Source organism: Kribbella sp. DT2 (genome assembly GCF_049844575.1).
GTDB lineage: Bacteria > Actinomycetota > Actinomycetes > Propionibacteriales > Kribbellaceae > Kribbella.
Genome location: NZ_JBNCLH010000001.1, coordinates 57157 through 112020, shown reverse-complemented (window position 1 = coordinate 112020; position 54864 = coordinate 57157). Strand labels below are relative to the sequence as shown.

Below are 54864 nucleotides of genomic sequence, written 5' to 3'. Positions count from 1 at the left end.
GAAAGGCGGGTTCACCGCGTTCCTGGTCGATCGGGAGCGTGGCTGGACGTCCGACCCGATCGTGACGATGGGGCAGGCGGTGCCCGCGACGCTCAACTTCGACGACGTACGGGTGCCGGCCGACCATGTGCTGGGCGAGATCGGCCAGGGGTACGAGCTGGCGATGCGCTGGATCATGAAGGGGCGGTTCCTGATCCCGTCACGGGGAATCGGTGCCTGCGAGCGGTTGATCGAGCTGGCTGTCGAGCACGCGAACAGCCGGGAGACGTTCGGTCGCGCGATCGGCGACAACCAGGCGATCCAGTGGATGATCGCCGACTCCGAGGTCGAGCTGGAGGCGGCTCGCTGGCTCGTCCTGTACGCCGCGTGGGTGGTCGATCAGGGGCGGCACCCGCAGCACGACAGCGCGATCGCGAAGCTGTACGGGACTAACACAGTCAACCGGGTCGCGGATCGCGTGCTGCAGATCCACGGCGGGATGGGCTACACGAAGGAGCTGCCGATCGAGCGGTGGTTCCGCGAGGTCCGCCTGTGGCGCATCTTCGAGGGCACCGACGAGATGCAGCGGCTGATCATCTCCCGGGATCTGCTCCGCGGTTATCGCAAGCCGGGAGCGCACTTCCACTAAGACTCACGCGGCGCGGGCGAGCTGGGTGAGGCGGTTGGTCAGGCGGCCGAGGCGGACCGCGGCGATTCCTCGGTACGCCGGACGCAGGACCGTGGCGAGGGGGCCGGACTGGCTGAAGGCGTGGGTGACCTCTCCGTCCGGGCCGATCATCCAGCTAGCGGTCTCGTGGAACCCGGGGACCTCCCAGACGAACTCGACGCGGTCCGCCTCGATCACCGTGTACTTCAGTACGCCGGTGAAACGTGGGCGGACCTTCAGCTTGTACGGCGTACCAACTGTTGGTGTGGCCGGACCGTCGACGGAGACGAAGGCCTCGTTCCACTCCGGCAGGGCGTGCGCGTCGAGCAGGGCGCGGCGGATCGCCTCGCGGGAGGCGGGGATGGTCGAGCTCGCGTACTCCATGGCTATTTCTCCTTCACGGTGTCGCGCCGGCGGGCCAGTGCCGCTCCGGCCGGGAAGGCCTCGGCGACGGCTCGCAGCGTGCTGATGGTTTCGTCGACGGGATGCCCGGCGACCAGGTCGGCGATCCGCCGGTGCAGCCGGTCCTCGGCCGTCACGATGCGCCGGCAGAGCTGACGCCCGCGTGACGTGAGGCTGAGCGCCAGGTAGCGGCGGTCGACTTTGTCGGTTTCACGTCGTACGAGGCCTTGGGCGACCAGGCGGTCGACCAGGCGGCTCGGGCTCGTGCCGGTCTCGCAGACAAGCAGCTCGCCGAGTGCGTTGAGCGTCAGCGGGCCGTGGTCGCGCAGGACGCGCAGCACCTCGGCCTGTGACGGGGTGACGCCGAGCGGGCGGAGATCGGCGGCGAGCAGGCGATTTCCCTCGCGCTGGATCGCGAGCACCAGGTACCGCAGCTCCTCGGACGGCTTCACGAGGAACATATTACACGACACGTATGTCGTAGCATCTATTGCTGTCGGCACCATGGATCCCTGGACGAGTGCGTGGAAAGTGCGCAGAGAGTGCGCGGTGAGGTCATGGTCAAGGCGCCACCGGAACTGGCACAGTGGGGCCATGAAGGGTCTGATGCAGGACTACCAGCTGTCCCTGGACACCATCTTCCGCCGGGCGGAGCAGTTCTTCCCGGACAAGACCGTGCACACGGGCGGCCCAGCGCCCGTGACCATGACGTACGGCGAATGGGCCGCGCGGACCAGACGCCTGGGCGGCGTGCTCGACAACTTGGGCATCAGCGCCGACGGCCGGGTCGGCACGTTCGCCTGGAACTCGGGGCGTCACCTCGAGCTGTACTTCGGCGCGCCCTGCACCGGGCGGGTCCTGCACACGCTCAACATCAGGCTCTTCCCGGACCAGGTGGTGTACATCGCCAACCACGCCGAGGACGAGATCGTCTTCGTGGACCGCTCGCTGCTGGGGCTGTTCCTCCCGCTGCTCGACCGGCTGCCGCTGCTCCGCCACGTGGTCGTGATGGACGACCTTCCGGCCGGGGCGCCGGGGGCCGAGCTGCCGGACGACGACCGGTTCCACGACTACGAGGAGCTGCTGGCGGCCGCTGAGCCGGTCGAGTTCCACGTCGAGGACGAGAACCAGGCGGCCGCGATGTGCTACACGAGCGGTACGACGGGCAACCCCAAGGGCGTCGTCTACTCGCACCGCTCGACCTGGCTGCACTCGATCGGTGTCTTGACCAACGCCGGGATCGGGCTGCACGAGTCCGACACGGTGATGCCGGTGGTCCCGATGTTCCACGCGAACGCCTGGGGACTGGCACACGCGGCGCCGATGGCAGGGGCGAGCCTGGTGTTCCCGGGGCCGGACATGTCGCCGCAGGGCATCCTGAAACTCCTGCAAGAACAAGAGGTCACGCTGTCGGCCGGCGTACCGACGATCTGGCAGGGGCTGCTGCCGTTGCTCGACGGTGTCGAACTGCCGAAGCTCCGGCGGATCCCGTGCGGCGGCTCGGCGGTGCCGCTCGCGCTGTCGGAGGCGTTCCGGGAGAAGCTCGGCAAGCCGATCCTGCAGGCGTGGGGCATGACGGAGACGAGCCCGGTCGCGACGGCCTCGCACGTTCCCGTTCGCGGCCAGGGATTGCCGGAGGACGAGCAGGCCAAGCTGCGGGCGCGGCAAGGGCTGCCGTTGCCGGGTGTCGAGGTTCGGATCGTGGAGCCGGGGTCGACCGATCCGCTGCCGTGGAACGACGAGGCGACCGGCGAGCTGCAGGTGCGCGGGCCGTGGATCGCGGCGGAGTACTACCGGCCGGACGCGGGGGTGGAGCTGAACACCGAGGACGGCTGGATGAAGACCGGGGACGTCGCGGCGATCGACCAGTTCGGGTCGGTGCGGCTCGTGGACCGGACGAAGGACCTGGTGAAGTCCGGTGGCGAGTGGATCAGCTCGGTAGAGCTGGAGAACCTGCTGATGGCTCACCCGGCGGTCAAGGAAGCGGCGGTGATCGGGGTACCGCACCCGAAGTGGGACGAGCGGCCGCTGGCGTGCGTGGTTCTGCAGGAAGGCGAGTCGGCGACGGGCGAGGAGATCCTGGCGTACCTCGAGCCGCTGGTGGCGAAGTGGTGGCTGCCGGACGCGGTCGAGTTCATCGACGAGGTGCCGAAGACGTCGGTCGGCAAGTTCTCCAAGAAGGACCTGCGGACCCGGTTCTCGGAGTACCACCTGGAGTGAGTTCCGGGGGTGTGGCAGGAGTTCGGCGTGGGCCGGGTGTGGTCCGTGGTGGGAGTGGACCAGTGGTCGATGTGGCATGGACCGCGAACGTCGGTAAGGTGCGGTCGCATGCGAGGGATCATCCTGGCCGGCGGTTCCGGCACCCGACTGCACCCGCTCACGATGGCCGCGAGCAAGCAACTGCTCCCGGTCTACGACAAGCCGATGATCTACTACCCGCTGTCGACGCTGATGCTGGCCAACATCCGTGAGGTGCTGGTCATCACCACGCCGGACGACGCGGCGCAGTTCAAGCGGCTGCTCGGCGACGGTTCGCAGTTCGGGATGGAGATCACGTACGCCGTCCAGCCGAGCCCGGACGGGCTCGCGCAGGCGTTCCTGATCGGCGAGCAGTTCATCCAGAACGAGCCGGTCGCGCTCGCGCTGGGCGACAACATCTTCTACGGGCCCGGGCTCGGCGTGCACCTGCAGACGTTCAACGAGGTCGACGGCGGGGTGGTGTTCGCCTACCGGGTCGCGGATCCGACGGCGTACGGGGTGGTCGAGTTCGACGCCGAGGGCAAGGCGCTCAGCATCGAGGAGAAGCCGAAGGAGCCGAAGAGCAACTACGCCGTTCCGGGGCTGTACTTCTACTCCGCCGACGTGGTCGACATCGCCAAGGACATCAAGCCGTCCGCGCGCGGTGAGCTGGAGATCTCGTCGGTGAACGAGGTCTACCTGGAGGCCAAGCGGCTGCAGGTCGAGGTGCTGCCGCGGGGCACCGCTTGGCTGGACACGGGAACGTTCGACTCGTTGATGGCGGCCGGGGAGTTCGTGCGCGCGGTCGAGATGCGGCAGGGGCAGAAGATCGGGTGCCCGGAGGAGATCGCGTGGCGGCGTGGTTTCATCGACGACGACGGTCTGAAGGCACGAGCTGACACGCTGGCGAAGTCGGGGTACGGGACGTACCTGCACGGGCTGCTCGAGGAAGACGGACCGCTGGGCTGAGTTGTGCGGGCCGGTTGGGCTGAGTTGATCGGAGCGGTTGGGCCGCCGGCCTGAGTTGCTCGGCCGGCTGGCCCGCCGGCCTGGTGTGTGTGGGGCCGCTGGGAGCGTTTGTGGGTCGCCAACCTGGTGGCGTGATCCCGCCAGACGTGTTGGCGACCTGAAATTACGGTCGGCGGTATGACATCTGCTGGAGCGTTTCTACCGGGCTGAGGCTGAGTACGTTGCGGCCGGTGGGCGTGGGCGGGCCGACTTCGGGCCGGTTGCGGCGTTGCTGGATGACGAGGTGTGCCTCTGGTCGCAGCCGGGTCTGCCGTACAGCGGGGTTTGGCGTGGGCGCGAGGGGATCGAGAACTTCCTGGGGGAGTTCAGCGCTACCTGGGCCAGGCTCGACTTCTTGTCGACGCGGCAGGTTGCTGACGGGGACCAGGTTGCTGTTCAGCTGGAGGTTCGGTTCACGGCTCGGTCGACCGGGCGGTCGTTGGAGACCTCGCTCGTGCAGGTGAACCGGGTCCGCGACGGCCTGGTGACGGAGTTCCGGCCGTACTACTGGGACCCGGCCGCTGTCACCGCGCTGGCGGGGTGAGTGCGCGGCGCGGGTTGCTGTGCTGCCGGGGCGGTCGGCTGGGGTCGGCAGCAGGGCGGGTGTGGATTTGACTGGGGCAGAACGCGACCGACGGTCAGCGCCGAAGCGGACTGACGGTCAGCCGAAGCCGCGGAGCAACGGTCAGCCGAAAGCCGCGGTGCGACGGCCAGTCGAAAGCCGCGGAGCGACGGCCAGCCGAGGCCGTGGAGCGATGACCAGCCGAGGCCGTGGACCGACCGTCAGCACCGAGGCCGCGATCTCCGGAACTGCCGATCGTGCACGGTGCGCGGTGCGCGGTGGCGGGTTGGGCGGCCTGGGTGATCAGCGGGAGCGCGTCGAGAGCATCACGACGGTGCATGCCGCGCTGGACGCCCGGGAGGGCGTCGGTGGAGCTGCCTGATGGGTGGGAGGGATTGGTGCGGGTTGCGCGGCGGGTGGGAGGGGCTGTGCGTCGTACGGGATGGCTTGGGGAGTGGAATCGCTGGGGTGATGGGCTGGGGAGGAAATGTCGGCGCTCGGCGCTAGGGTTGCGGTCGTGGAAGCACCTCTTGCGTTGTACCGCCGGTATCGCCCGGAGACGTTTTCCGAGGTGATCGGGCAGGACCATGTCACGGCACCGTTGCGGAACGCGCTGAGCAACAACAGGGTGAACCACGCCTACCTGTTCTCCGGTCCGCGTGGGTGTGGCAAGACCACGAGCGCGCGGATCCTGGCGCGGGCGATCAACTGTGAGAAGGGCCCGATCGCGGAGCCGTGCGGGGTGTGCAAGTCGTGCACCGACCTGGCGCGGGGTGGGCCGGGCAGCATCGACGTGATCGAGATCGACGCCGCGTCGCACGGTGGTGTCGACGACGCGCGCGACCTGCGGGAGCGGGCGTTCTTCGCGCCGGTCGAGAGCCGCTACAAGATCTACATCATCGACGAGGCGCACATGGTGACCACGCAGGGCTTCAACGCCCTGCTGAAGCTGGTCGAGGAGCCGCCGCCGCATCTCAAGTTCATCTTCGCCACGACCGAGCCGGACAAGGTGATCGGGACGATCCGGTCCCGCACCCACCACTACCCGTTCCGCCTGGTGCCGCCGAAGGCGCTGGGGGACTACATGGCGACGCTGTGCGAGGCCGAGGACGTGGCGATCGCGCCGGCGGCGCTGCCGTTGGTGGTGCGCGCTGGTGCTGGTTCGGTGCGTGATTCGCTGAGCGTGCTCGACCAGCTGATCGGTGGGGCCGGGCCGGAGGGCGTGACGTACGAGCTGGCGGTCGCGCTGCTCGGGTTCACACCGGACTCGCTGCTGGACGCGTGTGTTGACGGGTTTGCGGCGCACGACAGCCGGGCTGTGTTCGAGACGGTCGAGAAGGTGATCGAGACCGGGCAGGATCCGAAGCGGTTCGCGGAGGACCTGCTGCGGCGGTTGCGCGACCTGGTGATCCTGTCGGCGGTGCCGAACGCGGTCGCTTCCGGGCTGATCGAGGCGGCGGAGGATCAGGGCGAGCGGCTGCAGACGCAGGCGGCGGGGATCGGGGCCGCTGAGCTGACTCGGGCCGCGGACATCGTCGCGGCCGGGTTGCTGGAGATGCGCGGGGCGACGGCGCCTCGGCTGCAGCTGGAGCTGATCTGCGCGAAGGTGCTGCTGCCGGGGGCTGACGACTCGACCAACGGGATTCAGGCCCGGCTGGATCGGATGGAGCGTCGGCTCACGATCGGAGTGCCTGCTGGTACGGCGGAGGTTGCGCCTGCTGGGCGAGCGCCAGCCGTTGGTGGTGCGGCGGATGGTCGGGGTTCGGGGCCGGCTGACAGTGGAGTCGCTGGTGGGGCTGGTCGGGGTTCTGGTCCGGTCGGCGGTGCTGCCGGTGGGAGTGGGGTGCCGGCGGGAGCTGGCGGGGATGGTGGTTCGGGTGGAGCTGGTACGCCGGGTACCGGGGGCGTGGCTGGGGGCTCGGCTGGCGGCGCGGTTGCGGGTTCGGCTGCGGGCAGCTCGGGGCGGGGTGATGGTTCGGCGGCTGGCGACGCTGGTGATGGCTCTGCGGGCGTAGCTGGTGGGTCGGCGGTTGGCGAAGCAACCGGTGGTGGAGTTGGTGGTGCGGGGTCCGGTACGGCGGGTGGGGCGTCCCCGGCGGGTGGATCTGGTGCGGGTGGTGGATCGGGCACGGTTGGTGGATCTGGCTCGGCCGGTAGTGGTGCTGCTGGTGGAGCTGGAGCGTCGGGCCAGGGTGGCGGAGCTGGAGGGGGCCAGAGCGGCGGAGCTGGAGGAGGCCAGGCCCGTGGAGCTGGAGCGCAGGCGCAGGCGCAGGCGCAGGCGCCTGGTGCGGGGGCGTCGGGCCAGGCTGGTGGTGCGGGAGCCCGTGCTTCGGGTGGTGGGAATCGGACTGGGGCTTGGGCTGATGAGTCCGGGTCGGCTGCTGGGGTGACTGGTGGGCAGTCGCCGGCGGCTGCGCAGGTTGCGCCGGCCGCGGCTGCGCCGGTTTCTACCGGTGCCGTGGGGCTGGCGGATGTTCGGCGGTTGTGGCCTGAGGTGCTGGAGGCGGTGAAGAGCAAGCGGCGGTTCGCTTGGATCATGCTCAGCCAGAACGCTCAGGTGATCGCCGTCGACGATCAGACGTTGACGTTGGGGTTGGTGAACGCGGGGGCTCGGGAGAGCTTCGCGCGGTCCGGCAGCGACGAGATCTTGCGGCAGGCGATGATCGACACGATCGGGCTGAACCGGCGGGTCGAAGCTGTGGTGGATCCGTCGACCGACCCGGGCGCTGGGTCGGGCGCGGCACCTCCGCCTGCGCCGCCGTCCGCGCCGCCGAGTTCCTCGTGGGACCAGGCTCCGCCGGCGGGGAGCCAGCCGGGGGCGGCTGGTCCGGGTGGTGGCGGTGGGTCGTACGGCGATGGTGGAAGTGGTGGTGCTGCGAATGGCGCGCCGGGAGGTGGCGCGGGGGCTGACGGTGGGTCGCAGTCCGGCCAGCCGGGCGGGTCTGCGTCGGGTGGGGCCGGAGACGGTGGGAACGCTGGCGCTGGCGGTGCCCCGGCGGCGAGTGGGGGCGGCGGGAACGCTGGCGTTGGCGGTGCCCCGGCGGCGAGTGGGGGCGGCAGGAACGCTGGCGTTGGCGGTGCCCCGGCGGCGAGTGGGGCCGGCGGGAACGCTGGCGTTGGCGGTGCCTTGGTGGCGAGCGGGGCTGTAGGCGGCGGGAGCGCTGGCGCTGGTGGTGCATCCGGGGCGAGTGCGGCTGGGGTCGGCGGGAACGTGGGCCCTGGTGGCGCCTTGGGTGCGGGCGGCGGTACGGGGCCGGGTGGCTCGGGAGCGTGGACGGACGCGGGTGCCGGTGGGGCGGGGGCTACCGGTGCTGGCGCGGACGATGCGGGTGGTGGTGTCGCGGGCAACTCGGGCGATGGAGCTGCTGGGCCGGGAGCAGGAGCGGCTGGGCAGGGCGCGGGTAGCGGTGGCGGGGCGGGCTGGGGGGATGGAGCGGTTGGCGGTCCTGGGGGTGCGGGCGGTTCGGGGGGTGCCGCGGCCTCTGGGGGCGCTGTTGCGGTGCAGGCGGGCGGAGCGGTCGCCGTACAGGATTCGCCTGGTGAGGTGAGGGGGCCGCTGCAGGCAGATCAGCAGGCGGGCGGGCCTCCGGCTCCGTCGGCGGCGCCTGAGGTGGATCGGCAGGAGCAGGCCGCGAGCAAGCGGCGGGCGGCTGAGGCTGCGGTGGCGGCTGAGCAGGCGCGGAAGGCTGCGGCGGCGCCGGAGGTTCAGGAAGCGCCGTTGACGCCTGAGGAAGAGGCGATGGCGATCGGGGACGACGACATGGTGCTCGAAGAGGACTCTCGGTCGCACACCGATCTGCTGCGGGAGACGCTGGGGGCGTCGATCATCAACGAAGAGCCCAACTGAGGTTCGGCACGCGCGGTCGCTGAAGTACTGGCCGCTGGGAGAAGCAGCCTGTCCGAGGACAGGCTGCTTTGTCGTGCTCGCTGACTGCTGGGCCGGGCAGGAGAACGGGACGTTGAGGTGAAGCGCGGGTTCGGGGCCGCGCGGGAGCGGGGCGGCGGCGGTGAAGCGCGGGCCTGGGGCCGGACAGGACAGCGGGCAGCGGCGGCGAGGCGCTGGGACGGGGTCGGGCGAGGACCGGGAGCTGGCCGCGGGGGTGGGGGACAGGGCGCGGGGCCTGGGCGGCGGGCCGGGGAAGGGCGTGGGATCGGGACGGAGCCGGACGGCGGGCCGCGCAGGCTGGGGGCGGGTGTTCACAGGTTTTCCACAGGGTTGGGGATGGGGTGTGGGTAACACCAGGCGCCTAGCAGCGCGCTGTGGTGTGCACATGTTTTGCACATGTTGTGGATAAGTGGGGTCCACAGGGTGTGGACACATATCGGTTTCCGCTCGGTCGCTGGGCTGGGCTGGGGTTGTCGGGGCGACCGGCTAGGCTCAGGGGCAAGCGAAAGAGTCCGACGGGAGATCGCGTGTTCGACGGTGGCGGTGGGCAGGGTGGGGGCTTCGACATGTCCGAGCTGCTCGCACAGGCACAGGCGATGCAGAACCAGCTGATGGAGGCTCAGGCCAACCTGGAGAACCAGGAGGTCGAGGGCACCGCGGGTGGTGGGCTGGTGACCGCGATGGTGTCGGGGACCGGCGAGCTGTTGAGCCTGACGATCAACCCGCAGGCGGTGGACCCGGACGACACCGAGACGCTGGCCGATCTGATCGTGGCCGCCGTACGGGACGCTTCGGAGAACGCCAAGGAGGTCGCGGCCCGCGCGATGGGGCCGTTAGCCGGTGGCCTGGGTGGAGGTCTGCCCGGGTTCGGTGGCGGACCGGAGACGGTGCCGGCCGACGACCAGCTTCCGGGCAGTGGCGACCAGCTCCCGGGCAGTGGCAACCAGGTGCCAGGCGGCAAGCAGCTGCCGGGCAACGACCAGGGCCCGACCATCGGGTTCACACGGCCGGGCCAGCCCGGTCAGAACCCGGGCTGACGTGTACGAAGGGGCCGTCCAGGACCTCATCGACGAGCTCGGCCGGCTCCCCGGCGTCGGTCCGAAGTCCGCGCAGCGGATCGCGTTCCACCTGCTCGCCGCCGACGAGACCGACGTCCGCCGGCTGGCCCACGTGCTGATCCAGGTCAAGGAGAAGGTCAAGTTCTGCGAGATCTGCGGCAACGTCTCCGAGGAGACGCAGTGCCGGATCTGCCGTGACCCGCGCCGCGACCTCGCGCTGATCTGCGTGGTCGAGGAGGCCAAGGACGTGGTCGCGGTCGAGCGGACCCGTGAGTTCCGCGGCCGCTACCACGTGCTCGGCGGCGCGATCTCGCCGATCGAGGGGATCGGGCCGGACGAGCTGCGGATCCGCGAACTGATGCAACGGCTGGCCAGCGGCGAGGTGACCGAGATCATTCTCGCCACCGACCCGAACCTGGAAGGTGAGGCGACCGCGACGTACCTGAGCCGGTTGCTCAGGCCCATGGGGTTGCGTGTGACTCGTTTGGCCAGTGGACTACCTGTAGGCGGTGATCTCGAGTACGCCGACGAGGTCACACTCGGACGGGCGTTTGAAGGGCGACGATCGATCGATGACTGAATCAACCGATATTGCGGAACGCGCGTTGGACACCGACAACGAGGACCTGACCGAGTTCGCGGAACAGATCGCCGACCAGGTGCAAAGCTTCCTGATCTCGGTGCGCGACATCGCGGCGCAGCCCGACGAGGAGGGGATCGACGAAGGGCTCGCCTCGCTGCCGTACCTGCTGCTCGAGGTCAGTCAGCTGCTGCTGGCCGGCGGGCGGCTCGGCGCGTTCGAGGACTTCGTGCCGGCCGAGCGCTTCGAGAGCGACGCGGGCCCGGACCCGGACCTCGACGCCATGCGTGACCGGCTGGCGGTGCTGTTCGAAGGGCTCGACGAGTACGCCGAGGTCTTCGACCCGTACGCCGCGCCGCCGGAGATCACCGTGAACCGGCTCTCCGACGACCTGACCGCGATCGCGACCGACCTGGTGCACGGCCTCGCGCACTACCAGTCCGGCCGGATCATCGAGGCGCTGTGGTGGTGGCAGTTCTCCTACGTCTCCACCTGGGGCGCCGCGGCGAGCGCCGTGCTGCGGGCCATCCAGTCGCTCATCGCGCACGACCGGCTGGAGCCGGCGCACGATCCGGAGACCGAGGCGTCCGACCGTGAACTGGTCGAGGTCGCCGAGGAGGTCGTCCAGCGCCGCTGAGCACGAGGCGCACGGACAGTACGGCGACCAGGCCGATGATCGCGGTCACGAGGACCAGGACCGCGATCGTCAGGACGTCTGGCGCGCCAGTCGCGGCGAGCCAGTGGATCCCGTACGTGCCGCTGGCCGCCGTGGTGAAGGTCAGCGCCCAGAAGCCCAGGCCGAACGGCAGCCGCGCGTACGTCGGGACCAGCGCGAGCTGCGCCAGGATCAGGAGCACGAAGGCGCCGAGCAGTGCGTGCTGGAACAGGTCAGGCTTCGCGCCGTCCAGTGCGAACCAGGCGTTCCCGCCAACCGCAGGCGGCGCCGCGAAGATGGCCAGCGTGGGGACGAGTGCCGCAGGGAGCGCCGGCCGGAAGGCGAGGCGACCCAGTAGCAGGGCGCCGAGCAGCAGCCACATCAGGATGCCGACGCCGAACGACCCGTAGCCGAGCTCAGGCAGTCCGACCGTCGCCAGGCTCTGCGCACCGATCAGGCCAGCCGCCACGGTCGGCAGCAGGTAGCCCGCGTGAAGCTGGTCGATGTCATGCTGCCGGACCAGCAGCCTGGTGAAGAACAGCGTCGCCACCGCCAGGCCGAGCACGAACATCACCAGTACGACGACCCGCCCGGCCGTCGGCGCGTAGTGGCTCAGCGCCGCGCCGTACAGCATGCCGGTGGTCGTCACAAGTGGGGCGAACGGGCCGAGGACCGGGTGCTCGAGGTCGGTGAGCACCTGCCGCGGCGTACGGGCTCCGCGGGAGTAGCGGACCAGACTGATCAGCCAGACCACGAAGGCGATCAGCCAGAGCGCGTTGGCGGCGGCTCGGTCGACCCCGAGTGCGTCGCTCGCGGCGGTCCAGGTGCCGGCGAGGCCGGTCAGCCCGAAAGCGATGCCGAAGTAGTTCAGCGGGAACGCCTTCACTGCCGGTGCGGTCATCACGATCATCCCTCTCCCACAAGCCAAAATGACCAGTCGTCTCAACGGAGCGCGCGGCGTCCGCCGGATATTCCCGATGGAGCGCGGCGGCCAGCCTCCGCGTCGGATGGTTGCGGCCTCGGTGCTGGGATAGCGTGAGGCGCCGGTGAGGCCGAGGAGGCGCGAGTGCAGCACGAGGATCCGGCGGTGGTCGGTCCGTTCGTGGTCCAGTCGCGGCTGGGCAGTGGCGCGATGGGGACGGTGCACCTGGCGCGGTCACCGGGTGGGCGGCTGGTCGCGCTGAAGGTGGTCCGGCCGGAGCTTGCCGACGATCCGGCGTTCCGGGCGCGGTTCGAGCGGGAGGTCGAGGCGGTCCGGAAGGTGGGTGGGGCCTTCACTGCGGCGGTGATCGACGCTGATCCGGGTGCCGAGCGGCCGTGGCTGGCGACGGAGTTCCTGCCGGGGCCGACGTTGCAGCAGGCGGTGGACGGGCAGGGGCCGCTGCGGCCGGACGGTCTGCGGTACGTCGCCGCGGGGCTGGCCGAGGCGTTGGTCGCGATCCATCGCGCGGGTGTCGTGCACCGCGATCTCAAGCCGTCGAACATCCTGCTCACCGACAACGGCCCGCGGGTGATCGACTTCGGCATCGCGCGGGCGCTCGAGGACGTGAACCTGACCGCCACCGGGATCGTGGTCGGTACGCCGGGCTACCTGTCGCCCGAGCAGATCACCGGCGGGGCGATCGGGCCGGCGTCGGACCTGTTCTCGCTGGGCGGGGTGCTGGTGTTCGCGGCGAGTGGGCAAGGGCCGTTCGGGCGTGGGCCGTTGAGTGTGCTGATGCATCGGGTCGTGCACGAGGAGCCGCTGATCCCGTCGCTGCCTGATGATGTCGCCGGGGTGGTCCGGGGGTGTCTGCAGCGCAAGCCTGAGCAGCGGCCGTTGCCGGACGACGTACTGAAGGCGTTGAGCCCGGTGCATCCGGTTCCGTTGCCTACAGCAAGCACCATGCAGCTGCCGGCGATGCCGACGCGAGTGGACGAAATGCCGAGGAGCAACGCCTTCGCGGATCCGCCGGCGCCGGCGCGCCTGCCGATCGAGGGAGAAAAGCGACCGGCGCCCGTAGGCCCCACCTTCACCACCAGCCGGACCTACGCGGTCCTGATGTCCCTTTGGCAGTTGACCTTCACCCTCGCGACCAGCTGGTTCTCCTCCTACTCCGCCGAGCTCGGCTTGGGCGGACAGGCCCTGGTCTGCTGGCTGCTCAGTCTCGTCGGCCTTTGGTTCCTCGCCTTTCGCATCCCGTTCCTGTTCGGCCGCAAGATCCGTCTCGTCGTGAACGCCGACGGCCTGACGGCGACGCGCGCCGGCCGGACCGGCTTCGTCCCCTGGGCCGGCGTTTCGCGGATCCGCCTCGTGGGTCACTCCCGGCGCGTCTGGCTCGTGGTCTGGCTCGACCCGGCCCGCGCCGCCGACCTCCCGGCCTCGCGGCGCCGGTTCCATGGCGGCCATCGCGTCTTCCCGGTCGCGCACGGCGCCACCAGTCGCCGCCGGCTCCGCCAGGTCGGCGAGCTCCGCTCCGCGCTCACCTGGTACGCCGGCCGCCTGTTCGACGAGAACTACTGAACCCGGTTGAATGACCCGGTGCCTGTTCACGAACTGATCGCCCGGCTGCCCGACCTCCAGACCGTACGGCGGACCAGCCGCGCGCTCGCCGTCCTGGACCTGATCGTCTGCGAGGACCCGGCGTACCGGTACTACTCGTTCGACGCGCGCTGGTCGGCGACCGAGGAGGCCGCGCTGATGGTCGACGGGTCGGGTGACGAGTACTCGATCGTGTTCTCGCCCGACGGCGCCTTCGCGCGCGGGTTCGCGCACGAGTCGCCGATGTCGCCGTACGGCAACCACGGGGAGCTGTGGCCGGGACTGCTCGACGGCGTACCGCCCGCGCTGCACGCGGCGCGGGACGAGAAGGCCTTCCGCGACGACGAGGACGGCGTGCTGAACGCGACGGTGTGCTTCTGGCGTACGGACGGCGACTGGGTCTGCGGCCCGGTCGAGCCGGAGGGCGACGACGGCGCCGAAAATCTCTTCGGGCTGCTCGCGGAAGGCCCGGAGGCCTATCTCACCTTCGCCGAGGAGTACTACGAGGTCGCGCTCGACCTCGACGCGATCCGGCACGTGTACGCGCTGATGCCGCTGTCGGAGTACGTCGTGACGATCCTCAACCGGAACCGCCAACTGTCCGACCTCAAGGAGGACCTCGCCGAGATCGGGTACCCGCGCGAATTCTGAACTGATCGATCCAAAACCGTGCTAACCTCGTCCTCATGGCCCGACCCAGGACGTTCGACGAGGAGGCCGCGACCGATGCGGCGATGCGTGCCTTCTGGGCGCACGGGTACGAGGGCACCTCGACTCAGGACCTCTGCGCGGCGACCGGGCTCGGGCGGTCGAGCATCTACAACACCTTCGCCGGCAAGCACGAGCTGTTCGAGCGCTCACTGGCGCGGTACACCGACCGCAAGACCGGGTCGACGCTGGAGCTGCTGGCCGGCGAGCTGCCGACGCTGGCGAAGATCCGCACGCTGCTGGACGCTGCCGTCGACCCGCCCGCCGACGAGCCGCCCGGCTGCCTGGTGGTCAACTCCCTGATCGAGCTCGCGCCCCACGACGCCGTGGTCGCCGAGCACCTGCGGGCGGACGAAGAGGTCCGCCTGGTCGCGCTGACGACGGCGATCGAGGCCGGCCAGCGCGACGGGGAGATCGCCGCGGACAAGGACGCCCGCGGCCTGGCGCAGTTCGTCGTCGCGACGATCTGCGGGATCCGCGTGCTGGCGCGCGGTGGTGCCGACCGGACCGCGCTGACCGCGGTCGCGGCGACCGCGCTGACCGCCCTTGTCTGATCGTTCCTCCGGAGGGGATTCTTCGATGCCGCCTGCCATCTTCGTGCTGGGCCTTGCGATCTTCGCGCAGGGAACGTCCGAGCTGATGCTCGCCGGGCTGCTGCCCGAGCTGTCGGCCGATCTCGGCGTCTCGATCCCGTCCGCGGGACTGCTGATCTCGGCGTTCGCGATCGGGATGCTGGTGGGCGCGCCGGTGCTCGCGGTGGCGACGCTGCGCCGGCCACGCCGTACGGTGTTGCTGAGCTTCCTCGTCGTGTTCGTGCTGGCGCACGTGGCCGGCGCACTGACGCCGAACTACGAGTTCCTGCTGGTGACGCGCGTCGTCGGGGCCTTCGTGTACGCCGGATTCTGGGCGGTCGCGTCGGTCACGGTCGTCGGGCTGGTGCCGTCGGACCGGCGCGGTCGCGCGATGAGCATCCTGGCCGGAGGGTTGACCGTGGCCACCATTCTCGGGCTGCCGCTGGGCACGGTGATCGGCCAGCACCTCGGCTGGCGCGCGGCGTTCTGGGCGGTCGCGGTGCTGTCGACGATCGCGATGGCCGGCGTGCTCGCGACCGTCCCCGGTGGCGCGACCGAAGGCGGCGTTCCCAAGCTGCGGGACGAGGTGCGCGCGATGGCGAATCCCAGCCTGTGGCTCGCCTACGCGACCACGGCGTTGTCGGTCGGCGCGCTGCTGGTCATCTTCAGCTACCTGGCGCCGCTGCTCACCGACGTGACCGGCCTGTCCGCCGACTGGGTCCCCGCGGTGCTTGCCCTGTACGGCGTGGGCGCGCTGGTTGGGATCACTATCGGTGGACGGGTTGCGGACCAGCGGCCGTTCAGCACTCTGTTCGTCGGTCTGGCCGCGGTGGTGGTGCTGTCCGTCGTACTGGCGGTGTGGACCGCGCAGCCGGTCGTCGCCGTCGCCGCGATCACGCTGCTCGGTGCGGCCGGGTTCGCGACCAATCCGGCGGTGAACACGCGGGTCTTCAGCCTGGCCGGCGCGGCGCCGACGCTCGCGGCCGCGGTGAACATCTCGGCGTTCAACGTCGGGATCACGGTGGCTCCCTGGATCGGTGGCCGGGCGCTCGACGCGGGGGCCGGGTACTCGGTGCTGGGCTGGATCGGTGCGGCGATCGGGGTGCTCGCGCTGGTGACGGTCGGGGTCGCCGGGAAGCTGCAGGGCGTCGTACGGGATGAGGTCAGTCCGGCAGCATCGGCACGGTGAGGCCCTGGTCGCGGCCGAGCAGGATGCCGCGGGTGATCGCGTTGGTGCCGAACCTGTCCTTGACGTGGTCCATCGCGCTGTCCAGCTCGTCGTTGCTGGCCTTGTCGAACGGCAGCGCCAGCTGGACGGTCGACTCGTTCTCCAGGTTGCCGACCGCGATGCCGACGAGCGTGACGCCCTGCTTCTCGATCAGCGGCGTGGCCTCGGCCATCAGCGCGCGGGCGGTGACCAGCAGGGTCCGCGTGTGATCCGTTGCCTGAGGCAACGTGTGGGAGCGGGTCGCGCGGGTGAAGTCGTCGAAGCGGAGCCGCAGCGTGACGGTCCGGCCCGAGCGGCCGGCCGATCTCATCCGGTGGGTGACGCGGTCGACGAGACCGGCCAGTACGGCGTCCAGCGTCTCGGGCGACTTCGGTGAGCGGCCGAGAGCGCGTTGCGACCCGATCGAACGGCGGCGCTTGCCGACCTCGATCGGGCGCGGGTCGCGGTTGTGGGCGAGTGCGTGCAGGTGCCGGCCCGAGGCGCGGCCGAGCATCGCGATCAGCGCGGCCTCGGGCAGCACCGCGACGTCGCCGACCTTGGTGAGTCCGCGCGAGCGGAGCTTCTCGGCCGTCACCTCGCCGACGCCCCACAGGCGCTCGACCGCGAGCGGGTGGAGGAACTCGAGCTCCTGGTCGGGCGGCACCTCCAGCAGTCCGTCGGGCTTGGCGACGCCGCTGGCCACCTTCGCGAGGAACTTGGTCCGGGCGACGCCGACGGTGATCGGCAGCCCGACCTTCGCGAGCACCTCGGCGCGGAGCCGGCGGGCGATCTCCACCGGCGTACCGGCGATCTTGCGCAGGCCCGCGACCTCCAGGAACGCCTCGTCGATCGACAGGCCCTCGACCAGCGGGGTGGTGTCCTCGAAGACCTTGAAGACGGCCTTGCTGGCGTCGGAGTACGCCGCCATGCGTGGCTGGACCACGATCGCCTGCGGGCAGCGGCGCATCGCCTGGCCGCCGCTCATCGCCGTCCGGACACCGAGCGCCTTGGCCTCGTAGCTGCAGGCGAGCACGACGCCGGCGCCGACGATCACCGGCCGGCCGCGCAGGCAAGGGTCGTCCCGTTGCTCGACCGACGCGTAGAACGCGTCGAGGTCGGCGTGCAGGATCGTCACCTCACCGGTTTGGGACACGAACACATGTTCGCATATGATGTCGGCAGGAGATAGGGATGCTTTTTCTTCTGCGTAGGGATAAATCCGGAGGCGGGGGGTTTGGTGACAGGACAGAATGCGGGCTATGGACCTGTCGGCGTACCGCGCGCTCTGGAGAACTCGTGGGGTGGCTTCACTCCTGGCCTCGGCGCTGGTGGCGCGGCTGCCGGTGATGGCGTCGGCGGTGCCGATGTCGTTCCTCGCGAAGGACGCGGCCGGGAGCTTCGGCTGGGCCGGCGTGGTCGCGGGGGCCTACTCGATCGGTACGGCGCTGGGCGGGCCGATCTGGTCGCGGCTGGCCGACCGGCGGGGTGGCAAGTGGGTCGTCATCTGGACCGGGATGGCGTGGAGCCTGGCGATGTTCGTGCTGGCCCTCCTGCCGAACGACTGGTACCGGTTGATGCCGGTGGTGTCCGCGCTCGCGGGGGCGTTCGTGTCGCCGATCACCGCGACGCTGCGGGCCGCCTGGCCGCGGCTGGTCCAGGGGTCGCGGTTGCGCGCGGTCTACGCGCTGGACGCGACGGCCCAGGAGGTGCTGTTCGCGATCGGGCCGATGCTCGGTGCGCTGGTGGTCAGCTTCGTCAGCCCCCGGGCCGGCGTGCTGTCGGCCGCGGCGGTCGCCTTGGTGTCGGTCTGGTGGTACGGCGTGCAGCAGCAGCCGGCGACGCGGCACGACGAGACCGTGCAGCGGTTGACCGCGCCACAGTTGCTTTGGCATCGGCACCGGTTGCCGTTGATCCTGGCGTTCGCGCTCTCGGTGACCGCGTTCGCATCGGTGTCGCTGGGCATCGTCGCGTTCGCCGACGACCACGGGAACCGCTTGATCGCGGGAGTGCTGGAGACGGTCTGGGCGGTCGGGAGTCTGCTCGGCGGGGTCGTCGTCGGCACGCTGCCCGGTCGGCGGATCTCCTACGTGTGGCGCCGCTCGCTGCTGGTCTCGGTCGGCATGCTGGCGTGCGTCTTCGCCACTTGGTCGCCGGTGTCGCTCGGCGTCGCGCTGCTGCTGTCGGGCTGCGTGCTGGCGCCGACGGTCGGTGCGCTCTACGAGCGCCTCGGCGCGATGACGCCCGACTCCGTGCGCACCGAGATCTTCGGCTGGATGGGCAGCGGCGCGATGATCGGCGGCGCCCTCGGGTCGGCGCTCGCGGGCCTGGTCGTCGAGACCTTCGGCGTCCGCTACGTCTGGCTGATGGCCGCCATACTGACGCTGCTGGCGACCCTGGTCCTGCTCCGCATCCCGCCGCACCGTCCGGCTGACGAGGCCGCCGTCGAAGAGGTGTTTGTCGCCTGAGCCCGCCACCTCGGTGGACCGCTTCGCGGACTCCACTTGCGGGCTCGTAGCCGAACGTCCAGGTAGCTGCTGATGCGCCTCGCCACGGACGCCGTCGGCGCGCTCACGGTGTACGGCGTCAGGGCGCTCGCCGTTGGCGCGTCACCTGAACCTGGTACCCGCGTCACGTGTGCGGAACGCCGACTCGACCGAAGGTGCTGTGCCCACTCCGCACCTCGGTCATCTGCTCCCGCCTCCACGCCACCTGCCCACCTCGCACACACGTCACCTGTGCATGGCGTCCAACAAGGAGTCAGTCGGCGGGTGGGCGTCCAGACTCACACCTTCGCGGGCACCCGACGAGTGCCTGGGCCCGCCGGTCGCGGGCACCCGGCGAGTGGCTGGGCCCGCCGGTCGCGGGCACCCGGCGAGTGCCTGCGCCCGCTGGTCGGTCGTCCGTCCAGCGGCGTCTGTACGACGGATCCGACTGCCCCGCATTGCGACGACTGCTCCCTTCTTCGACGGCTGCCGCGATGTACCGCGCCAGTCGTCGAAGAACGAGTCAGTCAGTCGGCAGCCCGACTCCGCCACGCGCTGCGAACACTCCGCACCCGCTGAATGTGCCCCCTGCATCCGCGTCACCCGGCCCGCACTCATGCCGCCTGTCCACCTCACACATGCGCCACGTGTGTACAGCGCCTGCGCTCAACGCCTCGTGCCCGCGGCGCCGGAACGCGTAGCCCACCTCACACATGCGCCACGTGTGTACAGCGCCTGCGCTCAACGCCTCGTGCCCGCGGCGCCGGAACGCCTAGCCCCCTCTGCGTACGCGGCAGCTGGGCGGGCCTTAGACACGGCCGAGGTGTTGGTGACCTCGGGGGTGGATTGCCCGGAACCCGGTGAAAGGGACGACTTTGTGCATGGTTCGGCCACGTTCAGGGCTTCTTGATGGCTGGATGGTGCACAGAGTCGGACTTTGGCGGGTGCTGGGGCTGGGGCTGGGGGCGGCGTTCTGCTGCCGGGGTGGTTGCGGGGGGCGGTGGAGTGCGCTCGAGGTCAGGCTCCTGTGAAGAGGTCTTCCCAGAGCGGCTTCAAGTGTTGCTGTGCCTCGGACCAGGAGACTGCTGCCGGGTCCTCGTCGGCGAGGAGGCGGGTGAGGCGGTTGAGGAAGTCCTCCCAGCCGTAGCCGTACTCGACGGCTGACTTCTCGGGCACCTGGGAGTGGGTGAGGGTGAGGACCGTGGTGCTACCGGTGGGCTGCAGTTGGAGGTCGACGGTGGAGTCGGGTTCGCCGGGCCAGGTCCAGCGGGCCTGGAGGTTGGTGGGGGCGTTGCAGGTGGTGATGTGGACCGTGGCGACGTCCTGGTCTGGCGGGGACATCGTCAGGTGGACGGTGCCGCCGACCTCGCGGGTGCCGGTGACGTCGCCGAGCCAGCGGGTGAGGCGGGACGGCGTGGTCCACGCGGACCAGACGTCCTGAAGGTCTGCGTCGTACGTACGCCGAAGGACGACGGCGTACGTGCCGCCCGTCGACCGGGTGATCGTGCGAGTGGTTCCCAGTAGTTCTCTGAGGTCAGGCATCAGGAGCCTCCGAGGGTGAGGGCGAGGAAGACTGAGCCCGCCGGCCTCGGCGGAGCTCGGTGTCGAGCGCGTCCAGGCGGTTGGTCCAGAACTTGCGGTAGCGATCGAGCCAGGCGTCGATCTCGCGCAGCGGCTCGGTGTCGACGGCGTACAGGCGTCTCGTGCCGTCGACGGTGACGGTGGCGAAGCCGTTGTCGCGGAGCACCCGCAGGTGCTGCGAGACGGCCGGCTGGCTGATGCCGAACTCGGTGCCGATGGCCGCCGCGATCTGTCCGGCCGGCAGTTGCCCGTCGGCGAGCAGTTCCAGGATCCGGCGCCGGACCGGGTCGCCGAGGATGTCGAAGGCGTGCATGACCCCAGTATTTCAGTGATGACTTATATAAACAAGTAGGCCGGTCCCCGAAAGGTCTCCGGTGCCGGGCGGCCGCCGCCAGCGTTCCTGCGCGCCGCGCCGCCGCGCGCCGAACGGGTGGCCCAGGTCCTGGTCAGGCAGGAGACAACGAGATGGTCACGGCTAGAATGGACCGAACGAACACGCCTGGTGCTGCCCCGAGGAAGCGTCTGCACAGCGTGCCGCAACCAGTGTGAGCTGCTGGGGAACCAAGCTTTGAGGAGACACAGCTGTGGGTCGCGTCGTGCACAAGTACGGCGGTTCGTCGGTCGCTGACGCCGATTGCATCAAGCGTGTGGCCCAACGGATCGTCGCGACGAAGAAGGCCGGGAACGACGTGGTGGTGGTCATCTCCGCCATGGGCGACACCACCGACGAACTGATGGACCTGGCCCAGCAGGTCTCACCGCTGCCGCCGCCGCGCGAGCTCGACATGCTGCTCACCTCGGGTGAGCGGATCTCGGCCGCGCTGCTGGCGATGGCGATCGCGAACCTGGGCTACGAGGCGCGGTCGTTCACCGGTTCGCAGGCCGGTGTGATCACCACCTCGGCGCACGGCAACGCCCGGATCATCGACATCACGCCGAGCCGGATCGAGGACGCGCTGGCCGAGGGCCACGTCGCGATCGTGGCCGGGTTCCAGGGCGTCGCGCAGGACACCAAGGACATCACCACGATGGGCCGCGGCGCCTCCGACACGACCGCGGTCGCGCTGGCCGCCGCGCTCGAGGCGGACTACTGCGAGATCTACACCGACGTGGACGGCATCTTCACCGCGGACCCGCGGATCGTGCCGGCCGCCCAGCAGATCCCGAAGATCTCCTACGAGGAGATGCTCGAGATGGCTGCCTGCGGTGCCAAGGTCCTGCACCTGCGTTGCGTCGAGTACGCGCGGCGCTACAACGTCAAGGTCCACGTGCGCTCCTCCTTCTCGCAGAAGGAAGGCACCTGGGTCGTCGATGCGAAGGAACTGAATCCCATGGAACAGGCCATCATCTCCGGCGTCGCGCAGGACCGCGGCGAAGCCAAGATCACGGTGGTCGGCGTCCCCGACAAGCCGGGCGAGGCCGCGCGGATCTTCGAGACGGTCGCCAACGCCGAGACCAACATCGACATGATCGTGCAGAACGTCTCGGCGGTCGCCACCAACCGGACCGACATCTCCTTCACGCTGCCCCGGGCCGACGGCTCGCGGGCGATGTCCGCGCTGGCGCGGATGAAGGACGAGGTCGGCTACGAGCAGCTGCTGTACGACGACCAGATCGGCAAGGTCTCGGTGATCGGCGTCGGGATGCGCTCGCACCCGGGTGTTTCGGCGAAGTTCTTCTCCGCGCTGGCCGACGCCGGCGTGAACATCGAGATGATCTCGACCTCGGAGATCCGCATCTCCGTGGTGGTGGACGAGAACCTGGTGGACGCCGCCGTGACCGCGGCGCACACCGCATTCGACCTCGACGACGAGCACACCCAAGCTGTCGTCTACGGAGGAACAGGACGGTGACCCCGGTGAACGCTGCGGACCCCACGATCGACGAGCGGGCCGGCCTGCCGTCCCTGGCGGTGGTCGGCGCGACCGGCGCCGTCGGCACGGTCATGCTCACGCTGCTCTCCACCCGCGAGAACGTCTGGGGGGAGATCCGGCTGATCGCGTCCGAGCGTTCCGCGGGCAAACGGCTGAAGGTCCGCGGCGAGGAGGTCGAGGTGGTCGCGCTGTCCGAGGCGGCCTTCGACGGGATCGACGTGGCGATGTTCGACGTCCCGGACGAGATCTCCGCCCAGTGGGCGCCGATCGCGGTCGCCAAGGGCGCTGTCGTGGTGGACAACTCCGGTGCGTTCCGGATGGATCCTGACGTGCCGCTGGTGGTGCCCGAGGTGAACGCCGAGGCGGCCCGCCACCGGCCGAAGGGCATCATTGCCAACCCGAACTGCACGACGCTGTCGATGATCGTCGCGATGGGCGCGCTGCACCACCGGTACGAGCTGGAGCAGCTGGTCGTCGCGTCGTACCAGGCGGCCTCGGGCGCTGGGCAGGAAGGCATCGACGCGCTGTACGACCAGCTGATGAAGGTCGCCGGGAATCGTGAGCTGGGGACGACGCCGGGCGACGTACGCCGGGTGATCGGCAACGCGCTCGGGCCGTTCCCGGCGCCGCTGGTGATGAACGTGGTGCCGTGGGCCGGGTCGCTCAAGGAGGACGGCTGGTCGTCGGAGGAGCTGAAGGTGCGCAACGAGTCGCGCAAGATCCTCAGCCTGCCCGACCTAAAGGTGTCCGCGACGTGCGTGCGGGTGCCGGTGATCACGACGCACTCGCTGTCGGTGCACGCGGTGTTCGCCCGCGAGGTCGACGTCGACGAGGCCCGCGAGGTGCTGCGCGACGCGCCGGGTGTGATCCTGTTCGACAACCCGGCCGAGGGCGAGTTCCCGACGCCCGCCGACGTGGTCGGCACCGACCCGACCTGGGTCGGCCGCATCCGCAAGTCCCTGGACGACCCGCAGGCGCTGGAACTGTTCGTCTGCGGCGACAACCTCCGCAAGGGCGCGGCACTCAACACCGCCCAGATCGCCGAGGTCGTCGCCAAGGAGTTCGTGAAGGCCTGAGCTGAAGAACAACGGCTCCCGGTGTCCCCCGCAGGACACCGGGAGTTCTTTGTTTACAGCCAGTTCTCGCGCGCTGCGTGCAGGGCCAGCTGGAAGCGGGTGCTCGCTCCTGTGCGGTTCATCAGGCGTTCCAAGTACCGGAAGAACGTACGGCGGCTGATGCCCAGGGTGCGGGCGATGGTGTCGTCGGCCGCGCCGGTGGCCAGCAGGGCGAGCAGGCGGCGTTCGATGGGTTCGAGGCGGTCGTCCTCGGCGCCGACCGACGCGTGCAGGGGCAGCGCGTTGCGCCAGCAGAGCTCGAACATGCCGATCAGAGCGGTGAGCAGGCTGCTCGGGCGGATGATCAGCAGGGAACGGTTCACGTCGGTGTCGCGCACCGACATCGACACGAACGCGATCGAGCCGTCGATGATCGTCAGCTTCGCCGGTACGTCGGGCAGCACGCGGGCCTGCTCGCCGGCCTCGACGCAGGGCAGGATGTTCTCGGTCAGGTACCCGGGCACCTCGACGGACTCCGGCGAGTAGACCACCCGGTAGGCGACGCCGCGGTTGAGCTGCTCGATCTCCATCTGGTTCGGGCCCGCGCCCAGGTAGTACGGCGGGGAGTCGATGGCCAGGATCTCGCGCTGCGCGCTGCCCTTGATCTGGTTGATCCGCTCGACGATCGCGGTCCCGGTGACGACCTCGATCAGGTGCGTGGTCGACTCGTTGTGCACGGTCCGCCGGAACTCGTCGTACGCGTTCAGCACCTCGATCCGGGCCTGCTTCAGCTCGGACTCGCGGCGCAGCGTCAGCGCCTCCAGCCCGGCGTCGGGAGGCACCGGCAGGAACCTGGCGTGGTCCGATCCCGACCGTCGCGCCAGGCCGGCCTGGACCAGGCCGCCGAGCACGTCGTCGATGCCGACCTCGCGGCCGGCGACGGCCGCGTCCAGCTCACCGATCGACGAGGGGCCGGATCGGAGCAGGTGCTGGTAGACCAGGATCTCGTCGTCGTTGAGCCCGAGCACGCGCAAGTGCTCGGCACGCTCCGTGTCGGTCGAGCTCATGGCTGTCCCCTCCCTCCCGGGCGCGGTCACCGTGGGCTACCGCCACTCCAGGGTAGAACGATCCGCAAGAGGTGGATCGTACTGTCCGTGTTCCGGCCGCTGCACACCGCGAGATTTGTTGTCCTGTCAGCATTCTTGTGCCGTGTCACCATCTGGCCACCACTTCTGCGCAGTTGTGAGCGAGAATTGAGGTCCAGCAGCCCGGCGACGGACCACCTGAGCGCCGCCGGGCTGCTGTTCCAATTCTGGCCTGAGTTCGCGGCCACGGCAGCACCGGCCGTTTCGGTTGGGTCTCGATCCCGGCGCATCGGTGCCCTCGCACTCCCGTGCCATCACCGGCTGTGCCGGAGGGTGTACAAACTGTGCAACCGCAGCAGTTTTCAAGGAGGCACCGCCCATGCTTCTGACCCGTATCGTCAAGTCCGCCGTCTTGTGCGCGATGACCGCCGCCCTGGTCATCGTGCCCGCCCACTCGGCGAGTGCCGGCCCCGCCTCCGCCCAAGGCGAGCCCGGCCCCCGAGTCGTCGGTGGGACCCGCGCTGTGCAAGGTGAGTTTCCGTGGATGGTGAGGCTGTCCATGGGATGTGGTGGCGCGATGTACACCAATCAGCTCGTGCTGACCGCCGCGCACTGCGTGGGTTCCACCGGCAACAACACGTCGATCACCGCCACGGTCGGTGTGGTCGACCTGCAGGACACGTCGGCCACGAAGGTGAAGTCGACGTACGTGCACCGCTCGACCACCTACGGCACCAGCACCGGTGGCGACTGGGCGCTGATCAAGCTGGCGACGCCGATCACCGGCGTACCGACGCTGCCGATCGCCACCAGCACGGCGTACGACACCGGCACCTTCACGGTGGCCGGCTGGGGTGCTGCCAGTGAGGGCGGCGCGCAGCAGCGGTACCTGCTGAAGGCGAACGTCCCGTACGTCGACGACGTGTCGTGCCGCGACGCCGGCGACTACTACAGCGACCTGATCTTCCCCGCCGAGCTCTGCGCCGGTCAGCTCGCGACCGGTGGCGTCGACACCTGCCAGGGCGACTCCGGCGGGCCGATGTTCCGCCGGGACAACTCGAACGCGTGGATCCAGGTCGGCATCGTCAGCCACGGCGACGGTTGCGCCCGGCCGAGCGCGCCCGGCGTCTACACCCAGGTGAGCACGTTCGCGTCGGCCATCGCCACCGCGGCCGCGAACCTCGGCGGAGGCGGTCCGACGCCGACGTGCGGGCCGTTCACCAACGACGCCAACATCAACATCCCGGACGCCGGCGCCGCCGTCACCAGCTCGGTCAACGTGAGCGGCTGCACCGGGAGCGCCACGTCGGCGCAGGTCGCGGTCAACATCGTGCACACCTACCGCGGCGACCTGGTGATCGATCTGATCTCCCCCGACGGTTCGTCGTACCGGCTGAAGAACTCCAGCGGGGACTCGGCCGACAACATCAACCAGACGTACACCGCCACCCTCAGCAGCGAGACCCGCAACGGCACCTGGAAGCTCCAGGTCCGCGACGTCGCCCGCGCGGACGTCGGGTACATCAACTCCTGGTCGCTCAGCTCGTAGACCGCTTCCTGCCAGTACGGCGCGCCGCCCGCGCCGTACTGGTATGGATAGGTTCATGCGCTGTTTCTTCGCAGGTCTGATCGGGATCGTCATGACCGCCATGCTCCTGGGCGGCGTCGTCCTGATGGTCGTCGGCGCGACCAACGTCTGGGAGGACCACAAGGCCTACCAGGTCGGCTTCAAGCACTCCGGCGACGGCTGCGGTGCCGAGCGGGTCGAGATCGACGTGACCAGCGGAGAGCCGTTGCGCTGCGGGCCTCCCGGACTGCGGCTGCCGGCGGGCGACGGGCCGACGTTCCCCGGCTTCACGCCGGACCAGAACGACAGCGTCCTGAGCCTGGCCGACCAGTTGAGCGACGGCGGGCTGTCCAAGGACGAGCAGGAGCGGGTCCAGCGGATGGTCGACTCGTTCGCCGCGGGAGTGCCGAAGCAGGCGCTGCACCGTCCGGAGTGGTGGGGCGCGAAGGTCTTCTGGCTGGGGCTGGTGACGGCCGCGTGCGGCGCCGTCAGCTTTGTCGTCGTACGACGGACCGCGCGCTGAAGGAGGCCCCGACTAGGTCGGGGCCTCCGACGATCAGCGGCTGGCTTCGACGAACTGACGCATCAGCTCGACCGGGTCCTTCGAGGGCTCCGGCTGGGCCAGGGAGTTCGCCGCGATCCGGGACTGCGGGGTCTCCGCGGTCGCGAGGTCGGTGGCGTTGGTCAGCGGGAGGGTCAGGGACGACTTGGCCGGGTCGAGCGTGACGGTCGCACCGTTGAACGGCACCGACGGGTTGTCGGGCTCGACGGTGAGCACCAGGCCGAGCCGGTGGCCGGCGCTGAAGACGACGTCGTCGGCGTTCAGCTCGAAGCTCAGGTCGTACCACTTGCCGGACTGCAGGGACTCCTTGCGGTTCAGCGACCTGTAGTGCCCGATGTCGGCCAGCGTGCGGACCGCGACCGACGCGTCGGAGACCGCCGTGTTGATCTGGGTCTTGGCGTAGCAGCCGGTGTCGAGGGTGTTGCCGTCACCCCAGCAGACGCTGGTGTTCGGCACGTTGGTGACGTCGCGATAGCGGCTCGCCGTACCGTAGTCGACCAGGCGTGCCTTGAGGCCTGCGGCAACCTTGTTGACCTTGACCCGGACCGTCACCTTGCCGGTGCCGGACATCCGGACCGACTGCTCCAGGTCGTTGCTGAGGAACACCGCCCGGTCGGTGCGCTGCGCGGTCGGGTCCAGTACGACGGTGTCGGCCGACTCCTGGCTGGTCCCGGTGAAGCTGATCGGGTCCGACGAGGCCGCCGCGATCGACAGGCCGCCGGTCTTGGCGTTCAGCGGCTTGCTCAGGTTCAGCTTCGTGTTCTTGACGCCGGTGGCCGGCCAGCGCGGCTCGTCGACGAACGAACCGTCCTCACGCTGCACGGTCGCCTGCGGGGTCTTCATCACGTCGTTCTTCAGGCCCTGCAGCCAGTAGTCGAACCACGGGTGCAGCTTGTCGACCCACTCGTCGCGGAAGCTGAAGCCGTCCAGGTGCACGCCCTGGTGCAGGAAGATCTTGCGCGGCACGTTGCGCTTGGCCAGCTCGTCCCACCACTCGCCGAAGTGCCGGGTCTTGACGTTCTCGTCGCCGAGCCCGTGCACGACGTACACGCTGGCCTTCACCTTGCTCGCGTCGAGCCGGTAGTTCCGCGGGTCCCAGAACTTGCCGTACGAGCCGGTGCGGGTGTCGGAGTCCTGCTCGATCTCGGTGGTGAGCTCTTCGCAGCGCGGGGACGCGTCGTTGCTCACGTAGTCGTGCAGGAAGCCCATGTACTCGTCGTAGAACGGTACGCCGAAGCCGCGGGTGTAGTCGTACCACGACGAGATCGCGGCGATCGGGACGATGGTCTCCAGGCCGCGCACGCCGGTGCTGGCGACCGAGTTCGCGATCGTTCCGTTCCAGGAGACGCCGATCATGCCGGCCTTGCCGGTCGACCAGTCGGCCTTCGCGCGAGCGCCGTCCGGGGTGTGGCCGGGGACGCGGTTGTTCAGCCAGTCGATCACGGCCTTGGTGCCGAGCACCTCGTAGTCCGCGCCGACGTCGCTGCAGCCGGTCGAGCGGAACGTGCCCGGCATGTCGACGAAGGCCACGGCGTACCCGCGCGGGACGAAGTAGTTGTCCAGCCAGCTGCTGTACACCTGCCGGGTGCCGGCGTCGTCGAAGTAGCTCTTCGGGTCGCCCGCGTAGTACGGCGACGCCTGGATGATCACCGGGATGTCGATCCCGGCCTCGGCGGCCTCGCCGGGCCGGATGATGTCGACGGTGACCTGGTCCTTGACGCCGTTCGCGTCGGTGTCGACGCCGGGGACGTCGACCTGGATCCGCTCGTGGACCGCGTTGTCGTAGTCGTACGCCGCGACCGTCTGCGTCCCCTGGACGAACGGCTTGCTCGGCGGTCCGGCGTTCGCGGACAGTGACGCGATCGGCGCCAGTGCCGCGGTGGCGAGCAGGGCCACTCCGGTACGGAAGGCCGTGCTCGATCGAGATCTGCGCATGCGTTTCTCTCCCCTGTGGGCGGTGGGTGGAGCACGCCGGCCCTCCCTCGACAGGGCCGTTGTGGTGAACGCACCTTATGCAGGAACTGACACCGCTGTCAGCACGGATCTCACCCGAGCGGTCACCATCCGTGGGGAGCACGGGAAATACTTCGCGCCCGCCTACGCGGACAACGTCGCGCTGGTCCTGTCGCGGGTGTAAGCGTCCATCAGCGAACGCAGCCGGGAGCGGGTGGTCGCGTCGGCCGGTGTGTAGGTCATCAGGTGCTGGCCGTTGTCGCCGGGGAGGGTCAGCACCTCGAGGCTGAAGGTGAGCGGACCAACGGACGGGTGGTTGAGCCGTTTGGGACAGTAGGCGCTGACACTGACGTCGTGGGCGTCCCACCAGCCGGCGAAGTCGGGGCAGCGGGAGCTGAGCTCGGCGACGAGCTCGGCCAGCTCCGGGTCGTCGGCGTACTCGGACGAGGTCCGGCGGAGGTGGCCGACGACGTCCTTCGCGACGGCGTCCCAGTCCAGGTAGAGCTCCCGGGCGGCGGGGTCGAGGAAGTAGAGCCTGGTCAGGTTTCGCTCGGCGGAAGTCAGGGCGCCGAAGTCCGTGAGCAGCGCGGAGGCCGCGTTGTTCCAGGCGACGACATTGCTCAGCCGGTCGAGCACGATGGCCGGCGTCTCGGTCAGCCCGGTGACCATCGCGACCACCGTCGGCCGGACGACCACCGGCTCCGGCCGCTGCTTCGGCGGCGGGCCCGCGAGGGAGCGGAGATGGTCACGCTCGGCCTCGGTCAGCCGGAGCGCGGTCGCCAGGGAGTCCAGTACGGCGGCCGACGGGTTCGGCGCGCGGTCCTGCTCGAGCCGGACGTAGTAGTCGACACTCACGTTCGCGAGCAGCGCGACCTCCTCGCGGCGCAGGCCGGCGACCCGTCGGTCGGGGCTGTCCGGCAGCCCGACCTCGACCGGCCGGACGCGGGACCGCCGACTGCGGAGGAACTCACCGAGCTGGGGACGCACCGTCACACCGACCAGTATCTCCGACCGCTTCAACCACTGGGTGGTACTGCCAGACCCACGGTCGATCCGGGTCTGGTCCGGCCCGGCGGCACGCTCGACGGTGGAGGCATGACCAATCGAACCGCAGTCATCACCGGCGCCGCCAGCGGGATCGGCGCCGCCATCGCTCTCCGGCTCGCCTCCGAAGGCGCCGCCGTCGCGTTGATCGCCCGCCGGAAGGACCGGCTGGAGGAGCTGGCCGCGCGCATCTTCGACTCCGGCGGTACGGCGGTCGTCGTACCGGCCGATGTCACCGACGAGGAGTCGGTGGTTCAGGCCGCCGCGACCGTGCGGGACCGGCTCGGCGAGGTGGATCTCCTGGTGAACAACGCCGGACGGATGCAGCTGGCGCCGTACGGGGATTTTCCGCTGGCGGAGTGGAAGCAGTTGGTCGACGTGAACGTGAACGGCGTGCTGAACACCGTGCACGCGTTCCTGCCCGACCTGCTGCGCTCAGCCGAGTCGAGGACCACCGACCTGGTCAACGTGTCGTCGGTGGCCGCTGACAGGTACATGGACGGCATGGCGACGTACGGCGCGACGAAGTCGGCGGTCAGCTACCTGACCAGGGCACTGCGGGCCGAGCTGGCGGGCAAGGGCATCCGCTTCACCAACCTCGAACCCGGCATGACCGGTGGCACCGAGCTGGGCGACAACTTCCCGGCCGAGATCCAGGGGCCTGCCGCCGCACTGGCTGCCGCGTTACCGGCGATCGAGGCCGAGGACGTCGCGGAGGTGCTCGCCTTCATCGTCTCCCGGCCGCGCAACGTCAACCTGCCGCGGGTCCTGGTCCAGCCGGCGAAGGAGATCTAGCGGACCAGGCGCAGCCGCGTCTCGGCGACCGTGATGTCGAGGCGCTGGCCCCAGGTGATGGTGAGGGAGTCGGCCTCGATGCCGTCGCCGAAGACGACGAGATCGGCTTCGGCGGTGACGACCAGGTGGTTGGCGGCGGTCAGCAGGCCCTCGGTGCAGGACGTGCCGGTCGCCGGGGACGGCCAGGCTTCGCGGACGAACCAGCACAGCGCCGGGTCGAGCGGGCCGGGCAGGGGGAGCGGACTGCGGCGTTCCTGCCAGGCTGAGCGGCACCACCCCGTGGATCCTGTTCCGGTGCCGACCAGCAGGCCGGACGACGACTGGCGTTCCTCCAGGCCGTCGGGCGAGGCGAGGCGGTAGCGGGCGGACTGGTGGGTCCGGTGGCCGACGTACACCTCGTTGAGCGCGAGCAGCCGCTGGCCGTCATCGGTGCCGGCGGCAACCATCGTGCGTTCCTCCAGGTGCCGCGTGTGCAGCAGGTCGGCGATCGCTTCCGGCGGGTGCGGAACCAGTACGCCGGGGTTGCGGGCCGGCTCGGGGTTGATCCCGATCACCGGCTGACCGTCGAGGTACTTGGCGACGTTCGCCACCAGCCCGTCCTGCCCGACCGCGATCACCACGTCCTCGGGCCCGAACACGAACCGGTTCAGGTCCTCGCGCTCGGCGACCGCTCGCCGCCAGTCCAGCGGGACTGCCGCCGACACCGCCGCGAGGGCTTCCTGCTGGGCCGCGTGCCGCTCGTCCAGCTCGCTCAGGTCCCGCCCCCTGCTCTTCAGGAAGAACCCGGCCTGCTGCCGGGTCCCGTGCCGGGCGACCAGCTCGGTGAGCTCGGTCGCCCGGTGCACGAGCACGGCCCGTGGGGGAAGACTCATGCCTGTTCACCGGCAAGCTTCGCCAGCAGCGGGGTGATCAGGTCGGGGGTCAGGTTCAGCGTTCCGATCTCCGGCAGTGCGCCCTGCTTGATCGCCAGGGCCAGGATCGTGCCCTGGCTCATGTCCGTGTAGGCCTCCAGCAGCGCCTTCTCGGCCGCGGCTTCGGCGGCACCGATGACGCGCTTGGCGTCCGCCTCCGCCTGACTCATGGCGCGCTTGCGACTGGCAGCCGCCTCGGTCTCGATCCGTCCGGCAGCAGCGGCCTCCGTCGCACGCTGGCGTTCGTTCTGGCCCTTCTGGGTGACCAGCTGCTCCTCCCGCCGCGCGAGCTCGATCTGGTTCTGCAGCTCGTTCTCCGCGATCGACCGTTCCCGCTCGACCGCCATCGCGCGGCGCTCGTACGTCGCCTTGTCGGCCGCCTGCTGCACCATCTCCCGGGTGGGAGTCTGCAGCGCCCGCTCCACATCGCTCTCAGCCCGTACGGCGACCACCCGCACGTCCTCGACACCGATCCCCAGCCCGGTCAGCCGCTGGTCCTCGCGCAGCCCGGTGCTGACCGCGAGCCGCAGCGACGCCATCCCCTCGGACAGCGCCTGCGTCAGCGTCATCCGCGCCAGCAGGTCGAGCGCGGTCTGCTGCGCGAGCTCTGTCAGCAGCCCACCGAGCTGCTCGAGCGGAGTCGCCCGCCACCGCCCGGTGTCCGGGTCGATCCCGAAGTCGAGCCGGGTCGCGGCCAGCGCCGGGTCGGTCACGCGGTACGTCACGGTCGCCTGCACCACGACGTCCTGGAAGTCGATCGTCCGGCCGTGGAACAGCAACGGCTGCTCGCGGTCGTCGACCGGCACCTCGCTCAGCGCCGAGTTCAGCGCGCGGAACCAGAACGCCTGACCGGCGCCGTCGTGCGCCGGCTTCCCGTTCCGCAGGTGGCGGACGTGGGTGGTCGGGTTCGCCCGCAGGTGGCTGATGAAGCGGAACCGCGTGATGTCTGCCATCGCTGTCTCCTCACGGCCGGGCACTCCGGCCTCTCTTGTCGTCATCTTGACGATAAGGCCGCCGATCGCTTTTCGTCAAGGTGACGATTAAGGTGGTTCCATGGACTTCGACCCGATGGGTGTGGCCACCGACCTGGTGATCCTGACCGTCCAGCACGGTTCGTTCGAGGTGCTGCTGATCCGCCGCGGCATCCCGCCGTACCACGGCCGCTGGGCCCTGCCCGGCGGCTTCGTCCGCGCCGGCGAGGGCCTGGAGCAGGCCGCGCGCCGGGAGCTCGCGGAGGAGACCGGCGTCGGCTCGGACCGCATCGCCGGTCCGGGCCCGGCACGCATCCACCTCGAGCAGGTCGCGACGTACGGCGAACCAGGCCGTGACCCCCGCGGTCGCGTGGTCAGCGTCGCCTACCTCGCCCTCGTCCCCGACCTGCCGACGCCGGTCGCCGGGTCGGACGCGGCGTCTGCCTCCTGGATCCCCGTCGCGGAGGTGCTCGACGACCCCGGCCGGCTCGCGTTCGACCACCACCGGATCCTCACCGACGCCGTCGAACGCGCCCGCGCCAAGCTCGAGTACTCCCCGCTCGCGACCGCCTTCTGCGCCGACGAGTTCACCGTCTCCGAGCTCCGCGGCGTCTACGAAGCCGTCTGGGGCGTCCCGCTCGACCCGCGCAACTTCCACCGCAAGGCCACTCGGACGGAAGGCTTCGTCCTACCGCTCGGTGCGACCACGACCCGCGACGGCGGCCGCCCGGCCCAGCTCTTCCGGCGAGGCCCGGCGGCCACTCTCCATCCGCCGCTGACGCGCGGCTAAGGGGTGAGCAGCATCAACTGCTCGGCGGTGATGAGGTCGGTGTGGGTCCCGGCAGAGCCACAGGCCCAGGCGCCCGCGACGGTGCCCGCCGTCGCGGCTTCGTAGTACGAGCGACCGTCCAGCCAGGTGGTGAGGAAGGCGGCCACGTAGGCGTCGCCCGCGCCGTTGGTGTCGACCACCGGGCGCCCCGGGAGGTCGACCGCGGGCAGGTGGACCGGGTCCTCACCGCGGACGCACAGGTAGCTGCCGTCGGCGCCGGCCATCGCGACCACGACCTGCGCGCGGCCGCTCGCGAAGATCCAGTCGACCACCTTGTCGGGCAGCGCGCTGGTCGAGACGAACACGACGTCGGCGCACTGGGCGAAGTCCCGGTGGTAGTCGTTGTCGCCGTCCCAGTCGTGCAGGTCCGTCGACACCGTGCAGCCCGACGCCAGTACGTCGGGAAGCGCCCGGCGTGCGAAGTCCATGATCGAGATGTGCACGTGCCGCGCGTGGCCGGTCCACTCGCGCCAGAGCACCGGGTCCACCCACATCCCGGCGGGGTGGCGTCCGTCGTACAGGGCGACCCGGCTGCCGTCGGGCGACACCAGGTTGACGCTGCGCCGCGTGCCGCTCGGGTGCAGGGCGAACGCCAGCGGCAGCCCGAGCTCCTCGTACGCCGAGCGGATCCGCCGGCCCTCCGCGTCGTCGCCGATCACGTCGGCGAGGCCGGACCGGAGCCCGAGGCGGTCGCAGCCGAGCACGACGCCGTGGCCGGTGTGGCCGACGTACGACTCGACGGGCGGGACGTGAAGGGTCTCCCGGTCGGGCAACGGCAGGCCGGGAACGCGCACGATCGTGTCGATGCCGACACCGCCGATCACCAGCACGTCCAGGTCCATACGCCCATCCTCACCGAGCGGGACAAGCGGCAGAAGATCACGAGCCGGACCTTGAACCAGAGTTGACCTCGAGAGCTCTTGAAGTGATCTGCTGTCCGGCATGAAACACGTACTCGTCACCGGCGCGGGCCGGGACACCGGGCGGCTGCTCGCGCTCGCCTTCGCGGCGTCCGGTGCGCACGTCGTCGCAACAGCCCGTACGGCGGCCGCGGCCGAGAAGACCGTCGCGCTCGTTCGCGCGGCAGGTGGATCGGCGGAGGCTGTCGTCCTCGACCTGTCGTCGCCCGAGTCGATCGCCGGTCTGGAGATCGAGCGGCTCGACGTACTGGTCAACAGTGGTGCGCGCTACCTGGAGGGGGACGCCTCGCCGGCCGACGTCGCGGACACGATCGGCGGTGCCGCGACCGGGATCGTGCTGCTCACCGAGCGGCTGCTGCCGTTGCTGAGGGCCTCGGGAGCGGCGGACATCGTCAACCTGATCTCCGCCGCGGGCGAGCCGGGGCAGCACAGGTCGTCGGCCCACCCGGCGTTCTACGCGGCCAAGCACGCCCAGGCCGGCTACGCCGAGATCCTCTCCGCACGTCTCCGCCCCGAAGGCATCCGCGTCCTCTCGCTCTTCCCACCCGACTTCGTCCAGGACGGACCGCGCGACAGTGGATCCGAGTTGACCGCGCAGTCGGTGATCGACTGCGTCCTGTTCGCGGTGGGCCAGCCGAGGGACTGCTTCATCCGCGCGTTCCACTTCGAGCAGATCTGACTTTCGGCAGGGGGAGCGGCCGACGATCGGGGGAGGCGCGCCGAGGGTCCGCCGCGGGAAGGTCGGCCCATGCTCACCAGACGCCTTCTGGTCGGCGGCACCGCGGCCGCCCTCCTCGCTCCCATCGCATCGACTGTCTCCGGCGCGAGCAGCGCCGTCGCCGCCCTGCCCCGGACCCTCGCGGGTGCCGGCTCAGCGGGGCGGCCCGTGAGGCTGCGCTTTCCCCGGCCGACCGGCCCGTTCCCGGTCGGCACCACCGAACTTCATCTCGTCGACCACGCCCGGGACGACCCGTTCGTCCCCGGCCGCGCGCGGGAGCTGATGATCAGCATCTGGTACCCGGCCGCCCGAGCCGCCGAGCGGGCGCCGTACCTGCCGCCGCTGACTGCTCAGGTGTACGCCGAGGGCGCCGCGATCGCGCTCGAGCAGCCGGCGGAAGCCGTCGACTGGGCTGGTGCACGCGTTCCCGCCGGGCTGTCAGCGCCGGTCAGCCGGAGCTGGGGGCGGCGGCCCGTCGTGCTGTTCTCGCCGGGCTTCGGCGTCCCGCGCGGACTGGCCTCGATCATGGTCGCGGAGCTGGCGAGTCGTGGGTACGTCGTGGTGACGGTCGATCACACCTACGAAGCGGCGGCCGTCGAGTTCCCGGGCGGGCGGGTCGCCGTACAGACGTTGCCGGCGGAGCCCTACGCGCCGGTGGCTCGGGCGACGCGGATCGACGACGTGCGGTTCGTGCTCGATGCCCTGAAGGAGTTGGCGCAGGGGCGCAACCCGGATGCCGAGAGGCGACGGCTGCCCAAGGATCTAGGAGAGATCCTCGACCTGACCCGCATCGGCGCGTACGGCCACTCGGCCGGCGGGATCACCTCGGCCGACGTGATGCTGGTCGACCGCCGGGTGAAGGCCGGCATCGACCTCGACGGAACCCTCGGCTACGGCTACGACGACCCCGCCGACTGTCCGGTCGTCGCGCGCGGGCTCGACCGCCCGTTCCTGCTCCTCGGTGCCGGCGGCACCGGCCCGAACGGCGGTCCGCAGACCCACCGCACCGATCCGTCCTGGGGCCTGTTCTGGGACCGCTCGACGGGCTGGAAGCGCGACCTCAACGTGCCGAACGGGCGGCACTACACGTTCATCGACCACCAGGTGCTGATCCCGTGGTTCCAGCGCCACTTCACCGTGCCGCCGGAGCTGGTCGCCAACACCATCGGCACGGTCGACCCGGCCCGGATCCTGCGCACGCTCAACGTCTACGTCCCGGCGTTCTTCGACCAGCACCTGCGCGGCCGTCCGGGCACCTGGCACGACTCGCCGCGGCACCCGGACGTCCGGTTCATCGCTTGACCGGCGTACGCCGGTCTACTGCTTGATCGGTGCGCCGGTCTTGTCCTGCAGCTCGTCGAAGGTGACCCCTTCGGCGAGCTCGACCAGCCGCAGCCCGTCGTCGGTGACGTCCAGCACGGCGAGGTCGGTGATGATCCGGTTCACCACACCCCGGCCCGTGTAAGGGAGGTCGCACTCGGCCAGGATCTTGTGCGACCCGTCCTTGGCGACGTGCTCCATCAGCACGATCACCTTCTTCGCGCCGTGCACGAGGTCCATCGCGCCGCCCATCCCCTTGACCATCTTGCCGGGGATCATCCAGTTCGCCAGGTCGCCGGTCGCCGAGACCTGCATCGCGCCCAGGATCGCGGCGTCGATCGCGCCGCCGCGGATCATCCCGAACGACAGCGACGAGTCGAAGAACGATGCCCCTGGCAACGTCGTGACGGTCTCCTTGCCGGCGTTGATCAGGTCCGGGTCCTCGTCGCCCTCGACCGGGTACGGGCCGACGCCGAGAATGCCGTTCTCGGACTGGAGCACGACGGTGACGCCGTCGGGGATGTAGTTCGGGACCATCGTCGGCAGGCCGATGCCGAGGTTGACGTACGAGCCGTCCTCCAGCTCGGCGGCGGCCCGGGCGGCCATCTGCTCACGGGTGAGTGGCATCTCAGGCCTCCAGCTTCTCGCGCTGAGCCTCGTACGACGCTCGCGGCTGTACGGTGCGCTTCTCGATCCGCTTCTCGATGTCCTTGCCGACGGCAACCACTCGCTGGACGTAGACGCCGGGCAGGTGGATCTCGTCGGGGTCCAGCTCACCCGGCTGGACCAGCTCCTCGACCTGCGCGATCGTGATCCGGCCGGCCATCGCGGCCAGCGGGTTGAAGTTGCGGGCGCTCCGGTCGAAGACCAGGTTGCCGTGGGTGTCGCCCTTGAGCGCGTGCACGAGCCCGAAGTCGGTGGTGATCGACTCCTCCAGCACGTACGTCGTACCGCCGATCTCGCGGGTCTCCTTCGGCTCCGAGGCCTTCGCGACCGAGCCGTCGGTGTTGTACTTCTGCGGCAGCCCGCCGTCGGCGACCTGGGTGCCGACCCCGGCGAGGGTGAAGAACGCGGCGATCCCACAGCCGCCGGCCCGCAGCTTCTCGGCCAGCGTGCCCTGCGGGGTCAGCTCGACCTCCAGCTCACCGGACAGGAACTGCCGGGCGAACTCCTTGTTCTCCCCGACGTACGACGAGGTCATCTTCGCGATCCGCTTGTCGGCGAGCAGGATGCCGAGGCCCCAGTCGTCGACGCCGCAGTTGTTCGACACGACGCTGAGCCCGCTCACCCCCTTGGCGTGGATCGCGTCGATCAGCTGCATCGGGTTCCCGCACAGCCCGAACCCGCCGACCGCCAGGCTCGCGCCGTCGCCGATGTCGTCGACCGCGTCCTGCGGCGACCCGTACGTCTTGTCCATCCGGCTGCTCCGTTGCAGTTCGAGGGCTCGATCAGCTCGACTCTAACTACCGCCCGACCTCCCGGCGAGCCCCCCGCGCTGTGGGCGAAACCACAGGCAGTACGGGGCCACACACCACCGTGTGATCCCAGCACATGTGCCCGCCCGCACTCGTTTCCCGCCCGCCCCGCGCCTGCGGCGCGGGGAAGAGATGGTGAGGGGGGAAGTGGTGGTGAGGGGGGAAGTGGTGGTGCGCCCCCGCCGGCTCGGCTACGCCGTCGCTTCGGCCGAGTGCAGCAGGCGCAGCTCGTGGGCTGCCTCCTCGCGGGCGTCGACCAGCTCTTCCGGGCAGCTCCCCAGTACGACGCTCAGGTGCTCGCGGGCGCCCACCAGGTTCCCGGCGTACCGGGCTGTGCGGGCCAGGCCGATCTGGGCGGCGGCAGTTGCCTCGGCGCAGTCGGCGTGCTCGGCGAGGGTCAGCGCGCGGGTGAAGTCGGCTCGGGCGGCGTCCAACGCCCCCACCCGCAGGTGCAGGTCAGCACGCTCGCACAGGAGGAGCCCAGCCTCCTCCTCCAGCCCCAGCTCCTCCGCCAGCGCCACAGCCTCGCTGGTGACCGGTAGAAGGTCGTCGGTGATTTGCCGCAGCCCGGTCAGCGCCAGGAACATCGCCCAGCGGTCCTCCAGCATCCGGAAGCGCGCCAGCGCGATCCGCAGCGACTGCTCGGCCTCCGCCGCGCCGATGTCGACCAGCCCGGGATATCCCTTGATCAGCTCCACAGCGGCCCGGGTCCACGCGTCCCCGTCTCGTTCGTGCCGAGTCAGTACGTCGGCAACCGTCGTACTGGACTCGAACGGCCCGAAGACCAGCGACCACAGCAGCACCGTCACCGGGTACTTGAACGGCCCCACACCGTCCAGGACGACCTGCTGCGCCAGCTCCAGCTGCTCCTGCTCGGCCGACGAGGCTCCGTGCAGCACGGTGAGCAGGTACTCCTCCTCGAGCCCAGGCGGCACCGTCCGCCCCAGCATGCCGAGCACCCGCTCAGCAGCGGCCGAGGCCTCGTCCTGCAGCCCGCGTGACCACCAGTAGCTCGACAGCCCGGCCACCAGCCGCAGCGCCATCCGCGGGTCGCTCTCGCAGGCCCGCTCGATCGCGGCGACGACCTGGTCGCCCTCGGCTGCGGAGCGGATCGCCGACCGCGGCGAGTTGGTTGCTGTGCGCAACGGGTCCGGGTGCTCGACCAGGTCGATCAGGTACGACAGATCCTCGTCGTACCCGCCGCCCCGGAACTCCACATCACTCATTGTCACCCCGGCGGGTTCACCGCCGGGGGCAGGGGGTCGGAAACCCTGTCAGAACTCCAGCACGCCCCAGCGCTCCGGCTTGTGCATGTCGATCTCGCCCTGCGGCGACCAGACCCAGAAGTCCTGCTGCGAGCCCTTGCGGTACGCGCCGTCCACGACGTCGTGCGACCACTCGACCCGCATCAGGTTCATCCGCCACGCGTCGCCGGGCTTCGGCGGCATCGAGGTCTGGGTGTGCTGCGCCAGCTCGGCCCACGGGAAGGCCGCCTCGACGCTCCAGCCGACGTCGGAGTCGCTCGGGTCGTTCAGCGTGCCGTCGACGTGGATCGCGGTCCGCAGGCCGGGCAGGTTGGTCGGGTCGATCGCGACGCCGCCGTCGGCGTACGACTTGGGCAGGGTGAGCTCCCAGATCGTGCCGAGCGGGTTGATCTCGAACTCGTAGTAGTTCTCCCGGTCGCCGTCCGGGTCGAGGAACAGCTCGAAGTTGTTCTCCTCGTACAGGAACGTGTTCTGCTCGGTCATCGTCGACCAGACGTGCGGCTCCTCCAGCCGGGCGCCGAGGTACAGGTACTCGTCGTCGTACAGCACCTTGGCCTGTGTCCGGTACGGCGGCGCCGGCCGGTCGCCGCGGATGTCGACGAAGTCGCTGGTCCAGGCCGCCTCCGCCCAGGCCGGGTGGGTCAGCGTGCCGTCGATCGGCGGTGGGGTCGTGGTGCGGTGGGCCTTGTAGCGGGGCAGATCAGGCATCGGCGCGCTCCAGCAGTCCGGCGATCAGGTGGGCGAGCAGGAAGGTAATCGCTGTCAGCACCGGGACGACGAGCAGGGTCCAGGTGGTGAACAGGTGGTCGGCGAGGAAGGCCAGGACGACGAGCAGCATGAAGCCGACGCCGAGGAACGCGACCAGCCGCGGGTGCGGCATCGCGAGCCGGCTCAGCACGAGCGCACCGAGCACGATCGTGACCACGACGGTCAGCACGAGCAACGGGAATCCCCAGGCGCCGCAGTTGGACGTGTCGCGGAACCGTTCGCACCCGCGCTCGCTCAGCCACACCATCCCGATCGTGGCGAACCCGGCCAGCACGCCGACCATGGCAAGGATCAGGAGTGGCGGCAGCGGAGGAGCAGCAAAACGATGAGTGGTCACCTCGTCCTCGTCCTCGTCCGCGTCCATGGCCGCAGGCTACTGGGTCACGCCGCTCCGAGGGCGGCTGCCACCGCGTCGCGGACCTCGGCGTCGGTGGGCACCGGGCGGCCCCGCTCGGCCGCGAGCTCGGCCAGGGAGACCATCGTGACGTCGTGCAGGCCGCAGGTCGTGAACGTGTGAAACACGTTCATCGCCGGGTCGACGTTGATCGAGAACCCGTGGCTGGTGACCCCGCGCCGGATCCGCATCCCGATCGAGCAGAGCTTGCGGTGGTCCTGCGTCCAGACCCCGACCAGGCTGCTCTGGCCGCGTGGCGTCTCCCGGCGTACCAGCGGGAAGCCGAGCTCGCCGAGTGCCGCGATCAGCCCGTTCTCGACCCAGCGGACGATGTCGACCGCGCCGCGCTGCTCGAGGTCGATGACCAGGTACCCGACCAGTTGCCCGGGGCCGTGGTACGTCGCGAAGCCGCCGCGGTCGACCGCGACCGCCGGGATCCCCGCCGTCTCGGCCGGGAGGTCGGCCGGCGACGTCCGCGCCCCGTACGTGATCACCGGCGGATGGCTCAGCAGGAACAGCCGGTCCCCGGCCGTCCCGTCGGTCCGCTCTTCGACCCAGGACCTCATGTCCAAGGCACCGACCTCGTACTCGACCTCACCCAGGTCCACCCGCTGCAGCGCGCTCACCTGCCCAGCGTAGAACCCCCGGAAATGACTGAGGGCGGCGACTCTTTCGAGTCACCGCCCTCTTCTGTCGGGCTGACAGGATTTGAACCTGCGACCTCGTCGTCCCGAACGACGCGCGCTACCAAACTGCGCCACAGCCCGAAGCCGGAGTCAGCTTACATGCGCTGTGGGCTGGGACGAAATCGGGTTAATCACCGGCATGAATCCGGGGCACCAAGGTGAGCAAAGTCGCCTCCGGGCGGCACGCGAACCGCACCGGCGCGTACGGCGAAGTGCCCAGTCCGGCCGACACGTGCAGGGCCGCCTGACGCCCCTCGGACCCCCACGTGCTCAGGCCTTTGACCCGGGACGCGTCGAGGTCGCAGTTGGTCACCAGGGCGCCGTACAGCGGCACCGCGAGCTGCCCGCCGTGTGTGTGCCCGGCCAGGATCAACGGGTACCCGTCGCCGACGAACGCGTTCAGCACCCGCTGGTACGGCGCGTGGGTGACGCCGATCGACAGATCGGCCGCCGGGTCGACCTCGCCGGCCACCGCGGCGTACCGGTCGCGCTTGATGTGCGGGTCGTCGGTGCCGGCGAAGTCCAGCCGCAGGCCGTTGACCTTGAGGCTGGTCCTGAGGTTGTTCAGGTCGGCCCAGCCGGCCTCGGTGAATGCGTCGCGCATCTCCTCGACCGGCAGGTCCGGGCCGTGCGGCTTGTGCCGTTGCTTGGTGGCCGGGAGCAAGTAGTTCGCCGGGTTCTTGAAGTGCGGCTTCCAGTAGTCGTTGGAGCCGAAGACGAACACGCCGGGCAGGTCCAGCAGCGCGCCGTACGCGCGCAGCAGCGGCAGCACGGACTCCGGCGAGGAGATGTTGTCACCGGTGGTGACGACCAGGTCGGGCTTCAGCCGGGCCAGGTCGTTGACCCAGCGGATCTTCTTCTCCTGGGTCGGCATCAGGTGCAGGTCGGACAGGTGCAGCACCTTCAGCGGGTCCGCGCCCGGCGGCAGCACCGGCACGGTGAACCGGCGCAGCGTGAACCAGCGCACCTCGATCGCCGCCGCGTACCCGACGCAGGCGGCGCCCACCGCGCCGATCACGCCCGCGGTCTTGAGCGTCGTTGTGGCCAGCCCCCGGAGACTCATGGTTCCAGCCTGCCACAATCTCCCCTATGTCCAACTCCGAGCTGAAGCAACGCCTGCACGACGACATGACCGCGGCCCTCAAGGCCCGCGACGACATCCGCAAGTCCACCCTGCGGATGGCGCTGACGGCCGTGACGAAGGCCGAGGTGGCCGGCAAGGAGGCCAGGGAGCTGTCCGACGCCGAGGTGCTCGACGTGCTGACCGCCGAGGCCAAGAAGCGCCGCGAGTCCGTCATCGCCTACCGCGACGCCGGCCGCGCCGAGCTGGCCGACAAGGAGCAGGCCGAGGCGGACATCCTCGCCGAGTACCTGCCCGAGCAGCTCACCGCCGAGGAGATCGCCGCCCTGGTCACCGAGACCATCGCCGCCACCGGCGCCGCCGAGCTGGGCCCGCGCGGCATCGGCAAGGTGATGGGCGCGCTGCAGCCCAAGGTCAAGGGCAAGGCCGACGGGGGAGCGGTCTCCTCCGAGGTCAAGCGCCAGCTCGGCGCTTAGGCAGGCGTGTGCAGGGCCCGGGTGGCGGCTGAGTAGACGTCGTCCGCCCGGGTCTGGCTCTCCTGCCCGGTGAGCCGCTGCGGCGTCTTGGACTGCTTCGGCCCGACGAACTCCACCAGCGACGGTTCGACGTACTCCAAGGCAGACCGCAGCGAGCGCGACTCCGCGGCGAAGGACAGCGTGATCCTGGCCCCGGCCGCCAGCGGCGCGTGCAGCGTCCAGGTGGCCGCCGGTCGGCCGGCCAGTGTGCTCCGGCGAGCCACACCACCGATCCGCTCGCCGTTGCCGCCCAGCACCTTCGTCACCTGGACGGACTCGAACACCTGCCGGTCCAGCGTGACCCGGATGCGAGACCCCGCCGGTACGACGCCCGGCCCCACGGAGTGCAGCGCCACCAGTCCTGGACGCCAGACGTAGTAGCCGTCGCCCCAGGCTGCCTTCGTCCAGCCCGCACCGAGCACGACACCCCACGGCAGCCCTTGCTCGGCCACCGGACGGCTCAGCACCCGAGCGGTCACCGCACCCGATGTCACCTTCACCTCGGTCGCCACCGGGGCAGCGACGAGGTCCGCCGGGTACCGCGCCGGCGCCACGCCACCCGCGTGCACGGTGTAGGTGCCCGGAGCCAGTTGCGGCAGCCGCAGCTCGAGCCGCTGCCCGTGCGCGACGCCGGTCGACACCTGCGTCGCCTGCACCGGGACGACCTGCTTCCCCTGTACCAGCACCGGTCTGGCCGCTGCGGCGTACAGGCGTTCGTCGTACGACAGGCTGACGAGTGCCCCGGCCTGCGCTCCGGTGCTGCCGACGGTGAGCTCGACCCCGAGGTCGGCAGGTACCTGTACGGCGCCGCCGTCCGGTCCGTGCACCACGCGCGCGTCACCCGGACCCACCGGCGTGATCCCCGCCGTCCCGGCCGCCTCCGCTTGGTTGCCCCCAGCAACCGAAGTTCCGGCCACCACCGATCCGGCCAACGCGCCCTGCAGCACGGTCCGTCGTCGCATCGTCATCGCGGCACCCCTTCGAAGATCGGAATCAGGTACGAGTCCCACACGGCGTACTGGACGCCCAGCGTCACCAGCAGCACCACCAACGGCACCGACGCCCGCACCCACCAGGGCGTTCTGCGCCAGAGCAGCGCCATCACGAGCATGGACAGCCCGGTGAGGATCCCGGGAGCGGCCAGCGCCGCGGTCTGGTGGTAGAGCGGCCAGCACCCGGAGTAGGTGCAGCCGTCGTCGGGCCCGGTGAAGTAGAAGTGGATCGAGTTGACCAGGAGCGACTCGCCCCCGACCACCACGCCCCCGACGCCTTGAGCGACAGCGGCCCGAGCGGTGCCCCGGGCCGACCGCAGCCGCCCTGGGCGCGGCAGCCCGGCGTACAGCAGGGCGACGACCGCGGCGATCAGCACCGCCACCGCCGTCCCCGCTCCGAGCGGGTTGCCGTCCCTGGTGATTCCCGCACTGCCCTGACTCGGATCGACCTGCGCGAGCTGCTGACCCAGGACCACCATCACCAGCAGCAACGGCACACTGCCGACCCCCGCGAGCACCAGACCGCCGATCTCGGCCCGGTCCCGGCGAAGGACCACACGGTCGTCCGTACGCTCGGCAGTCATCGCCAGTGCCTCCCGGCCGGGCAGAAGGGTCATCGGTCAGCCCTGAGTCTGCATCAGCTGCGTGTAGACGAGCGCACAGGTCCTGGCTTCGTCCGGCGACGGCAGGCGCTCCGCGTCCGCGAACTCCTCCAGCACGACACCTGGCGGAAGGTCGAAGCTGCCGTTGTCGACCAGGCTCGCGAAGGCACGGGCGACGTTGTCCGCCGACCCACCGAACCGGTCGGTGTAGAACTTGGCAACCCGTTGCTTGCCGGTGAGCTTGAGCAGCCCGCGCGCCGCACCCGACAGCGTCGTCTGGTTCTCGAACTTGGCACGCCAGACCAGGTAGGCGTCCGCGTCCGCGACGACGTCGTCCCAGTCGAACCCGCCGTCGGCCCCGACGACACCGAGCCTGGCGCGCAGGTACGCCGTCAGGTCGACAGCGGGGTTCTCCTCCTTCGCCTTCAGGTAGGAGCCCCACAGCTGCAGCAGGTCCAGCGCCCAGCCGCCCAGGTCGCCGAGGCCGTAGTCGTTCTGGCTCCCCGGCAGTCCCCAGTGCTCGTAGCCGCGGACGGTCGCCGCGAAGTGCGCGATGTCCCGCTTCGAGTCGGGCCTGCTCGGAGTCAGCTTCTCGAGCTCCTCCTCGGCGTACGCGCGGGCCAGGCTGGTCAGCGTGTCGGTGCTGATCGGTGTGTACTGCGGCCACCCCAGCCCGCCCCAGTACGCCGGCTTCTGCAGGTAGTGCATGACGAACGTCGGAATCATCGACGCGTATTGCGACAGCGGCACCGCCGGAGCCACCAGCGCCCGCTCGCAGGCGACCTCGGCGCGGACGAGCCACTCGAAGAAGGCGTCGAAGCCGGTGCCGGAGGTCGAGCCGTCCCGCTCGGTCGGTGGGGTGGTGACCTCGTTGAGGTCGACCGGGGTCGCGTGCGAGGAGACGACGTCCTTGTCGATGGCCGGCGCACCGGGGTACGCGCCGGAGGCGATCTCGACGATCTGGTTGTAGTGCCAGCCCTGCGGCATCGGGAAGCCCATGTTGCCGGAGAAGCCGGTCGACATACCGGCCACGAAGGCGGCGACGGCCAGCTCCTTGTCGAGCATGGTCGCGCAGACGTTGCGGGTCCCGTACACACCGATCTTGTACCGGCCGTTGACGGTCTGGTCCATCGAGTCGTTGACGCCCTGGAAGTAGTCCGCGACCGGACCGTCGATCACTTCGCCGATCGCGTCGAAGTCGACGGAGAAGTACACGACGCTCTGCGCCGGGATGCCCAGCACGCGGCAGCGCTCGACCGCCTCGATGCCGTGCACGCGGCCGTTCGCCTTGGTCATCTCGGCCGCGGAGTCGTTGAAACGCTGGTGGATCGGGAACAGCTTCAGCCCGACCGACTTCAGTGCGTCCAGCTCCGGGGCGGTGATGAACTTGTTCGCGCCGACCGTGTAGCGGCCGACGTGCGTGTAGCCGGCCGCGACAGCGCCCTGGGCCTGCGCGAGCGTGAGCTGCTTGTTGGTGTCGAAGCCCTTGGTGGCGATCGTGGTGTCGCCGTTGGAGACCAGCAGCGCGCACCACGTGCCGTAGTTGCCGCCGCCGGTGACCGGAAGCTCCATGAAACCCTGGAAATCACGGGTGAGCTGCGCGGTCCGGCCGTCGAAGCTGCCGCTGAACGGGGCGTCGTACCGGTTGAAGGTCAGCACTGCCTGGTACAGCCGGACGAACCGCTTCGCGCCGTCGGTCGAGCCTTCCGCCACGGTGGCCTGGGTCCGGATCCCTTCCCGGGTGCCCGGCCCGAAGTTGCCGTTCGCGGTCCCGTCGGCCATCCCGAGCTCGTACTGCAGCCCGTACGTCATCGCGGTCTGCACCGCGCGCGAGTAGATCCCGTCGCACGGCACCAGGGCGAAGTCGCGGCGGCTCAGGTACGTCGCGTTCAGCCAGCGCTGGACGTCGCGGACCGGCGTCGTACCGCCGCTGAGCTTGGTGTAGGCGTCCATCGTCAGCAGCGAGGCCATCAGCTTCACGTCGACCGACGGGTTCGCCGAGCCCAGCCCGAGGTCCTCGCGCACGCTGCCGACCGAGCCGCTCAGGTTCGCGAAGTTGACCGCGGCGCCGTCCCACAGGCCCGAGTACCCCTTGCACCACAGGGCCGCGCTGAGCAGCTTCAGCACGTTCACCTTCGTGGTGCTGCCGTCGATCCGCCCGATCTGCGCGACGTACGCCGCCGTCGTGGCCGGGCCGAAGCCCGACGTCACCGGCGAGATCCCGAGCTCGGACTGCAACCCGCGCCGCAGCCCGTACATGGTCGACCAGCCGGTCAGCCCGGTCTCCTCCAACGGCACCCAGCCGGCCACCCCGCCGTACGTGGTGTTCAGCCAGACCTGAGCATTCAATACCTGAGCATCCACAGCCAAGCCCCCCAGTCCTCACGACGGTCGGGCTGATCCTGACGGCTCGCTGTCACCGCGGGCAACGCTTCTGCACCTACCTGCAACGACCAGAGGGCCTCCCCTGTCCGGGGAGGCCCTCTGGTCGTTCAGCTCAGCGCTGCGGGCAGTTCGGGAACTGCGGGTGCCACGGCGGGCACTGCGGGATGCCGCCTCCCGGTTTGCCGGTGTTGGGCGGATTGGGCGGGTTCGGGCTGTTCGGCGGTGGCGGCGGCTTCTGGCCCTTGCTGCCGTTGGAGAGGTAGAGGGTGATCAACGATCCCTCGGGTGCGCCGTCGCGCTGGCGGGGGCTGGTCCAGGCGACCGTGCCGGCGGTCTCGGCGGAGTCGACCTGGCCGGAGGCCACGTTGACCTTGAAACCCTCGCCCTGGAGCTTGTTGGTCGCGTCCTGGGGAGACATGCCGGTGACGAACGGCAGGTTCTTCACGTCGCCGCGGACAGTCTTGTCGTTCGGTGCGGTGAAGTGTGTCTCGGGAAGTCCGGCCAGCGCCCCCCGCATCGCGCTCTCCCAGACCGGACCGGCCGTGCCGGAACCGGAAGCGTCGTACATCTTCCGGCCGTCGAGGGTCTGCCCGATCAGGTTCGTGTACGGCAGGTTCGTGTCGGCGACGACCGCGGCGGCGGCGACCCGGTTCGAGTAGCCCGCGAACCACACGGCCTTGTTGGCCTGGATCGTTCCGGTCTTGCCGGCCAGGTCGCTGGAACCGAACTTCAGCTGGCCGCCGGTGCCGCCCGGCTCCATCACCTCGTGCAGCACCCGGTTCACACCGTCGGCCACGGCGGGCTCCAGCGCCTGCTTGCAGCTCGTGCCTGGGGTCTTGATCGGCTTGCCTGCGAGGCTGGTCACCGAGGTGATCACCTGCGGGGTGCAGTACTTGCCGCGCGCGGCAAAGGTGGCGTACGCGTTCGACAGCATCAGCGGGGTCACGTACCCGACGCCGAGTGTCATCGAGACGACCTGCTCGAGTGGGACGTCCTGCTGCGCGTCGTACATGCCCAGGGCCGCCGCCACCTTGCCGACGTTGCACAGGCCGACCTGCTCGGACAGCTGCAGGAAGTAGGTGTTGGTCGAAGCGCGGGCGGCGTCGATCATCGTCAGGTCGCCGCTGGCCGCGGTCGAGTTGCTCGGGGTGTAGTCGTCACCGGGAGACGTGAAACCGGTGCAGGTCGGCCACTTCACGTTGCTGAGGTTGATTTGCTTCGGCGAGTTGATCCGGTGGTTGAGCGGGAAGCCCTTCTGGATCGCCGCGGCGATCGTGAAGGCCTTCATCGTCGAGCCGTTCTGGAAGCCGCCGTAGCCGCCGGCGTAGGACTTCTCGACGTTGTAGTTGTAGGCGACCTCGCCCTTCTTCTTGTCCGAACCGTACGGCCGGCTCTGCGCCATCGCCTTCACCAGACCGGTCCCGGGCTCCACCATCGTGATCGCCGCGGTCGCCTGGTCGGTGGCGCGGGTGTGCTCCTTCATCGATGCTTCGGCAGCGCGCTGCATCTTCGGGTCCAGCGAGGTCTTCACGGTGATGCCGGCGGTCTTGATGTAGTGGTCCGCCTCCTTCTTGGTCTTGCCGAAGGCGGGGTTCTCGAGCAGCTTGGAGACGACGTACTCGCAGTAGAACGGGTACTTCGAGGAGGCGCAGCCGTTCGGGACCTTCTGGACCTTCTTCGGGTCGTAGACCGGGGTCCGGATCGCGTCGGTGGCCTGCTTGGCGGTGATGACGTTCAGTTCCTGCATCCGGCGCAGGACGACGTCGCGGCGGTTCTTGGCGGCGGATGCGCTGTTGGTCGGGTCGTACCCGGTCGGGTTCTTGACCAGACCGGCCAGCATCGAGGCCTGTGCCAGTGTCAGCTTCGCAGCGGTGGTGGAGAAGTAGTGCCGGGCGGCGGCCTCGACGCCGTACGCGCCGTCACCGAAGTTCGCCAGGTTCAGGTACTTCTCCAGGATCTCGTCCTTGGAGAACTCCTTCTCCACCGCGACCGCGTACCGCAGTTCGGCGATCTTGCGTTGGTACGTCGAGGCGGTCGCCTGCTGGTACTCCTCCGGAGTCTTCGCCTTGGCGACCAGGCTCAGCTTCACGTACTGCTGCGTGATGCTGGACCCACCCTGCTGCACCGAACCTTCGGACTGGTTGCGCAGCATGGCGCGCAGCGTGCCCTTCGCGTCGAGGGCGCCGTGCTCGTAGTACCGGTCGTCCTCGATGGCGACGATCGCCTTGCGCATGATCGGGTTGACCTGGGCCAGGCCGACCGGGATCCGGTTCTGCTCGAACAGGTTCGCGATCAGTGACCCGTCACTGGCGACGATCTTGCTCTTCACCGCCAGTGGAGCGGTCTTCAGCTCCTGGGGCAGGTCCTGCAAAGTCTCGTGGGTCTTCTCGGTCGTGAAACCGGCGAGGCCCGCGAACGGGATCGCGAGACCGGCGGCGAGCGCGCCGGACAGGACGCTCACCCCGAGGAACAGAACCACCGACTGGACGACGCCGCGGTCGCCCTTCTCCCTGACGCGCATGCGTCAGAGCCTACGGGATCGCCGAGGCACGCCGTAGTCGGGCAAGTGATGTACGTCACGTCAACCGGACAAGGCTTTCGAGCGTCCCGAGCGCACGCACAGCATCGGGTACGGCGTCCGGCCGGACAGCCGCCCGGAAAAATCATCCGAAAGAACGACGGCCGACCCACCGGGACAGGTGGGTCGGCCGCCAGGGGCTTCTGCTCAGGTCACGCGGCGTACTGCCGGGCGTCGACCTGTGCGGGCACCAGAGCCAGCTCCAGGACCTCGCGGACGTCGCTCACCGGGTGAACGGTCAGCTCCGCCAGGACGGACGCGGGGACGTCCTCCAGGTCCGGCTCGTTGCGCTTCGGGATCAGGATCGTGGTCAGCCCGGCCCGGTGGGCGGCGAGCAGCTTCTGCTTCACGCCACCGATCGGAAGCACCCGGCCGGTCAGCGACACCTCACCGGTCATCGCGACCTCCGAACGGACCGGCCGTCCGGACAGCAGCGACGCCAGCGCGGTCGTCATCGTGACACCCGCCGACGGCCCGTCCTTCGGGACCGCTCCGGCCGGTACGTGGATGTGCGTGTTCCGCTCGGCCAGGTCACCGACCGGCAGTCCCAGCTCCGCTCCGTGCGAGCGCAGGTAGGACAGCGCGATCTGCGCCGACTCCTTCATCACGTCACCCAGCTGACCGGTCAGCGTGACACCGGTCGGGCCGGTCTCCTTGTCCGCCAGCGACGCCTCGATGAAGAGCACGTCACCACCGGCACCTGTCACCGCCAGGCCTGTCGCCACTCCCGGCAGCGCCGTCCGCTCCGCCGACTCCGGCGTGAACTTGGGCGACCCCAGGTAGGTCTTCAGGTTGTCCGCGGCGACCGTCACCGACCCACCGAGGTCCTCACCGAGCGCCAGCTTGGCCGTCACCTTCCGCAGTACGCGGGAGATCGACCGCTCCAGCTGCCGTACGCCGGCCTCGCGGGTGTACTCGCCGGCCAGCAGGCGCAGCGCCGACTCCTCGACACTGACCTCCTCGGTCGTGAGCCCGGCCCGCTCGAGCTGCCGCGGGAGCAGGTGGTCGCGAGCGATCACGACCTTCTCCTCCTCGGTGTACCCGTCCAGCTGCACCAGCTCCATCCGGTCCAGCAGCGGAGCCGGGATCGAGTCGAGCACGTTCGCCGTGGCCAGGAACACCACGTCGGACAGGTCCAGCTCGACCTCCAGGTAGTGATCCCGGAAGGTGTGGTTCTGCGCGGGGTCAAGGACCTCCAGCAGAGCCGCGGTCGGGTCGCCCCGGTAGTCCGCGCCCACCTTGTCGATCTCGTCCAGCAGCACCACCGGGTTCATCGAACCCGCCTCGGTGATCGCCCGGACGATCCGGCCCGGCAGCGCACCGACGTACGTACGCCGGTGACCACGGATCTCGGCCTCGTCCCGGACGCCACCCAGTGCCACCCGGACGAACTTGCGGCCCATCGCACGGGCCACCGACTCGCCCAGTGAGGTCTTACCCACACCAGGAGGACCGACCAGAGCCAGTACGGCGCCACTGCGGCGTCCACCGACCACTCCGAGACCACGGTCCGCGCGGCGACGCCGTACGGCCAGGTACTCGGTGATGCGCTCCTTCACGTCGTCCAGGCCGGCGTGGTCCGCGTCCAGGATCGCCCTGGCCTCACGGATGTCGTAGCCGTCCTCGGTCCGCTCGTTCCAGGGCAGCTCGAGCACGGTGTCCAGCCAGGTCCGGATCCAGCCGACCTCGGGGGACTGCTCCGCGGTCCGCTCCAGCTTGTCGACCTCGGTCAGCGCGGCCTTGCGGACGTGCTCCGGCAGGTCGGCCGCCTCGACGCGGGCCCGGTAGTCCTCCTCCTCGGACTCGGCCTTGCCGTCCAGCTCGGCCAGTTCCTTCCGGACGGCCGCGAGCTGCTGGCGCAGCAGGAACTCGCGCTGCTGCTTCTCCATCCCCTCCTGGACGTCCTTCTGGATCGACTCCGACACCTCGAGCTCGGCCAGGTGGTCCTTCACCCAACCGATCAGCTTGGTCAGCCGCTCGGTGACGTTCGCGTTCTCCAGCAGCTCCAGCTTCTGGGCGTCGTTCAGGTACGACGCGTAGCCGGCCAGGTCGGCCAGCTCGGCCGGAGCGTTCACCTGCTTCACCGAGTCGATCACCTGGTACGCACCGCGCCGTTCCAGCACGCTCGTGACCAGGGTCTTGTACTCGCGGGAGAGCTCAGCCGACTGCGCGTCGGTGATCTCGTTCAGCACCGTGGCGCCGACCCACAGGGCAGCACCCGGACCGGTGGTCCCGGCGCCGATCAGGACCCGGGCGGTACCCCGGATCACGGCCGCCTGGGCTCCGCCCGGCAGCCGGCCGATCTGCTCGATCTCGCCGAGCGTCCCGGCCTTCGCATATTTGCCGTCCAGGCGCGGCACCAGCAGCACCTTGTCCTGTCCGGACGCCTGCGCCGCGTCGATCGCAGCCCGGGCCTCGGTGTCGGCCAGCCGCACCGGCACGACCATTCCAGGCAGGACCACGACGTCGTCCAACGGCAGAACAGGAAGATTCAACGTCTCAGTCACGCTGTCACACCCTCACTTGAAGATTGAGTCTGACAGGCTCAACGGTGGGGGTGACCTGGTCATTCCCGGGAGGTTCTCCGTTCGCCGAGGGTGAACGCTGTGCTTTTGGCGTCGACTTCGTCGCCGCGGGTTTTGGGGCTTTTTCGCCCGCTCTTCCCTCGTCGGTCGGTCGCTGCGCTCCCTCCCTCCTCAGTCCAGAGCGGGCGGCCCCAAAACCTTGGTGGTGCTCGTGGGATCGGGGCGTACTAGGCGGTCAGCAGGTTTCCGATGGTGCGGAGGCCGGTGAGGTCGTGGACGTCGTCGGGGAGGGTGGGGACGTCTACGGTCGCGATGGTGCGGTGGCCTCGGCGGAAGCGGTCGGCGCGTTTGGTTTCGCCTACTACCTGCTGCATGCGGTCGGCGTGCAGGAGGAGGACGGCGGCGGTCAGGTCTGACTTGCCGGCCTCGGCCAGTTTCTCGGCGGCCGCTAGAGAGCGCTCGGCGGACAGGTCGGGGGCATGCGTGGTGGTCACGCGGTTCAGTACGACGCCCGCCAGCGGCATCCGCTCCTCGCGGAGCCGGTCAGTGAAGTACGACGCCTCCCGCAGCGCGTCGTTCTGCGGCGCGGCGACCACCAGGAACGCGGTGTGCGGTTCCCGGAGCAGCGCGACGGTCTTCTCCGCCCGCTCCCGGAACCCGCCGAACAACGTGTCGAACGCGGCCGCGAAGGTCTGGACGTCGGTCAGCACCTGCGCGCCGAGCACCTTGTTCATCACCGACATCGCCAGGTTCACCCCGGCCGACATCAGCCGCAGCGGACCGCGGGCCGGCGCGAGCAGCAGCCGCAGGAACCGTCCCTCCAGCAACGACGCCAGCCGCTCCGGCGCGTCGAGGAAGTCCAGCGCGGAGCGCGACGGTGGGGTGTCGACGACGATCAGGTTCCACTCGCCGGTCCTCTCGGCCTGCTTGTGCAGCTGGCCGAGCTTCTCCATCGCCATGTACTCCTGCGTCCCCGCGAACGACGACGACAGCGCGACGTAGAACGGGTTGGCCAGGATCTGCTCGGCCTTCTCCGGCGTCGCGTGCGCCAGCACCACCTCGTCGAAGGTGCGCTTCATGTCCAGCATCATCGCGTCCAGGCTGCCGCCGTTCGCGCCGTCGACGTCCTTGACCGCGCGCGGAGTGTTGTCCAGCTCGGTCAGCCCGAGCGACTGCGCCAACCGCCGCGCAGGGTCGATCGTCAGTACGACGACCTTCCGCCCCCGCTCGGCCGCCCGCAGTCCGAGCGCCGCGGCAGTGGTCGTCTTACCGACCCCACCCGCGCCACAAGTCACGATGATCCGCGTCTTCGGATCGTCGATCAGCGCATCCAGGTCCAAGGCGGTCATCCGCGCAGCTCCTCGGCCATGTCGAACAAGGCCCCGTGGTCGATCCCGTCCGGCACCAGCCCGAGCTCCGTCACTTGCTTGCCCAGGGCATCGATCCGGTCGCGGTTCTCCCGCTCCAGCCCGATCCGTACGGCGTGGTCCCGCGCCTCGGCGGCCAGCGTGCTCACCATCTGCTTGCTCGCCGAGATCCCGGTCGCCTTCAGGCCGCGCGCCAGCTCGGCGGCCGGCAGCTTCTCCTTCACCGCGAGCGCGAGCAGCTCGTCGTCCAGCGGGCTGTGCCGGACCATGTTCACCACGATCGAGCCGATCCGCAGGTCCAGCGCCTCGAGCTGCTCGACCGCGTCCAGGGTCTCCTGGACCGGCATCTCCTCCAGCAGCGTGACCAGGTGGATCCGGGTCACGTCGGAGCGCAGCATGCCCATGATCGCGTCCGCCTGGTTGCGGATCGGGCCCATCTTGGCCAGCCCGGCGACCTCGTGGTTGACGTTCAGGAACCGGCCGATCCGACCGGTCGGCGGCGCGTCCAGCACCACCGCGTCGTACGCGAGCCGTCCGTGCGCCTTGCGGCGGGTCGCCTCGTAGACCTTGCCGGTCAGCAGCACGTCGCGCAGCCCGGGCGCGATGGTGGTGACGAAGTCGACCGCGCCGACCTTGTCGAGCGCCTTCCCGGCCCGGCCGAGGTGGTAGTACATGTCGAGGTACTCCAGCAGCGCCGCCTCGGCGTCCACGGCGAGCGCGTAGACCTCTCCGCCCGCGGGTCCGACGGCGATCCGGCGTTCGACGTACGGAAGCGGCGGTACGTCGAACAGCTGGGCCAGTCCCTGCCGCCCCTCGACCTCGACGAGCAGCACCCGCTTGCCCTCGTCGGCCAGGGAAAGAGCCATGGCGGCGGCCACTGTCGTCTTCCCGGTGCCGCCCTTGCCGGTCACCACATGCAGCCTCGCCATGGTCCCCAGCGTAGGACGTGGCCCACAGCACGCCCGGCAGGGAGCCCGTTAGAGTCCCCTTCATGAAGAAGTTCGAGTACTTCACCGCGCCGCTGCTGGTCCACTCGACCAAGGAGATCCTGGACAACTTCGGCCAGGACGGCTGGGAGCTGGTCCAGGTCGTCCCGGGGCTGAACCCGGAGAACCTGGTCGCCTACTTCAAGCGGGAGATCACCGAGTCATGAGCCACCCCGAGGAGAACCTCGCCGCGCTCGGGCTGAAGCTGCCCGACGTCGCCAAGCCGGTCGCCGCGTACGTCCCGGCGGTCCGGACCGGCAATCTGGTCTACACCTCCGGCCAGCTGCCGCTGCGTGAGGGCGCCCTGATCGCCACCGGCAAGGTCGGCGGCGAGGTCACCGCCGAGGTGGCCGCCGAGTGCGCCCAGCAGTGCGCGCTGAACGCCCTGGCCGCGGTCAAGGCCGAGATCGGTGACCTGGCGAACGTCAAGCGCGTCGTCAAGGCCGTCGCGTTCATCGCCTCCACCCCGGACTTCACCGGCCAGCCCCAGGTCGCCAATGGCGCCTCCGAGCTGTTCGGCCAGGTCTTCGCCGACGCAGGCCAGCACGCCCGCAGCGCCGTCGGCGTCCCGGTGCTCCCGCTGGACGCCCCGGTCGAGGTAGAGCTCATCGTCGAGGTCGCCTGACCTGTACGCCGTACGCCCGGCAGAGAACCAGTAACCAGAGAGGGAACGAGTAGTGCGTGACCTGAGGTCTGAGCTTCTGTCCGGGCGGATGGCGGAGGTGGCTCTTGCTCATGTGCGGGAGGGGCTGACTCCGAGTGAGCCTCGGCCTGCGTCGACTGTCATCTTGCTGCGGGATACCTCAAAGGGGCCCGAGGTCTACCTGCTGCGGCGGCAGCAGTCGATGGCGTTCGCGGCGGGGATGACCGTGTTCCCCGGGGGGCGGGTCGACGCGACCGACTCGAGCATCGCCGACTCCTGGTCCGGGCCGAAGCCCGAGTGGTTCGGGGAGCGGCTCGGGTGCTCGGCCGAGACGGCCGCGGCGTACGTCGCGGCCGCCGTACGGGAGACGTTCGAGGAGTCCGGCGTCCTGCTCGCCGGGCCGTCGACGGAGACGGTGGTCGACGACACCACCGGCGCCGACTGGGAGGCCGACCGCGTCGCGCTCGAGGACCGGTCGCTCGGGTTCGCCGAGTTCCTGCACCGGCGCGGTCTGGTGCTGCGGGCCGACCTGCTCGCGCCGTGGGCGCACTGGATCACCCCCGAGTTCGAGCCGCGCCGCTACGACACTCGCTTCTTCGTCGCGGCGCTCCCGCCCGGCCAGGTCACCCGGGACGTGACCAGCGAGTCCGACCAGGTCGCCTGGATGAGCCCGGCCGACGCCGTCGCGGCCGTCGACGCCGGCGAGATGCTGATGCTGCCGCCGACGTACCTGTGCTGCCGCGACATCACCCCGTACGCCGACGTCGCCGCCGTACTGGCCTCGGCCACCGATCGCACGATCACCCCGATCCAGCCGACCGTCCGGGTGGAGAACGACCAGGCCTACCTCGAGACCCCGGAGCAGTGATGACCGCCGAGCAGATCACCCCG

The 54864-nt window shown here is 70.0% G+C and carries 51 protein-coding genes, 1 tRNA gene and 2 pseudogenes (2 of these 54 cut by a window edge); 27 read left to right on the top strand and 27 right to left on the bottom strand.

Annotated elements, in window-relative coordinates:
• Positions 1–628, top strand: the 3' portion of a protein-coding gene (locus ACLQ2O_RS00515) for an acyl-CoA dehydrogenase family protein (RefSeq protein ID WP_425825941.1). The gene continues 545 nt to the left of window position 1, outside the view; 628 of the gene's 1173 nt are visible here — the last part of the coding sequence; its start codon lies beyond the left edge, outside the window; the stop codon is at positions 626–628.
• A 3-nt stretch (positions 629–631) separates the two neighbouring features.
• Here the strand turns inward: ACLQ2O_RS00515 and ACLQ2O_RS00510 are convergent, their stop codons facing one another.
• Together ACLQ2O_RS00510 and ACLQ2O_RS00505 are read right to left on the bottom strand one after the other, a co-directional pair.
• Positions 632–1030, bottom strand: coding sequence for a hypothetical protein (locus ACLQ2O_RS00510; RefSeq protein WP_425825939.1), 399 nt, complete (start codon positions 1028–1030; stop codon positions 632–634).
• 2 nt (positions 1031–1032) lie between these two features.
• Positions 1033–1509: a MarR family winged helix-turn-helix transcriptional regulator gene (locus ACLQ2O_RS00505; RefSeq protein WP_425825937.1), complete on the bottom strand. Its 477-nt coding sequence runs from the start codon at positions 1507–1509 to the stop codon at positions 1033–1035.
• A gap of 133 nt (positions 1510–1642) precedes the next feature.
• Between ACLQ2O_RS00505 and ACLQ2O_RS00500 the strand changes: the two genes are divergently transcribed.
• The 8 genes and pseudogenes from ACLQ2O_RS00500 to ACLQ2O_RS00465 all read left to right on the top strand — a co-directional run bounded on the left by ACLQ2O_RS00500 (position 1643) and on the right by ACLQ2O_RS00465 (position 11017).
• Positions 1643–3268: a long-chain fatty acid--CoA ligase gene (locus ACLQ2O_RS00500; protein ID WP_425825935.1), complete on the top strand. Its 1626-nt coding sequence runs from the start codon at positions 1643–1645 to the stop codon at positions 3266–3268.
• Between the two features lie 108 nt (positions 3269–3376).
• Complete coding sequence (gene rfbA / locus ACLQ2O_RS00495; protein ID WP_425825933.1) at positions 3377–4255, top strand: glucose-1-phosphate thymidylyltransferase RfbA; 879 nt, start codon at positions 3377–3379, stop codon at positions 4253–4255.
• A gap of 184 nt (positions 4256–4439) precedes the next feature.
• A complete protein-coding gene (locus ACLQ2O_RS00490; protein ID WP_425829041.1) occupies positions 4440–4838 on the top strand; it encodes a nuclear transport factor 2 family protein in 399 nt (132 codons plus the stop codon).
• Positions 4839–5049: 211 nt separating this feature from the next.
• A complete protein-coding gene (locus ACLQ2O_RS00485) occupies positions 5050–5238 on the top strand; it encodes a hypothetical protein (RefSeq protein WP_425825931.1) in 189 nt (62 codons plus the stop codon).
• Between the two features lie 105 nt (positions 5239–5343).
• Positions 5344–6768 (top strand): annotated as a pseudogene (locus tag ACLQ2O_RS00480) (DNA polymerase III subunit gamma and tau); the annotation flags it as partial.
• 2501 nt (positions 6769–9269) lie between these two features.
• Positions 9270–9593: pseudogene (locus tag ACLQ2O_RS00475) on the top strand (YbaB/EbfC family nucleoid-associated protein); the annotation flags it as partial.
• A gap of 187 nt (positions 9594–9780) precedes the next feature.
• Positions 9781–10380 (top strand): recombination mediator RecR, encoded by a 600-nt coding sequence (recR, locus tag ACLQ2O_RS00470; protein ID WP_425825929.1) that lies wholly within the window; start codon positions 9781–9783, stop codon positions 10378–10380.
• Positions 10373–11017 carry a DUF5063 domain-containing protein gene (locus tag ACLQ2O_RS00465; protein ID WP_425825927.1) on the top strand — a complete coding sequence of 215 codons (645 nt, stop codon included), beginning with the start codon at positions 10373–10375 and terminating at the stop codon, positions 11015–11017. The genes recR and ACLQ2O_RS00465 overlap by 8 nt, the downstream gene beginning before the upstream one ends.
• Here ACLQ2O_RS00465 and ACLQ2O_RS00460 read toward each other — a convergent pair.
• Positions 10917–11936, bottom strand: a complete 1020-nt coding sequence (locus tag ACLQ2O_RS00460; protein WP_425825925.1) for a hypothetical protein — start codon at positions 11934–11936, stop codon at positions 10917–10919. The genes ACLQ2O_RS00465 and ACLQ2O_RS00460 overlap by 101 nt on opposite strands.
• Positions 11937–12101: 165 nt before the next feature.
• Here ACLQ2O_RS00460 and ACLQ2O_RS00455 point away from each other — a divergent pair, with 165 nt between their 5' ends.
• The 4 genes from ACLQ2O_RS00455 to ACLQ2O_RS00440 are packed head-to-tail and all read left to right on the top strand — an operon-like array spanning position 12102 to position 16025.
• Entirely contained in the window at positions 12102–13538 is a 1437-nt protein-coding gene (locus tag ACLQ2O_RS00455; protein WP_425825923.1) for a protein kinase domain-containing protein, read from the top strand.
• A gap of 18 nt (positions 13539–13556) precedes the next feature.
• A complete protein-coding gene (locus ACLQ2O_RS00450; protein ID WP_425825921.1) occupies positions 13557–14207 on the top strand; it encodes a hypothetical protein in 651 nt (216 codons plus the stop codon).
• A 35-nt stretch (positions 14208–14242) separates the two neighbouring features.
• On the top strand, positions 14243–14818 hold the full coding sequence (locus ACLQ2O_RS00445; RefSeq protein ID WP_425825919.1) for a TetR/AcrR family transcriptional regulator: 576 nt from the start codon (positions 14243–14245) through the stop codon (positions 14816–14818).
• Positions 14819–14843: 25 nt separating this feature from the next.
• Positions 14844–16025, top strand: a complete 1182-nt coding sequence (locus ACLQ2O_RS00440) for a Cmx/CmrA family chloramphenicol efflux MFS transporter (RefSeq protein WP_425825917.1) — start codon at positions 14844–14846, stop codon at positions 16023–16025.
• Here ACLQ2O_RS00440 and dinB read toward each other — a convergent pair.
• Positions 16000–17196 carry a DNA polymerase IV gene (gene dinB / locus ACLQ2O_RS00435; RefSeq protein ID WP_425825915.1) on the bottom strand — a complete coding sequence of 399 codons (1197 nt, stop codon included), beginning with the start codon at positions 17194–17196 and terminating at the stop codon, positions 16000–16002. The two genes, ACLQ2O_RS00440 and dinB, sit on opposite strands and share 26 nt — an antisense overlap.
• A gap of 106 nt (positions 17197–17302) precedes the next feature.
• Between dinB and ACLQ2O_RS00430 the strand changes: the two genes are divergently transcribed.
• Positions 17303–18508, top strand: a complete 1206-nt coding sequence (locus tag ACLQ2O_RS00430) for an MFS transporter (RefSeq protein WP_425825913.1) — start codon at positions 17303–17305, stop codon at positions 18506–18508.
• 1035 nt (positions 18509–19543) lie between these two features.
• On the opposite strand, the gene ACLQ2O_RS00425 is transcribed toward ACLQ2O_RS00430, so the two are convergent.
• Together ACLQ2O_RS00425 and ACLQ2O_RS00420 are read right to left on the bottom strand one after the other, a co-directional pair.
• Entirely contained in the window at positions 19544–20068 is a 525-nt protein-coding gene (locus ACLQ2O_RS00425; protein WP_425825911.1) for an SRPBCC domain-containing protein, read from the bottom strand.
• Complete coding sequence (locus tag ACLQ2O_RS00420) at positions 20061–20420, bottom strand: ArsR/SmtB family transcription factor (protein ID WP_425825909.1); 360 nt, start codon at positions 20418–20420, stop codon at positions 20061–20063. Before ACLQ2O_RS00420 ends, ACLQ2O_RS00425 begins: the two co-directional genes overlap by 8 nt.
• 271 nt (positions 20421–20691) lie before the next feature.
• On the opposite strand from ACLQ2O_RS00420, the gene ACLQ2O_RS00415 reads away from it, so the two are divergent.
• Both ACLQ2O_RS00415 and ACLQ2O_RS00410 read left to right on the top strand, forming a co-directional pair.
• Entirely contained in the window at positions 20692–21960 is a 1269-nt protein-coding gene (locus ACLQ2O_RS00415) for an aspartate kinase (protein WP_425825907.1), read from the top strand.
• Complete coding sequence (locus tag ACLQ2O_RS00410) at positions 21957–23057, top strand: aspartate-semialdehyde dehydrogenase (protein WP_425825905.1); 1101 nt, start codon at positions 21957–21959, stop codon at positions 23055–23057. The genes ACLQ2O_RS00415 and ACLQ2O_RS00410 overlap by 4 nt, the downstream gene beginning before the upstream one ends.
• A gap of 53 nt (positions 23058–23110) precedes the next feature.
• Here the strand turns inward: ACLQ2O_RS00410 and ACLQ2O_RS00405 are convergent, their stop codons facing one another.
• The gene (locus tag ACLQ2O_RS00405) at positions 23111–24103 is read right to left on the bottom strand and encodes a helix-turn-helix domain-containing protein (RefSeq protein ID WP_425825903.1); all 993 of its coding nucleotides are present in this window, start codon (positions 24101–24103) and stop codon (positions 23111–23113) included.
• Between the two features lie 397 nt (positions 24104–24500).
• Between ACLQ2O_RS00405 and ACLQ2O_RS00400 the strand changes: the two genes are divergently transcribed.
• Both ACLQ2O_RS00400 and ACLQ2O_RS00395 read left to right on the top strand, forming a co-directional pair.
• On the top strand, positions 24501–25670 hold the full coding sequence (locus tag ACLQ2O_RS00400; RefSeq protein ID WP_425825901.1) for a trypsin-like serine protease: 1170 nt from the start codon (positions 24501–24503) through the stop codon (positions 25668–25670).
• Positions 25671–25725: 55 nt separating this feature from the next.
• Positions 25726–26211: a hypothetical protein gene (locus tag ACLQ2O_RS00395; RefSeq protein ID WP_425825899.1), complete on the top strand. Its 486-nt coding sequence runs from the start codon at positions 25726–25728 to the stop codon at positions 26209–26211.
• A 33-nt stretch (positions 26212–26244) separates the two neighbouring features.
• Here ACLQ2O_RS00395 and ACLQ2O_RS00390 read toward each other — a convergent pair whose 3' ends face one another.
• Together ACLQ2O_RS00390 and ACLQ2O_RS00385 are read right to left on the bottom strand one after the other, a co-directional pair.
• Positions 26245–28185: a CocE/NonD family hydrolase gene (locus ACLQ2O_RS00390; protein ID WP_425825897.1), complete on the bottom strand. Its 1941-nt coding sequence runs from the start codon at positions 28183–28185 to the stop codon at positions 26245–26247.
• Positions 28186–28347: 162 nt separating this feature from the next.
• A complete protein-coding gene (locus ACLQ2O_RS00385; protein ID WP_425825895.1) occupies positions 28348–29196 on the bottom strand; it encodes a helix-turn-helix transcriptional regulator in 849 nt (282 codons plus the stop codon).
• Between the two features lie 102 nt (positions 29197–29298).
• On the opposite strand from ACLQ2O_RS00385, the gene ACLQ2O_RS00380 reads away from it, so the two are divergent.
• Entirely contained in the window at positions 29299–30042 is a 744-nt protein-coding gene (locus ACLQ2O_RS00380; RefSeq protein ID WP_425825893.1) for an SDR family oxidoreductase, read from the top strand.
• On the opposite strand, the gene ACLQ2O_RS00375 is transcribed toward ACLQ2O_RS00380, so the two are convergent.
• A complete protein-coding gene (locus ACLQ2O_RS00375; protein ID WP_425825891.1) occupies positions 30039–30914 on the bottom strand; it encodes a hypothetical protein in 876 nt (291 codons plus the stop codon). The two genes, ACLQ2O_RS00380 and ACLQ2O_RS00375, sit on opposite strands and share 4 nt — an antisense overlap.
• The gene (locus ACLQ2O_RS00370; RefSeq protein ID WP_425825889.1) at positions 30911–31906 is read right to left on the bottom strand and encodes an SPFH domain-containing protein; all 996 of its coding nucleotides are present in this window, start codon (positions 31904–31906) and stop codon (positions 30911–30913) included. Before ACLQ2O_RS00370 ends, ACLQ2O_RS00375 begins: the two co-directional genes overlap by 4 nt.
• 100 nt (positions 31907–32006) lie before the next feature.
• On the opposite strand from ACLQ2O_RS00370, the gene ACLQ2O_RS00365 reads away from it, so the two are divergent.
• A complete protein-coding gene (locus ACLQ2O_RS00365) occupies positions 32007–32714 on the top strand; it encodes an NUDIX hydrolase (RefSeq protein ID WP_425825887.1) in 708 nt (235 codons plus the stop codon).
• Here ACLQ2O_RS00365 and ACLQ2O_RS00360 read toward each other — a convergent pair.
• On the bottom strand, positions 32711–33595 hold the full coding sequence (locus ACLQ2O_RS00360; protein ID WP_425825885.1) for a carbohydrate kinase family protein: 885 nt from the start codon (positions 33593–33595) through the stop codon (positions 32711–32713). The two genes, ACLQ2O_RS00365 and ACLQ2O_RS00360, sit on opposite strands and share 4 nt — an antisense overlap.
• Before the next feature lie 100 nt (positions 33596–33695).
• On the opposite strand from ACLQ2O_RS00360, the gene ACLQ2O_RS00355 reads away from it, so the two are divergent.
• Entirely contained in the window at positions 33696–34352 is a 657-nt protein-coding gene (locus ACLQ2O_RS00355; protein ID WP_425825883.1) for an SDR family NAD(P)-dependent oxidoreductase, read from the top strand.
• A 69-nt stretch (positions 34353–34421) separates the two neighbouring features.
• Positions 34422–35693 (top strand): alpha/beta hydrolase family protein, encoded by a 1272-nt coding sequence (locus tag ACLQ2O_RS00350; RefSeq protein ID WP_425825881.1) that lies wholly within the window; start codon positions 34422–34424, stop codon positions 35691–35693.
• 15 nt (positions 35694–35708) lie between these two features.
• Here the strand turns inward: ACLQ2O_RS00350 and ACLQ2O_RS00345 are convergent, their stop codons facing one another.
• From ACLQ2O_RS00345 to ACLQ2O_RS00310, 8 genes are all read right to left on the bottom strand, one after another.
• Positions 35709–36338: a CoA transferase subunit B gene (locus ACLQ2O_RS00345; RefSeq protein WP_363675708.1), complete on the bottom strand. Its 630-nt coding sequence runs from the start codon at positions 36336–36338 to the stop codon at positions 35709–35711.
• A 1-nt stretch (position 36339) separates the two neighbouring features.
• Positions 36340–37128 carry a CoA transferase subunit A gene (locus ACLQ2O_RS00340; RefSeq protein ID WP_425825879.1) on the bottom strand — a complete coding sequence of 263 codons (789 nt, stop codon included), beginning with the start codon at positions 37126–37128 and terminating at the stop codon, positions 36340–36342.
• A 249-nt stretch (positions 37129–37377) separates the two neighbouring features.
• Positions 37378–38412 (bottom strand): hypothetical protein, encoded by a 1035-nt coding sequence (locus ACLQ2O_RS00335; protein WP_425825877.1) that lies wholly within the window; start codon positions 38410–38412, stop codon positions 37378–37380.
• Positions 38413–38460: 48 nt separating this feature from the next.
• Positions 38461–39159 (bottom strand): carbohydrate-binding family 9-like protein, encoded by a 699-nt coding sequence (locus tag ACLQ2O_RS00330; RefSeq protein WP_425825875.1) that lies wholly within the window; start codon positions 39157–39159, stop codon positions 38461–38463.
• Complete coding sequence (locus ACLQ2O_RS00325) at positions 39152–39583, bottom strand: hypothetical protein (RefSeq protein ID WP_425825873.1); 432 nt, start codon at positions 39581–39583, stop codon at positions 39152–39154. Before ACLQ2O_RS00325 ends, ACLQ2O_RS00330 begins: the two co-directional genes overlap by 8 nt.
• Positions 39584–39600: 17 nt before the next feature.
• Entirely contained in the window at positions 39601–40239 is a 639-nt protein-coding gene (gene lipB / locus ACLQ2O_RS00320; protein WP_425825871.1) for a lipoyl(octanoyl) transferase LipB, read from the bottom strand.
• Positions 40240–40306: 67 nt separating this feature from the next.
• A tRNA-Pro gene (locus ACLQ2O_RS00315) sits at positions 40307–40380 on the bottom strand.
• A gap of 46 nt (positions 40381–40426) precedes the next feature.
• Entirely contained in the window at positions 40427–41362 is a 936-nt protein-coding gene (locus tag ACLQ2O_RS00310; RefSeq protein WP_425825869.1) for a metallophosphoesterase, read from the bottom strand.
• 26 nt (positions 41363–41388) lie between these two features.
• Between ACLQ2O_RS00310 and ACLQ2O_RS00305 the strand changes: the two genes are divergently transcribed.
• On the top strand, positions 41389–41856 hold the full coding sequence (locus ACLQ2O_RS00305; RefSeq protein WP_425825867.1) for a GatB/YqeY domain-containing protein: 468 nt from the start codon (positions 41389–41391) through the stop codon (positions 41854–41856).
• On the opposite strand, the gene ACLQ2O_RS00300 is transcribed toward ACLQ2O_RS00305, so the two are convergent.
• From ACLQ2O_RS00300 to ACLQ2O_RS00270, 7 genes are all read right to left on the bottom strand, one after another.
• Positions 41853–42863: a hypothetical protein gene (locus tag ACLQ2O_RS00300; protein ID WP_425825865.1), complete on the bottom strand. Its 1011-nt coding sequence runs from the start codon at positions 42861–42863 to the stop codon at positions 41853–41855. The two genes, ACLQ2O_RS00305 and ACLQ2O_RS00300, sit on opposite strands and share 4 nt — an antisense overlap.
• Positions 42860–43504, bottom strand: a complete 645-nt coding sequence (locus tag ACLQ2O_RS00295) for a hypothetical protein (RefSeq protein WP_425825863.1) — start codon at positions 43502–43504, stop codon at positions 42860–42862. The genes ACLQ2O_RS00300 and ACLQ2O_RS00295 overlap by 4 nt, the downstream gene beginning before the upstream one ends.
• Positions 43505–43507: 3 nt before the next feature.
• The gene (locus ACLQ2O_RS00290; RefSeq protein WP_425825861.1) at positions 43508–45838 is read right to left on the bottom strand and encodes a glycoside hydrolase domain-containing protein; all 2331 of its coding nucleotides are present in this window, start codon (positions 45836–45838) and stop codon (positions 43508–43510) included.
• Between the two features lie 148 nt (positions 45839–45986).
• Complete coding sequence (locus tag ACLQ2O_RS00285) at positions 45987–48395, bottom strand: transglycosylase domain-containing protein (protein ID WP_425825859.1); 2409 nt, start codon at positions 48393–48395, stop codon at positions 45987–45989.
• A 209-nt stretch (positions 48396–48604) separates the two neighbouring features.
• Positions 48605–50959, bottom strand: a complete 2355-nt coding sequence (gene lon, locus ACLQ2O_RS00280; RefSeq protein ID WP_425825857.1) for an endopeptidase La — start codon at positions 50957–50959, stop codon at positions 48605–48607.
• A 245-nt stretch (positions 50960–51204) separates the two neighbouring features.
• Positions 51205–52326: an ArsA family ATPase gene (locus tag ACLQ2O_RS00275; protein ID WP_425825855.1), complete on the bottom strand. Its 1122-nt coding sequence runs from the start codon at positions 52324–52326 to the stop codon at positions 51205–51207.
• Complete coding sequence (locus ACLQ2O_RS00270; protein WP_425825853.1) at positions 52323–53273, bottom strand: ArsA-related P-loop ATPase; 951 nt, start codon at positions 53271–53273, stop codon at positions 52323–52325. The genes ACLQ2O_RS00275 and ACLQ2O_RS00270 overlap by 4 nt, the downstream gene beginning before the upstream one ends.
• A 62-nt stretch (positions 53274–53335) precedes the next feature.
• Between ACLQ2O_RS00270 and ACLQ2O_RS00265 the strand changes: the two genes are divergently transcribed.
• The 4 genes from ACLQ2O_RS00265 to ACLQ2O_RS00250 form a co-directional block, all read left to right on the top strand.
• Entirely contained in the window at positions 53336–53497 is a 162-nt protein-coding gene (locus tag ACLQ2O_RS00265; protein WP_012918129.1) for a DUF4177 domain-containing protein, read from the top strand.
• Complete coding sequence (locus ACLQ2O_RS00260; protein WP_425825850.1) at positions 53494–53955, top strand: RidA family protein; 462 nt, start codon at positions 53494–53496, stop codon at positions 53953–53955. Before ACLQ2O_RS00265 ends, ACLQ2O_RS00260 begins: the two co-directional genes overlap by 4 nt.
• A gap of 163 nt (positions 53956–54118) precedes the next feature.
• The gene (locus ACLQ2O_RS00255; RefSeq protein ID WP_425825848.1) at positions 54119–54841 is read left to right on the top strand and encodes an NUDIX hydrolase; all 723 of its coding nucleotides are present in this window, start codon (positions 54119–54121) and stop codon (positions 54839–54841) included.
• A protein-coding gene (locus tag ACLQ2O_RS00250; RefSeq protein WP_425825846.1) for an MBL fold metallo-hydrolase crosses the window boundary here: on the top strand, positions 54841–54864 show its 5' end (the start). It continues 765 nt past the right edge of the window; the window shows 24 of its 789 coding nt (coding positions 1–24); the start codon lies at positions 54841–54843; its stop codon lies beyond the right edge, outside the window. The genes ACLQ2O_RS00255 and ACLQ2O_RS00250 overlap by 1 nt, the downstream gene beginning before the upstream one ends.

What these genes read in the sequence shown, in the direction of transcription:
- ACLQ2O_RS00510 (WP_425825939.1), bottom strand. Translation starts at nt 1,030, where the DNA reads ATGGAGTACGCGAGCTCGACCATCCCCGCCTCCCGCGAGGCGATCCGC.
- ACLQ2O_RS00505 (WP_425825937.1), bottom strand. Translation starts at nt 1,509, where the DNA reads ATGTTCCTCGTGAAGCCGTCCGAGGAGCTGCGGTACCTGGTGCTCGCG.
- ACLQ2O_RS00500 (WP_425825935.1), top strand. Translation starts at nt 1,643, where the DNA reads ATGAAGGGTCTGATGCAGGACTACCAGCTGTCCCTGGACACCATCTTC.
- rfbA (WP_425825933.1), top strand. Translation starts at nt 3,377, where the DNA reads ATGCGAGGGATCATCCTGGCCGGCGGTTCCGGCACCCGACTGCACCCG.
- ACLQ2O_RS00485 (WP_425825931.1), top strand. Translation starts at nt 5,050, where the DNA reads ATGACCAGCCGAGGCCGTGGACCGACCGTCAGCACCGAGGCCGCGATC.
- ACLQ2O_RS00465 (WP_425825927.1), top strand. Translation starts at nt 10,373, where the DNA reads ATGACTGAATCAACCGATATTGCGGAACGCGCGTTGGACACCGACAAC.
- ACLQ2O_RS00460 (WP_425825925.1), bottom strand. Translation starts at nt 11,936, where the DNA reads ATGACCGCACCGGCAGTGAAGGCGTTCCCGCTGAACTACTTCGGCATC.
- ACLQ2O_RS00445 (WP_425825919.1), top strand. Translation starts at nt 14,243, where the DNA reads ATGGCCCGACCCAGGACGTTCGACGAGGAGGCCGCGACCGATGCGGCG.
- ACLQ2O_RS00440 (WP_425825917.1), top strand. Translation starts at nt 14,844, where the DNA reads ATGCCGCCTGCCATCTTCGTGCTGGGCCTTGCGATCTTCGCGCAGGGA.
- ACLQ2O_RS00430 (WP_425825913.1), top strand. Translation starts at nt 17,303, where the DNA reads ATGGACCTGTCGGCGTACCGCGCGCTCTGGAGAACTCGTGGGGTGGCT.
- ACLQ2O_RS00425 (WP_425825911.1), bottom strand. Translation starts at nt 20,068, where the DNA reads ATGCCTGACCTCAGAGAACTACTGGGAACCACTCGCACGATCACCCGG.
- ACLQ2O_RS00420 (WP_425825909.1), bottom strand. Translation starts at nt 20,420, where the DNA reads ATGCACGCCTTCGACATCCTCGGCGACCCGGTCCGGCGCCGGATCCTG.
- ACLQ2O_RS00405 (WP_425825903.1), bottom strand. Translation starts at nt 24,103, where the DNA reads ATGAGCTCGACCGACACGGAGCGTGCCGAGCACTTGCGCGTGCTCGGG.
- ACLQ2O_RS00400 (WP_425825901.1), top strand. Translation starts at nt 24,501, where the DNA reads ATGCTTCTGACCCGTATCGTCAAGTCCGCCGTCTTGTGCGCGATGACC.
- ACLQ2O_RS00395 (WP_425825899.1), top strand. Translation starts at nt 25,726, where the DNA reads ATGCGCTGTTTCTTCGCAGGTCTGATCGGGATCGTCATGACCGCCATG.
- ACLQ2O_RS00390 (WP_425825897.1), bottom strand. Translation starts at nt 28,185, where the DNA reads ATGCGCAGATCTCGATCGAGCACGGCCTTCCGTACCGGAGTGGCCCTG.
- ACLQ2O_RS00380 (WP_425825893.1), top strand. Translation starts at nt 29,299, where the DNA reads ATGACCAATCGAACCGCAGTCATCACCGGCGCCGCCAGCGGGATCGGC.
- ACLQ2O_RS00375 (WP_425825891.1), bottom strand. Translation starts at nt 30,914, where the DNA reads ATGAGTCTTCCCCCACGGGCCGTGCTCGTGCACCGGGCGACCGAGCTC.
- ACLQ2O_RS00370 (WP_425825889.1), bottom strand. Translation starts at nt 31,906, where the DNA reads ATGGCAGACATCACGCGGTTCCGCTTCATCAGCCACCTGCGGGCGAAC.
- ACLQ2O_RS00365 (WP_425825887.1), top strand. Translation starts at nt 32,007, where the DNA reads ATGGACTTCGACCCGATGGGTGTGGCCACCGACCTGGTGATCCTGACC.
- ACLQ2O_RS00360 (WP_425825885.1), bottom strand. Translation starts at nt 33,595, where the DNA reads ATGGACCTGGACGTGCTGGTGATCGGCGGTGTCGGCATCGACACGATC.
- ACLQ2O_RS00355 (WP_425825883.1), top strand. Translation starts at nt 33,696, where the DNA reads ATGAAACACGTACTCGTCACCGGCGCGGGCCGGGACACCGGGCGGCTG.
- ACLQ2O_RS00350 (WP_425825881.1), top strand. Translation starts at nt 34,422, where the DNA reads ATGCTCACCAGACGCCTTCTGGTCGGCGGCACCGCGGCCGCCCTCCTC.
- ACLQ2O_RS00345 (WP_363675708.1), bottom strand. Translation starts at nt 36,338, where the DNA reads ATGCCACTCACCCGTGAGCAGATGGCCGCCCGGGCCGCCGCCGAGCTG.
- ACLQ2O_RS00340 (WP_425825879.1), bottom strand. Translation starts at nt 37,128, where the DNA reads ATGGACAAGACGTACGGGTCGCCGCAGGACGCGGTCGACGACATCGGC.
- ACLQ2O_RS00335 (WP_425825877.1), bottom strand. Translation starts at nt 38,412, where the DNA reads ATGAGTGATGTGGAGTTCCGGGGCGGCGGGTACGACGAGGATCTGTCG.
- ACLQ2O_RS00330 (WP_425825875.1), bottom strand. Translation starts at nt 39,159, where the DNA reads ATGCCTGATCTGCCCCGCTACAAGGCCCACCGCACCACGACCCCACCG.
- ACLQ2O_RS00325 (WP_425825873.1), bottom strand. Translation starts at nt 39,583, where the DNA reads ATGGACGCGGACGAGGACGAGGACGAGGTGACCACTCATCGTTTTGCT.
- ACLQ2O_RS00310 (WP_425825869.1), bottom strand. Translation starts at nt 41,362, where the DNA reads ATGAGTCTCCGGGGGCTGGCCACAACGACGCTCAAGACCGCGGGCGTG.
- ACLQ2O_RS00305 (WP_425825867.1), top strand. Translation starts at nt 41,389, where the DNA reads ATGTCCAACTCCGAGCTGAAGCAACGCCTGCACGACGACATGACCGCG.
- ACLQ2O_RS00300 (WP_425825865.1), bottom strand. Translation starts at nt 42,863, where the DNA reads ATGACGATGCGACGACGGACCGTGCTGCAGGGCGCGTTGGCCGGATCG.
- ACLQ2O_RS00295 (WP_425825863.1), bottom strand. Translation starts at nt 43,504, where the DNA reads ATGACCCTTCTGCCCGGCCGGGAGGCACTGGCGATGACTGCCGAGCGT.
- ACLQ2O_RS00285 (WP_425825859.1), bottom strand. Translation starts at nt 48,395, where the DNA reads ATGCGCGTCAGGGAGAAGGGCGACCGCGGCGTCGTCCAGTCGGTGGTT.
- ACLQ2O_RS00275 (WP_425825855.1), bottom strand. Translation starts at nt 52,326, where the DNA reads ATGACCGCCTTGGACCTGGATGCGCTGATCGACGATCCGAAGACGCGG.
- ACLQ2O_RS00270 (WP_425825853.1), bottom strand. Translation starts at nt 53,273, where the DNA reads ATGGCGAGGCTGCATGTGGTGACCGGCAAGGGCGGCACCGGGAAGACG.
- ACLQ2O_RS00265 (WP_012918129.1), top strand. Translation starts at nt 53,336, where the DNA reads ATGAAGAAGTTCGAGTACTTCACCGCGCCGCTGCTGGTCCACTCGACC.
- ACLQ2O_RS00260 (WP_425825850.1), top strand. Translation starts at nt 53,494, where the DNA reads ATGAGCCACCCCGAGGAGAACCTCGCCGCGCTCGGGCTGAAGCTGCCC.